49 protein-coding genes and 1 other annotated feature are annotated in these 47,856 nt (G+C 38.9%); of the genes, 14 read left to right on the forward strand and 35 right to left on the reverse strand.

The annotated features are described in order from the left end of the window. Positions 1-565: forespore capture DNA-binding protein RefZ (gene refZ / locus FPQ10_RS04455; protein ID WP_144161064.1), on the reverse strand; the 565-nt coding region annotated here is incomplete at its 3' end. 92 nt (positions 566-657) lie between these two features. Here refZ and FPQ10_RS04460 point away from each other — a divergent pair. Further along, entirely contained in the window at positions 658-1,140 is a 483-nt protein-coding gene (locus FPQ10_RS04460) for a GAF domain-containing protein (protein WP_144160884.1), read from the forward strand. A 235-nt stretch (positions 1,141-1,375) separates the two neighbouring features. Beyond that, positions 1,376-1,978: a 30S ribosomal protein S4 gene (rpsD, locus tag FPQ10_RS04465; RefSeq protein ID WP_144160887.1), complete on the forward strand. Its 603-nt coding sequence runs from the start codon at positions 1,376-1,378 to the stop codon at positions 1,976-1,978. A gap of 176 nt (positions 1,979-2,154) precedes the next feature. Here rpsD and FPQ10_RS04470 read toward each other — a convergent pair whose 3' ends face one another. From FPQ10_RS04470 to nfsA, 8 genes are all read right to left on the reverse strand, one after another. Beyond that, on the reverse strand, positions 2,155-2,343 hold the full coding sequence (locus FPQ10_RS04470; RefSeq protein WP_144160890.1) for a hypothetical protein: 189 nt from the start codon (positions 2,341-2,343) through the stop codon (positions 2,155-2,157). A 187-nt stretch (positions 2,344-2,530) separates the two neighbouring features. Continuing rightward, positions 2,531-3,253 (reverse strand): EAL domain-containing protein, encoded by a 723-nt coding sequence (locus tag FPQ10_RS04475; protein WP_144160893.1) that lies wholly within the window; start codon positions 3,251-3,253, stop codon positions 2,531-2,533. A 268-nt stretch (positions 3,254-3,521) separates the two neighbouring features. Beyond that, on the reverse strand, positions 3,522-5,492 hold the full coding sequence (locus FPQ10_RS04480) for an FtsX-like permease family protein (RefSeq protein WP_144160896.1): 1,971 nt from the start codon (positions 5,490-5,492) through the stop codon (positions 3,522-3,524). After that, positions 5,482-6,243 (reverse strand): ABC transporter ATP-binding protein, encoded by a 762-nt coding sequence (locus FPQ10_RS04485; protein WP_144160899.1) that lies wholly within the window; start codon positions 6,241-6,243, stop codon positions 5,482-5,484. Before FPQ10_RS04485 ends, FPQ10_RS04480 begins: the two co-directional genes overlap by 11 nt. A gap of 139 nt (positions 6,244-6,382) precedes the next feature. Next, the gene (locus tag FPQ10_RS04490) at positions 6,383-7,387 is read right to left on the reverse strand and encodes a sensor histidine kinase (protein WP_144160902.1); all 1,005 of its coding nucleotides are present in this window, start codon (positions 7,385-7,387) and stop codon (positions 6,383-6,385) included. Further along, complete coding sequence (locus tag FPQ10_RS04495) at positions 7,384-8,070, reverse strand: response regulator transcription factor (RefSeq protein ID WP_144160905.1); 687 nt, start codon at positions 8,068-8,070, stop codon at positions 7,384-7,386. Before FPQ10_RS04495 ends, FPQ10_RS04490 begins: the two co-directional genes overlap by 4 nt. Before the next feature lie 161 nt (positions 8,071-8,231). Continuing rightward, positions 8,232-9,800 (reverse strand): acyl-CoA synthetase MbcS, encoded by a 1,569-nt coding sequence (gene mbcS / locus FPQ10_RS04500; protein ID WP_144160908.1) that lies wholly within the window; start codon positions 9,798-9,800, stop codon positions 8,232-8,234. Positions 9,801-10,062: 262 nt separating this feature from the next. Continuing rightward, on the reverse strand, positions 10,063-10,809 hold the full coding sequence (nfsA, locus tag FPQ10_RS04505; protein ID WP_144160911.1) for an oxygen-insensitive NADPH nitroreductase: 747 nt from the start codon (positions 10,807-10,809) through the stop codon (positions 10,063-10,065). A 124-nt stretch (positions 10,810-10,933) separates the two neighbouring features. Here nfsA and FPQ10_RS04510 point away from each other — a divergent pair, with 124 nt between their 5' ends. Then, positions 10,934-11,596 carry a peroxiredoxin gene (locus FPQ10_RS04510; protein ID WP_144160914.1) on the forward strand — a complete coding sequence of 221 codons (663 nt, stop codon included), beginning with the start codon at positions 10,934-10,936 and terminating at the stop codon, positions 11,594-11,596. 89 nt (positions 11,597-11,685) lie between these two features. On the opposite strand, the gene FPQ10_RS04515 is transcribed toward FPQ10_RS04510, so the two are convergent. Beyond that, positions 11,686-14,439, reverse strand: a complete 2,754-nt coding sequence (locus FPQ10_RS04515; RefSeq protein WP_255439692.1) for a UPF0182 family membrane protein — start codon at positions 14,437-14,439, stop codon at positions 11,686-11,688. A gap of 151 nt (positions 14,440-14,590) precedes the next feature. On the opposite strand from FPQ10_RS04515, the gene FPQ10_RS12935 reads away from it, so the two are divergent. Continuing rightward, positions 14,591-14,755 carry a hypothetical protein gene (locus FPQ10_RS12935; protein ID WP_186278532.1) on the forward strand — a complete coding sequence of 55 codons (165 nt, stop codon included), beginning with the start codon at positions 14,591-14,593 and terminating at the stop codon, positions 14,753-14,755. A gap of 103 nt (positions 14,756-14,858) precedes the next feature. On the opposite strand, the gene tyrS is transcribed toward FPQ10_RS12935, so the two are convergent. Next, on the reverse strand, positions 14,859-16,127 hold the full coding sequence (gene tyrS, locus FPQ10_RS04520) for a tyrosine--tRNA ligase (protein WP_144160917.1): 1,269 nt from the start codon (positions 16,125-16,127) through the stop codon (positions 14,859-14,861). A 61-nt stretch (positions 16,128-16,188) separates the two neighbouring features. After that, positions 16,189-16,390: a binding site (T-box leader), on the reverse strand. 168 nt (positions 16,391-16,558) lie between these two features. On the opposite strand from tyrS, the gene FPQ10_RS04525 reads away from it, so the two are divergent. The 4 genes from FPQ10_RS04525 to FPQ10_RS04540 all read left to right on the forward strand — a co-directional run bounded on the left by FPQ10_RS04525 (position 16,559) and on the right by FPQ10_RS04540 (position 22,308). Beyond that, positions 16,559-19,645, forward strand: a complete 3,087-nt coding sequence (locus tag FPQ10_RS04525) for a transglycosylase domain-containing protein (protein WP_186278533.1) — start codon at positions 16,559-16,561, stop codon at positions 19,643-19,645. 185 nt (positions 19,646-19,830) lie between these two features. Continuing rightward, positions 19,831-20,469: a GNAT family N-acetyltransferase gene (locus tag FPQ10_RS04530; RefSeq protein ID WP_144160923.1), complete on the forward strand. Its 639-nt coding sequence runs from the start codon at positions 19,831-19,833 to the stop codon at positions 20,467-20,469. A gap of 19 nt (positions 20,470-20,488) precedes the next feature. Further along, positions 20,489-21,136: an acetoin utilization AcuB family protein gene (locus FPQ10_RS04535; protein ID WP_144161070.1), complete on the forward strand. Its 648-nt coding sequence runs from the start codon at positions 20,489-20,491 to the stop codon at positions 21,134-21,136. After that, complete coding sequence (locus FPQ10_RS04540) at positions 21,133-22,308, forward strand: acetoin utilization protein AcuC (protein ID WP_144160926.1); 1,176 nt, start codon at positions 21,133-21,135, stop codon at positions 22,306-22,308. Before FPQ10_RS04535 ends, FPQ10_RS04540 begins: the two co-directional genes overlap by 4 nt. Positions 22,309-22,436: 128 nt before the next feature. On the opposite strand, the gene motS is transcribed toward FPQ10_RS04540, so the two are convergent. The 4 genes from motS to FPQ10_RS04560 form a co-directional block, all read right to left on the reverse strand. Further along, complete coding sequence (gene motS / locus FPQ10_RS04545; RefSeq protein WP_144160929.1) at positions 22,437-23,219, reverse strand: flagellar motor protein MotS; 783 nt, start codon at positions 23,217-23,219, stop codon at positions 22,437-22,439. Then, positions 23,209-24,033 carry a flagellar motor protein MotP gene (motP, locus tag FPQ10_RS04550; protein ID WP_144160932.1) on the reverse strand — a complete coding sequence of 275 codons (825 nt, stop codon included), beginning with the start codon at positions 24,031-24,033 and terminating at the stop codon, positions 23,209-23,211. Before motP ends, motS begins: the two co-directional genes overlap by 11 nt. Positions 24,034-24,092: 59 nt before the next feature. Further along, on the reverse strand, positions 24,093-25,094 hold the full coding sequence (gene ccpA / locus FPQ10_RS04555) for a catabolite control protein A (protein WP_144160935.1): 1,002 nt from the start codon (positions 25,092-25,094) through the stop codon (positions 24,093-24,095). A gap of 153 nt (positions 25,095-25,247) precedes the next feature. Beyond that, positions 25,248-26,306, reverse strand: a complete 1,059-nt coding sequence (locus tag FPQ10_RS04560) for a bifunctional 3-deoxy-7-phosphoheptulonate synthase/chorismate mutase (protein ID WP_144160938.1) — start codon at positions 26,304-26,306, stop codon at positions 25,248-25,250. 330 nt (positions 26,307-26,636) lie between these two features. Between FPQ10_RS04560 and mntR the strand changes: the two genes are divergently transcribed. Next, complete coding sequence (mntR, locus tag FPQ10_RS04565) at positions 26,637-27,059, forward strand: transcriptional regulator MntR (RefSeq protein ID WP_144160940.1); 423 nt, start codon at positions 26,637-26,639, stop codon at positions 27,057-27,059. Between the two features lie 60 nt (positions 27,060-27,119). On the opposite strand, the gene ytxJ is transcribed toward mntR, so the two are convergent. The 3 genes from ytxJ to FPQ10_RS04580 all read right to left on the reverse strand — a co-directional run bounded on the left by ytxJ (position 27,120) and on the right by FPQ10_RS04580 (position 28,450). Next, on the reverse strand, positions 27,120-27,440 hold the full coding sequence (gene ytxJ, locus FPQ10_RS04570) for a bacillithiol system redox-active protein YtxJ (protein ID WP_144160943.1): 321 nt from the start codon (positions 27,438-27,440) through the stop codon (positions 27,120-27,122). A gap of 149 nt (positions 27,441-27,589) precedes the next feature. Beyond that, on the reverse strand, positions 27,590-28,015 hold the full coding sequence (locus tag FPQ10_RS04575) for a YtxH domain-containing protein (protein WP_144160946.1): 426 nt from the start codon (positions 28,013-28,015) through the stop codon (positions 27,590-27,592). 27 nt (positions 28,016-28,042) lie between these two features. Continuing rightward, positions 28,043-28,450, reverse strand: a complete 408-nt coding sequence (locus FPQ10_RS04580; protein WP_255439694.1) for a DUF948 domain-containing protein — start codon at positions 28,448-28,450, stop codon at positions 28,043-28,045. Between the two features lie 139 nt (positions 28,451-28,589). Here FPQ10_RS04580 and FPQ10_RS04585 point away from each other — a divergent pair, with 139 nt between their 5' ends. Beyond that, positions 28,590-29,702 (forward strand): aminopeptidase, encoded by a 1,113-nt coding sequence (locus FPQ10_RS04585; protein WP_144160952.1) that lies wholly within the window; start codon positions 28,590-28,592, stop codon positions 29,700-29,702. Between the two features lie 66 nt (positions 29,703-29,768). Here FPQ10_RS04585 and murC read toward each other — a convergent pair whose 3' ends face one another. After that, positions 29,769-31,064, reverse strand: a complete 1,296-nt coding sequence (gene murC / locus FPQ10_RS04590) for a UDP-N-acetylmuramate--L-alanine ligase (protein ID WP_144160955.1) — start codon at positions 31,062-31,064, stop codon at positions 29,769-29,771. A 212-nt stretch (positions 31,065-31,276) separates the two neighbouring features. Between murC and FPQ10_RS04595 the strand changes: the two genes are divergently transcribed. Then, positions 31,277-31,660: a YndM family protein gene (locus FPQ10_RS04595; RefSeq protein ID WP_144160958.1), complete on the forward strand. Its 384-nt coding sequence runs from the start codon at positions 31,277-31,279 to the stop codon at positions 31,658-31,660. A gap of 80 nt (positions 31,661-31,740) precedes the next feature. On the opposite strand, the gene FPQ10_RS04600 is transcribed toward FPQ10_RS04595, so the two are convergent. From FPQ10_RS04600 to FPQ10_RS04620, 5 genes are all read right to left on the reverse strand, one after another. Further along, the gene (locus FPQ10_RS04600) at positions 31,741-32,853 is read right to left on the reverse strand and encodes a nicotinate phosphoribosyltransferase (protein WP_144160961.1); all 1,113 of its coding nucleotides are present in this window, start codon (positions 32,851-32,853) and stop codon (positions 31,741-31,743) included. Positions 32,854-32,996: 143 nt separating this feature from the next. Next, complete coding sequence (gene ytpR / locus FPQ10_RS04605) at positions 32,997-33,602, reverse strand: YtpR family tRNA-binding protein (protein ID WP_144160964.1); 606 nt, start codon at positions 33,600-33,602, stop codon at positions 32,997-32,999. Positions 33,603-33,608: 6 nt separating this feature from the next. Further along, a complete protein-coding gene (locus FPQ10_RS04610; RefSeq protein ID WP_144160967.1) occupies positions 33,609-34,421 on the reverse strand; it encodes a DUF1444 domain-containing protein in 813 nt (270 codons plus the stop codon). A gap of 74 nt (positions 34,422-34,495) precedes the next feature. Continuing rightward, positions 34,496-35,518 (reverse strand): PTS sugar transporter subunit IIC, encoded by a 1,023-nt coding sequence (locus tag FPQ10_RS04615; RefSeq protein ID WP_144160970.1) that lies wholly within the window; start codon positions 35,516-35,518, stop codon positions 34,496-34,498. A gap of 25 nt (positions 35,519-35,543) precedes the next feature. After that, a complete protein-coding gene (locus FPQ10_RS04620) occupies positions 35,544-36,050 on the reverse strand; it encodes a hypothetical protein (RefSeq protein WP_144160973.1) in 507 nt (168 codons plus the stop codon). An 89-nt stretch (positions 36,051-36,139) separates the two neighbouring features. Here FPQ10_RS04620 and FPQ10_RS04625 point away from each other — a divergent pair, with 89 nt between their 5' ends. Further along, positions 36,140-36,580 carry a YtoQ family protein gene (locus FPQ10_RS04625; protein ID WP_144160976.1) on the forward strand — a complete coding sequence of 147 codons (441 nt, stop codon included), beginning with the start codon at positions 36,140-36,142 and terminating at the stop codon, positions 36,578-36,580. 232 nt (positions 36,581-36,812) lie between these two features. Here FPQ10_RS04625 and FPQ10_RS04630 read toward each other — a convergent pair whose 3' ends face one another. Next, positions 36,813-37,880, reverse strand: coding sequence for a M42 family metallopeptidase (locus tag FPQ10_RS04630; RefSeq protein WP_144160979.1), 1,068 nt, complete (start codon positions 37,878-37,880; stop codon positions 36,813-36,815). Positions 37,881-38,038: 158 nt separating this feature from the next. Between FPQ10_RS04630 and FPQ10_RS04635 the strand changes: the two genes are divergently transcribed. Further along, entirely contained in the window at positions 38,039-38,350 is a 312-nt protein-coding gene (locus FPQ10_RS04635; protein ID WP_144160982.1) for a PepSY domain-containing protein, read from the forward strand. Between the two features lie 133 nt (positions 38,351-38,483). Here FPQ10_RS04635 and FPQ10_RS04640 read toward each other — a convergent pair whose 3' ends face one another. The 9 genes from FPQ10_RS04640 to FPQ10_RS04680 all read right to left on the reverse strand — a co-directional run bounded on the left by FPQ10_RS04640 (position 38,484) and on the right by FPQ10_RS04680 (position 46,287). Then, complete coding sequence (locus FPQ10_RS04640) at positions 38,484-39,338, reverse strand: YtnP family quorum-quenching lactonase (RefSeq protein ID WP_144160985.1); 855 nt, start codon at positions 39,336-39,338, stop codon at positions 38,484-38,486. 15 nt (positions 39,339-39,353) lie between these two features. Further along, positions 39,354-39,998, reverse strand: a complete 645-nt coding sequence (gene trmB, locus FPQ10_RS04645; RefSeq protein WP_144160987.1) for a tRNA (guanosine(46)-N7)-methyltransferase TrmB — start codon at positions 39,996-39,998, stop codon at positions 39,354-39,356. A gap of 63 nt (positions 39,999-40,061) precedes the next feature. Continuing rightward, complete coding sequence (locus tag FPQ10_RS04650) at positions 40,062-40,391, reverse strand: hypothetical protein (protein WP_144160990.1); 330 nt, start codon at positions 40,389-40,391, stop codon at positions 40,062-40,064. Between the two features lie 71 nt (positions 40,392-40,462). Beyond that, entirely contained in the window at positions 40,463-41,257 is a 795-nt protein-coding gene (locus FPQ10_RS04655; protein WP_144160993.1) for a phosphotransferase family protein, read from the reverse strand. 171 nt (positions 41,258-41,428) lie between these two features. Further along, positions 41,429-42,358, reverse strand: a complete 930-nt coding sequence (locus FPQ10_RS04660) for a diacylglycerol/lipid kinase family protein (protein WP_144160996.1) — start codon at positions 42,356-42,358, stop codon at positions 41,429-41,431. A gap of 3 nt (positions 42,359-42,361) precedes the next feature. Continuing rightward, positions 42,362-43,273, reverse strand: coding sequence for an NERD domain-containing protein (locus tag FPQ10_RS04665; RefSeq protein ID WP_144160998.1), 912 nt, complete (start codon positions 43,271-43,273; stop codon positions 42,362-42,364). Continuing rightward, complete coding sequence (gene thpR, locus FPQ10_RS04670; protein WP_144161001.1) at positions 43,257-43,868, reverse strand: RNA 2',3'-cyclic phosphodiesterase; 612 nt, start codon at positions 43,866-43,868, stop codon at positions 43,257-43,259. The genes FPQ10_RS04665 and thpR overlap by 17 nt, the downstream gene beginning before the upstream one ends. A 74-nt stretch (positions 43,869-43,942) precedes the next feature. After that, positions 43,943-44,653: a pseudouridine synthase gene (locus FPQ10_RS04675; RefSeq protein ID WP_186278535.1), complete on the reverse strand. Its 711-nt coding sequence runs from the start codon at positions 44,651-44,653 to the stop codon at positions 43,943-43,945. A gap of 11 nt (positions 44,654-44,664) precedes the next feature. Further along, positions 44,665-46,287 carry a putative polysaccharide biosynthesis protein gene (locus FPQ10_RS04680; RefSeq protein ID WP_144161007.1) on the reverse strand — a complete coding sequence of 541 codons (1,623 nt, stop codon included), beginning with the start codon at positions 46,285-46,287 and terminating at the stop codon, positions 44,665-44,667. A gap of 90 nt (positions 46,288-46,377) precedes the next feature. Between FPQ10_RS04680 and FPQ10_RS04685 the strand changes: the two genes are divergently transcribed. Then, positions 46,378-47,643 carry a BaiN/RdsA family NAD(P)/FAD-dependent oxidoreductase gene (locus FPQ10_RS04685; RefSeq protein WP_144161010.1) on the forward strand — a complete coding sequence of 422 codons (1,266 nt, stop codon included), beginning with the start codon at positions 46,378-46,380 and terminating at the stop codon, positions 47,641-47,643. Here FPQ10_RS04685 and FPQ10_RS13180 read toward each other — a convergent pair. After that, positions 47,598-47,856, reverse strand: a 259-nt coding sequence (locus FPQ10_RS13180; RefSeq protein WP_222103051.1) for a hypothetical protein, incomplete at its 5' end; no start/stop codon positions are given. The genes FPQ10_RS04685 and FPQ10_RS13180 overlap by 46 nt on opposite strands.

Raw genomic sequence — 47,856 nt, forward strand, 5'->3', positions numbered from 1 at the left:
CAATATAAGCTCGGATAAATGATTGACCACTCTGATCCCACGTATAGCCTTTTTGCCAATCATTGGCATACATGAACGGAGCATTTAATAAGCTTTTTAATTGAATATGTAAGGCGTCCTTTGAGGCCCCTTTCAATTCTAATACATTTGCTACCGTATTCACCATTTCATTCATTAAATATCGCTCTTTCGCCACATAAGTAGAAAACATTTCCCTGATAAAAATATTATCTAATGACAATTCACGTTGAATAAAACATGTGAATTGAAAGTTCTCATACTTGTATTGTATAATTTCTTCAATTACATTCAATATACGTTCTGCTGGCTGGTCATCTTGGCGATCTTCAAGTAAATTTTCGACTAATTCCAAGTACCGTTCATAATAATCGACAGTCATCGTTTCGAGTAATCCTTGTTTATTTTTAAAATAATAACTGATTAAAGAAACATTGACGTCCGCTTTCGCTGTGATCGCCCGAATGGATGTCCCTTTAAAGCCATTATAATAGAATAATTCTGCAGCAGATTCCATTATTTTATCTTTGGAACTTTTTTCTGACATGAAATCACCTCATATTAGTATACCATTCGATAGAATGATTGAAAAACCTTCCCATACATTTCGGGAGATTACGACAAAAAGGAGAATTACATATGTTTGAAACAATTTCCTATAATGGAACAAAAGAAGAAAATTATCAATTATTGATTAAACAACTTGCAAGCTTATTGGAAGATGAAAAAGATGTCACCGCTAATTTGTCCAATGCAAGTGCCTTACTGAATCAATTTTTAAATGAGGTTAACTGGGTTGGATTCTATCTAATGAAAGATGGTGAACTAGTTCTTGGACCGTTTCAAGGACTTCCTGCCTGTGTTCGCATTGCAGATGGCAAAGGGGTTTGTGGAACAGCCTCTCAGACTAGAAAAACGCAATTGGTAGCTGATGTGAATCAGTTCCCAGGTCACATCGCTTGTGACGCCAAAAGCCAGTCTGAAATCGTCGTTCCTATAATTATAGATGGCAAAGTTTACGGCGTGTTGGATATCGATAGCCCAATTAAAAATCGTTTTGATAAGACAGATCAAAAATATCTCGAAGAATTCGTTGATACACTCATCCGTTTCATAGACTAAACTTTCTAGTGAATATCCTTGACGGTAGTAAGTATTACACTTATAATGGTCTTTGTGTAAAATAAAGAGCAGCCTATGTGTACCAGCTATGTTGTATTTTGTACCTCAACGATGAGGTGTATCCCGTAACTCTCTGCTGCTGGAGCGAAGATGCATGAAAGCAAAATGCGCATGGTGATTGAGGGACACACTGTTACTATTTTATGCAAATATAACATAAAAGGAGGAGAAGCTCGTGTCACGATTCACAGGCTCTCTCTGGAAAAAATCCAGACGTTACGGTATTTCTTTAACCGGAACTGGAAAGGAATTGGAAAGACGTCCTTACGCACCAGGCCAACATGGTCCAACACAGCGTAAAAAGCTTTCCGAATATGGTTTACAGCTTCAAGAAAAGCAAAAACTACGTTATATGTTCGGAATTACAGAACGTCAATTCCGCAACACGTTCGTTATTGCAGGTAACATGAAAGGTGTTCATGGTGAGAACTTCTTGATCTTGCTAGAATCTCGCTTGGATAACCTCGTTTACCGTGCTGGTTTTGCACGTACACGTCGTCAAGCGCGTCAGCTTGTAAACCACGGTCACATCACTGTAGATGGAAGTCGTCTTGACATTCCTTCCTACCGCGTAAGACCTGGCCAAGTTATTGGGTTGAAAGAAAAATCCCAAAATCTTGACATTATCGCTGAAGCAATCGAAGTGAATAACTACGTACCAGAGTATTTAACTGTCGATGCTGACAAAAAAGAAGCTACTTTCAACCGCTTCCCAGAGCGTGAAGAAATGCCTTCTGAAATCAACGAAGCGTTAATCGTTGAATTCTACTCTCGTTAATTAGCTTTCAAAATGTTGAACTAAAAAACTCTCGAACTTTTAATAAAGTCCGAGAGTTTTTTTATTAAGAATCACACACATTGTCTTCTAATAAATTGCAAAAAGTTACCCCAATGATATTGAATCCATCAACGTCATAGGGGTAACTTTTCCATTGTAATATGTAATGCCAAATCTTATAAAAATAAATACCAACCAATAAATCCAAAAACGATAATCAGAGGAATTAAAATGACATACATAACAGACAAACTGGAGAAACTTTTGTTTGAATTATAATCTTTCTTTCCTTGGTTACCGATCATAATCGTAATAATAAGTGCAATAATAGAAACAACCATCGTGAGGAATAGGTAAAAATACATTATTTGTCCTCCTTCAATTACCTTTGCTTACCTTTATGATAACATAAACAACTGTATATTGATGTGATCGTTTTCTCAATTTTGTGTCTATCTTAAAGAAAAAATCAGCAGCAAATGTTTCATTAGAAGAAGGGCATTTAAAGACAAATAAACTTTAGAACCTATTCACCTAAAAATTTAATCTGATTTATATGAAATTCTTTAATGAGCCTGGTCTGCCAAAATAGTATCCTTGACCATAATGAATTCCTAGTTGTTTGGCTACATGACAATCTTCCTCAGTTTCTATTCCTTCCAACACGATAAAAATATTCGCAGAAAAAGATTCCATGATCGACTGAATAAATAACTTCTTTTTCGAATCCGTTTTCAAATTCATCGCATAAAAACGGTCGATTTTTGCAATGTGTGTTTCGATCTCGATACTGTTGAAAATACTATTCCCTTTACCCAGATCATCTAAGGCTATTCGAAACCCGACTTGTTTTAGCTGTTGAATATTTTTATGGAGTCTGTAAATATTCGTTTTTTCTTTTTCGTTGATTTCTATCACAATGTTCTGAAAGTCCAATGCTACTTCTTCAATGATTTTAATAAACTCTTCGTAAAAATGTTGGTGGCAAAGCGTAGAAGGAAAAATGTTAATAAACAGAGTAAATGCGCTGGGCTCTTCCTGTAAACATTCCTTTTTAAACGTTTCACACGCCAAACGAATGGATAACATATCCAACTCATATAGCAAGCCCTCGTTTTTGGCTTTCTGAAAAAGCACCTCTGGATTCGGGATCTCTTCCGAACGGATGAGCGCTTCAAACCCAATGATTTCATCGTTCGACAAATTTATGATGGGTTGAAAAACATGAAATATATTAAGCTTTTTAATTGGAGAAATTTCGTTTATGTATGCCACTGAACAATTCCGTCCTTATGTATTAAATTCTATTGTATACGTTTAGTATAGCGAAATTTGTTACATTTTACTATGAAATTTTTCCGTTACAGTTTATATATCGGCAGAAACGGCCAAGTGTTTAACAAAGAATACTTAATTTTCACTTCAGGCTTCAGTGAAGATAGTTTTTAACGCTAATGAAATAAGCTCCGTCATTTTTTTGTAAAATAACGGAGCTTATTTTGAACTTGCCCTCTATTGAGAACTTGATGTATTCAAAGAAAGTTTATAAAGCTTCTTGAATGATTTTTCTATAATACAACACGGATAACAAACCAAACAGTGAATAAAGAATTGCATATACAATCATGACAATTAACATCGGAGTCCATACTTCTGTTCCAAAGAAAAACCACCCAGACTGAACAGCAAAGTAACTATGAAGCAATCCGACCAATAAAGGAATTCCAAAGTTGAAAAATTGCTTGAGCTGAATACCTTTTATTAAATCTTGTTGTGTAAACCCTAACTTTCTCAGAATCGTATAGCTCGGTTTCTCATTTTCACTTTCATCCATTTGCTTGAAATACAATATACAACCTGATGTCACTAAAAACGTGAGACCTAGAAATCCAACGATAAACATAATTAAGCCCATGTTCATCCTTTGATTTCGAGCCATGTTTTGTTGTGAATCATTTCCTGCCCATCGATCTATTTCTTCAGTTAGAAAAAGCTCATTTGCTTTCTCAATATCTTGCTCGCTAACATCGATGCCTCTGAAGGTCATAGCACCTCCATCTTGTGATCGTTGTTGTAATTCGGGGTCCATATCCGTTTTCAATTGTTGGTATTTCGCTTCATCGACAATACCGATCGGCATTCCGCCCCCATTTGTAAAGTAGTTCGAGACATAGTACTCACGATTCAATCCTATAAATTTCATCGAGAATTGTTCGCTCTCTGTCTTAATTGTTGCTTCTCCCGATTTTTTAAATGACATGAATCGTTGAAGAAAGTCTGAATAACCGGATAGAAAGAAGTGATTTTCATCCACATCAATTTCCTCGATCGATTCATCACTGATAATCGGTAATTGTAGTTCACTTGGATTCATCGTCACTGAAGAGTCCTCATCATAGTTAAAATCCATAATATTTGTTGCATCTAACTCGACATTGAATACTTCGATTTGATTTACCTGATAATCGATACCGTTCTCTTCTAATATTGACGTAAATTGTTTATAACTTTCCTCATTTACTAAAGAGAAATCATTAATGACAAAATTCTCTGCTTGCTTCTCAGCTGAATAGTAAGAGATATAACTTAAACTTAGTAACCCGATTGCTAGGGCAGACACTGTCGTAATGATTGTCAGCAATAAAGCATTTGACTTCATTCGAAACATAATCGACGATGTTGATAGGACTTGATTAATTGATAAATAACCTTTATGGCTTTTCCGAATCAATTGCAAAACAAAAGTGACGGAACCTTTATAAAATAGGTATGTCCCTACTATAACTGCTCCTAAAATAAATGCCATCGCATAGAACAGTTCATTGGTTGTACTGAAGTCTCCACTAAATAGCTGTTGGGAAACAACATAACCAGAAATGATTAAACCAATACCTAACAGACCGAGTAATACTTGAAAAATCGATAGCCTCTTCACCTTGATCTCCGTTGACTGCTGAATCGTAAATAAGGATAGTATACTTTCTCTTTTAATAAACAAATAATTGACGAACATAATGAGTAAGTAAATGATACCAAAGACGATCAGTGTCTGTTTAAGTGCTTCCGTAGAGAAATGCATCGTCGCAATATCGGTTACATCGGTTAATTTATACACAATCATAACCATTAACTTAGAAATTGAAAATCCAACACCAATTCCAATTGCTAATGACACAAGATAAAGAATTAAGTTTTCTATCGTCAACAGTCGAAAAACCTTACCCTTCGTCATCCCAATAAGTTGAAACAATGCAATTTCATTGCTGCGTCGCTTAATAAATAGGTTATTTGCGTAAACTAAAAACACACCAACAATTAAGATTAAAACAATCGTACCTGCTCGGACTGCTGCTTGCCCTTTGATCGTTCCAGTTGCTGGATCCATTGAAGCGTCGTATTGAAGCGTTACAAATGCAAAATAAATGGATACACTAAAAATTAAAGCAAATACGTACAAATAATAATTTCTTAGATTATTCTTCAAGTTTCGATAGATCAATTGATTAACGTTCATGTTGCACCCCGCCTAACACGCCTTGCGTTTTCACAATATCGTTGAAGAATAATTGTTGGTCTTCATCGCCCTTATTTAATTGTGAGTACACCTCTCCATCTTTCAACAAAACGACACGATCACTATAACTGGCAGCCACTGGATCATGCGTAACCATTAAGATGGTTGCTTTGTGTTTCTCATTCATTTCAACCATTTTGTTCAATAAATTAGAAGCGGCTTTCGAATCAAGTGCACCCGTCGGCTCATCTGCAAAAATGATACTCGGTTGATGAATAAATGCCCGTGCTGCAGATGTTCTCTGTTTTTGACCACCTGAAATTTCACTTGGATACTTATTCCGTTGTTCATAAATCCCCAATTCCTTTGCAGCCAAGTCGAATTTTTCGTTTGCTTGCTGCCGTGAAACCTTTTGGATTGATAAAGGAAGCAATATATTTTCTTTGACGGTTAACGTATCAAGTAAATTGTATTCCTGAAAAATAAAACCTAAATGATGCTTCCGAAACTCAGCAAGCTTTTTGGATTTCATGTTTGTAATTGTGTGTCCATCAATCGTTATTGTTCCGTGACTCACTTGATCGATTGATGATAGCACATTCAATAACGTCGTTTTTCCTGAACCCGAAGGTCCCATAATCGTCACGAATTCTCCTTGATCGATGGTAAAATCAATTCCTTTTAACACTTCCGTACGGTTGAACTTGTTACCAAAGCTTTTGTAAATCTTTTGAGCCTTCAATAAATGCATGGCTGATTCCCCTCTCGTTATTTCTGTCTTTATTGTATCGTGACAATCATATAGACTCCTTTGTTTTAACGAACAAATAGAAAAAGCATATGACATTTTTGTCACATGCTTTTCAGGTTGATCACGTGAACCGTTATCATTAGTAAGATGTCCATAACTCGGCGATTTCATTTCTCTTCGGAAAGATTAACATAAACGACGTTCCGACCGTATGTTGTGACTCAACCTTAATTTGAATATGCAGAGATTCGGCGGCTTGTTTCGCTAAATACAGACCCATACCAGTTGCCCCGTGATCTTTCTGCACCGTCGAAGTGAATCCTTTTTCAAATATTCTCGGTATGTCTTTTGACAAAATCCCTTGGCCTTCATCTCGTATTGAAAGAATAACTTGGCCATTCTGTTGTTCGCTTTGTATATATATATCAGATTTTTCACTATACTTCACTGCATTAGATAGCAATTGTCTGACGATAAAGGAGAGCCATTTGGTATCTGTCAGAACGACCTCTTCTCGTAAATCAATATCAAAACCAATATTCTTATACATACACCATGATTTCATCGTACGAATCTCTTCATGAATCAACGGTTCGAGTAAGACTTCTTCCACATACAAGTCGCTTTCAATCACAGCAATCCGCTTCCGATGGAGCTGCTGATCAAGCAACATATGGATGCGTAGCCACTCGAAGTCCAAGTCCGACTTTAAGGCAGGGTTCTCAATACGATCAATGATTAAACTCATTGCACTAAGCGGTGTTTTCACTTCATGAATCCATGAAAGCAGTTCGTCTTTTTCTTCTTCCAATTGAATCCGATTTTCTGTTTCCATCGATTTGAGTTTGTCAAATTGCTGATGAACCCGATGTGCGACCACTCTTTCAAATGGTCTAAAAGGTGTTGGTATTTCCGAGGTATCAAACTGGTTTGTTTGATTGTCCAATGCTTTGTAAAATTTTGTTTCACGTAGATAACGAATAATGAGAAAGATGACAAAGATGATTGAGGTCAGAAATACAAAGTATCTGACAGAATGGAGTGACCAATTTTCATCTAGGTAAGCCATAAACAGAAGGAGTAATTCAAAAAGCACAAATATACTTATCCAACTTTTCCGTTCGTTTAAGTAGTTCAACATCATTCTGTATTGCCTTCTTTCGCAATATATCCTTGTCCGACTTTCGTTTCAATATAATCGCCAAGATCAATTTCATGTAATTTTTTTCGTAAGCGATTTACATTAACAGTTAATGTATTATCACTTATAAATCGTTCGTCATTCCACAAACGATGAATCAATTCCTCTCTTGTAACGATATTATTTTTCTTTTCTAGCAGTCCTTTTAATATGAAAGCTTCGTTTTTTGTTAACTCAATGGACGTTTCATTTGTGGACACCAAGTTTTTCTCAAAATCGATGGTTGCACCTGCCCACGTTTTTAATTGAACTTGATCATTATTATAATTGTAAACTCTTCTAAGAATGGCTTGAATTTTGGCAATCAATACATCAAAGTGAAATGGTTTTTGAATATAATCATCCGCTCCAAGCTGCATGGACATGACCATATCGGTCGGATGATCACGTGATGATAAAAAGATAATGGGTACACTTGATGTTGACCGGATCATTCGGCACCAATGAAATCCATCAAACCTCGGTAATTGGATGTCGATGATAATTAAATCAGGTTGGATTGCGCTATATTCTTCCATCACTTTTGAAAAGTTCTCAATACCATATACTTCATAAGACCATTGTATAAGCCGTTCCTTTATTTCATGGAATAAGCTTTTATCATCTTCAATGACTAAGATTTTCATTCCGACACCTACATTTCTTAAAGAGTGACTATTGTTTAGTATATCGACTGCATTTTTGTTCGACAAGAGAATGCATGGACTATTTCAATAATATATTTTTATTATCATACAAGTTAAAACTCCTCACCACAACTTGGTAAGGAGTCATTTTAGCTTTCGTTTTAATTCATTTCTTGTTTCCGTAATTCCACTCGTCTAATTTTTCCAGAAGTCGTTTTAGGTAAGTCATCGATAAATTCAATTTCTCGCGGATACTTATATGGTGCTGTCAAATCCTTCACATGATCTTGAAGTTCTTTGATCAATTCATCTGAAGGTACATTGTCACCTTTCAATACGATAAATGCTTTGACAATATTCCCACGAACTTCATGTGGGCTGGCGACTACTGCACATTCTTGAACAGCTGGGTGCTTTACAAGAGCATCTTCAACTTCGAATGGTCCAATGGTATAACCAGAACTAATGATGATATCATCGCTTCTTCCTTCAAACCAATAATAACCTTCTTCGTCTTTTGATGCTTGGTCACCTGTCACGTAATAATTTCCACGTCTGGACGCCGCTGTGCGTTCAGGGTCTTTGTAATACTCACGGAAAAGAGCTGGCGTATCAAGTTTGACAGCGATATCCCCTACCTCTCCTGTTTTTACCGGTTGACCAAGGTCATCAATAATATCGACATCATTTCCTGGTGTCGGTTTACCCATAGCACCTGGCTTCACTTCCATATCTTTCATGAATCCTAACAGTAGTGTATTTTCAGTCTGGCCGTATCCATCACGTACGGTAATATCAAAATACTTTTTAAAGGTGTTGATGACTTCAACGTTCAATGGCTCTCCAGCAGACACAGCGCTGTGCAATGCAGACAGGTCATATTGGTCCAAGTTATCTTCTTTGGCCATCAAGCGATATTCTGTCGGTGTACAACATAGCACGTTGACTTTTTCATCCTGCAAAAGAGTTAAGTAAGTGCTTGGTTTAAATTTACCATTATAGACAAAACCAGTTGCACCTGAACCTAATACAGAGAGAAAAGGACTCCAAATCCATTTTTGCCAGCCTGGTCCGGCTGTAGCCCACACTTTGTCGCCTTCATTAATCGAAAGCCAATTTGGTGCTGCAGTTTTTAAGTGGGCATATCCCCATCCATGTGTATGAACAACCCCCTTTGGATTACCCGTTGTTCCGGATGTATAGGGTAAAAATGCAATATCGTCTCTTTCCGTATTCGCCATTCCCAGTTCGTCAGACTCCTCAGTCATTAACTCATCTAGAAACTTCCAACCCTCAACAGCTTGACCGACAGAGAACTTCACCAATTCATCGTATTCTTCCAATCCTTTATATTGGTCAACAAAAGGATAATAAGAAATGACTCCTCTCGCTTCACTATGACTCACACGGTATTGTAAATCTTTTGTTTTTAACATTTCCGAGCTCGGGATGACGATGACTCCTGTTTTCATGGCAGCAAGATAAACTTCATACGCTTTGATCAGGCGAGGAATCATAACTAGGACTTTGTCTCCTCGTCGAAGACCATTTTTCATAAAAGCGTTTCCAATTTTATTAACGTTTTTCATTAAATCATCATACGTACATTCTTCTCGATTACCTTCTTCATCCAACCAAACAATCGCTTTTTTGCCAGAACCATCAGCATATTTTTCCATTTCGTTTACAATGTTGTAAGTTGCAGGGGCAATTAAATCTGTTTTGTTCATCTAGTTCCAACTCCCTTTCTAATTATGTTGTATCATTATATCAAAATTTTAGAATATTTTAAATTGATTAATTAAAAAGAATGAAATTTATTTGTGTGATTATCAATACAGGCAAGTCTATCAATCGTTTGTTTAGTAATTAATTATACTCAATTCAAAAAACACCCCCATAGGAACGCTCTGTGCGTCGCTTGGGGGTGTTAATGAATTCAGTTACTGTAATCAAGGTTCAATCTTTCAAAAAGTTCTAGATAAAGATTAACTATGCTTTGTTGAATCCTTTTCCTTGAACAAAGTCTTTCATATTCATACGAACTTGCTTGCTCAGCATGTTCGTCATTTGATCGGACCAACGATCCTGTCTCTGACCACTTGTTCTCGTATCGTAGTAACTGGAGACGGTCTCGTCATATTCTTTCAATTGATTCGTATATACTTCAACGTCTTGATTATATTTCCCTTCATGATACACATGGTGTAAAGGTAAACGCGGTTTTGGATTCGACTGGTCTGCTGGATAACCAATCGTCATTCCGAATAACGGGATGACATGTGAAGGCAACTCCAAATATTCTGCGATCGATTCAATGTTATTTCGGATACCACCTAAATAACAGATTCCAAGTCCCATAGACTCAGCTGCAATAGCTGCATTTTGTGCGGCAAGCGTTGTGTCCGTAATGCCAACAATGAATTTTTCTGTACTTTCTAACGTGTCGGCAATCGATTCTCCTTTATTTTCAGCCATTAACTCATGGCGGTAAAAGTCAGCACAAAAAATGAGAACACGGCTGGCATGTTCCACATGTGTGTTTTTAGAAAGCTCAGCTATTTTTTTCTTTCCGTCATCGTCTTTAATACCGATGATCGAATAAGCTTGAACAAAACTACTCGTGGAAGCACTTTGTGCAGCTTGAATAATTGTTTCAACTTGTTCATCAGAGACGGGTTCACTCGTATATTTGCGAATCGAACGGTGATTTAAGAGTGTTTCAATCGTTGTATTCATTCATCATACCTCCATTTATTTTCAATCTATATGGTATATTAGTTCACAAATCGTTTGCAAGGGATTATACTAAAATATAAATCCTAGTAAACATATAGGAATTAAATTTTAGGAGGGTTACAAAATGTCTGAAGAAATGAATCAGCAACCTGAGATCCGCATACCACGTGTTGGTGAAAAAGCACCTGATTTTGAAGCCGTAACGACTCAAGGGATGAAAAGGTTAGAAGATTATAAAGGGAAGTATTTAGTATTATTTTCTCATCCAGCAGATTTTACACCTGTATGCACAACTGAATTTGTTGCTTTTCAAGCGATTTATCCACAACTTCGTGAATTGAACACAGAACTACTAGGGCTAAGTATTGACAGCAACCAATCACACTTAGCATGGGTCAACAACATCGAAGAAAATTTCAATATTAAAATTGAATTCCCAGTTATTGCTGACTTGAACAAAGACGTCGCATCTAAATACGGGATGTTAACACCGGAACATAATTCCACAGAGACGAATCGCGCTGTCTTTGTCATTGATGATAAAGGAGTTATTCGTGGAATTATCTACTACCCATTACAAACAGGAAGAAACATGGACGAAATCGTTCGTTTGATTAAAGCATTACAAACGACAGACGAACATAAAGTTTCTACTCCTGCAAACTGGGAGCCTGGCGATAAAGTCATCGTTCCACCACCTTCTACACAACAGGAACTCGAAGAACGTAAAAAGGATGATAGCTTAGAAGTGGTTGATTGGTATCTATCCAAAAAATCACTCGACTAATTTTTCGTCAATCGTTTTGTAGATTGACCTAGTAAATTCAATACGATATTAAAACTCCTCATTCGTGATGAATGAGGAGTTTTTGTTATTTATTCCATTTCAGCTAGTTGTTCTTCGATTTGGGTCATGACATCTGCAGCTTCCTGCCAATCTCCATTGGATAACGCATTCTGATACTGCTCAAATAAATCGGATACTTCATTCAATAATTCATTTGCTTCTTCCAGTGGAACACCTGCTTCACCTTCTTCGATTTCATCAGGTGCTGCATTGGATTCAATATAAGTCAGAATTCGATTCAGTGCTTTATCGAATGTCGATTCCATAACAATATAATCTTCATAAGCAATCACAACCTGCTTGACTTCCGGCAAGGATGTTTCATTACTTGATTCAATATAAATTGGCTCGACATACATCATGGTATCTTCAATTGGAATAGCCAATAAATTTCCGCGAATGACTTTTGATCCACCTTGAGACCATAAGTTCAATTCTTGAGAAATCGTACTATCCTGATTGATTCGGTTTTCAATCTGCTGTGGACCATAGACATTCCGTTGTTTCGGGAAGCGGTACACAATTTTCTCACCATAATGCTCGCCGTCATTACGAACACCAATCCATGCAATCATATTTTGTCGCTGTCGTGGTGTGTATGGCATCATCAATACAAATTCCTCTTGTTCTGCTTCCGGCAATTTCATTGTGACATAATAAGGATCCATTTCGATGTCTTGGTCGTAATATTTCTCTGTCGGGAACTGCCAGAAATCCTCTCGGTTATAAAAGACTTCCAAGTTCTCCATGTGATAGGTTCCATACATTTCTGCCTGAATGCTGAACAATCGCTCCGGATAACGGAAATGGTCTTGTAGATTTTCTGGAATGTCATCTGTAAATAAATCCGGGAACATATTCGCATACGTTTGAACAAGTGGGTCTTCTTCATCTACGATATAAAAATTCACTTCACCGGTATAAGCATCAATTTCGATTTTTACCGAGTTTTTAATATAGTTATTTTTATCATTATATTTCTCCGCATACGGATAATGGCTATCTGTTAAATAAGCATCGATAATCCAGGCGAGACTTCCATCATCACGTACATATATATACGGATCTTTCTCATATTCAAAGAACGGTGCAATACGTTCTACACGATCTTTAATATTACGTGTAACAAGAATTTGACTTTCATCTGTCACTTGATCGGATACTAACATTCGAAATGACATCTCATTCAATGAAAAAAGTAATCGATTAAGACCAGTGAACGGGATCCCTGTATCCGCTTCATAGCGATTGGATACGTTTGACTCGCCATCCGGATAGTCGAACTCATCAACTGCTGAATTCACAATAACCGTTGGGTAGTTTTGTTCCCCGAAATAAATTTGTGGCCGTTCCACATCGATTTCACCCGAGGTCGGTAAGTTTTTCACGAGATATTCCGGTTGCCCCTGTGCTGTCACTTCATTTACGTGACTCATCGCAACGCCGTAACCATGTGTGTAGCGTAAATTTTGGTTCACCCATGTTTGAGCTTGTTCAGGTAAGTCTTTCATACTTAGTTCACGAGCACCGATAAATACTTGTTCGTACTCACCATCTATCATATATCGGTCAATATCGATATCTTCAAATTCATAATACGTCCGGAAAGTTTGAATTTGATTATAAACATCATTCAATGGACGTGAGTCATTAATTCGTATATTGTTAATGGTCATTTCATTGCGCTCAATCATCTCTTCGTCTAAAGAAGCATTTCCTGGATGATCTTTCACTTCCATATCTTCCAACTCGTAAGCTTGCCGAGTCATCGCTAAATTTTCTTCTAGATATGGTGTCTCTTGTTGGAATTCATTAGGTGAGACGACAAATTGCTGAACGACAAAGGATGCCGCTTGACTTCCGAACAATACGAGTAAATAAAGACCAAATGGAATGATCAACCGCATGTAATTTTTACGGAACAACGTCACAACGGCCCAAATAGTAGCCAACACGGTTACTGCTGCCAATACATAAGCACTTGGGATATTAATGACGTCATCTGTATAGCTCACCCCATAAACAGCACTTTTTTGAAACGCGTTTACTTTGTTAGTAAATAACGCATCGTACATACCAAGGTAATGGGTTGCCGCTAATGACAAGCCAAAAATAGTGATATAAAAAGCTAACTGGACTTTAGCAATGCGGTGATGAAACGCTTGAAACATGAAATAACTAAATGCTGCGACACCCGCTAAAATCACAGAAAGGATCATCAAAACATTCAACACGAAATTCAACACTGGCAAGGTGAAAAAGTAAAATGAAAGATCATGCCCAAAATGAGGGTCTGCCTGGTTGAAGTTGACCTGATTGAACACCTTTAATACAGGTTCCCAACCTATCTTTTGGACAATAAAACTTCCAAGCAAGCCAATTAAAATGGAAATGATGATATTCGACCATGTAACCATTTTTTTCGGTCCAATTTGTTGGATAAACTTTGCCTTACCAATCGTATCGATAATAATTTTTTGCATCCCGGCAAGGGTTAAATAGGTGAAGATAAAAAACAGCAAGAATCCAGCCACGACTAAACTTATTTTCGTGATCAATGTCGTCGTATAAACTGATTCAAAACCTAATGACTCCATCCAAATATAATTCGTCAAGAAATTAAAAATGAATGGAATCGTTAGCAGTAGAAGAAAAATGAAGAAAAAGATCGTTCCCCATTTAAAAATTTTCTTCTTTTGCGTAGAGGTCATTTTATTTTGATTAAAAACAACCGTTTTCGATTTGTTATTTGGCCCATTCGAACCATTCGTCGTCCAATTCATTATGTATTCCCTCTCTTTTCTTCTGGATCTATTCCATTTTATCACACCTATACGTTCTCGACATGCATTGTAGCATAACAATATTAACAATCTATCCAGCATGGAATAGGAGACTGAGATAGAAAAAGAATGTTGAAGTAAAAAAATATAGGTGCGGCTGTTAACTGTTGATGTTTGGCCGCTCACTGCTGAAGATGGGCCACTAACTGATGAAGTCGGGCCGCTCACTGTTGAAGATAGGCCGCTCACTGCTGAAATCGTGCCGAAGACTGCTCAAGTCACGTTTTCCAAACAAGAATTAGCCTATCGCCAATAAATGGAGCGCCATCCAAACGGAAAACCCGAACAATTTATTTATATGTAAATTGTTCGGGTTTTAATTTTTTTATAAACTTTTTGTCCCAGTTTCCTTATTGGATTTACTGATGACGGATCAAGAAATACTTTTTCTTGCCGCGGCGAATGATGGTAAACATGCCATCCAATTTATCCTCGTCATTTACTTCATAAGCTGTATCTTGTTGACGTTCTCCATTGATATAAATAGCACCATTGGTAATATCCTCACGCGCTTGGCGTTTTGAAGAGGAAATTTTTGAGGCGACAAGTAAATCGACAAGACCAATTGAATTCTCATCTAGCTCATAGGAAGGAACATCTTTAAAGCTTTGCTCAATTTCTTTAGCATTCAAAGCTTTAATATCGCCTTCGAACAGCGCTTTAGAAATACGAATCGCTTGCTGTAAAGCTTCCTCGCTGTGAACGAGCTTTGTCATCTCTTCTGCCAGTCGTTGTTGCGCTTTCCGTTGCTCAGGACGCTCCTGCACTTCTTTTTCCAATTCGGCAATCTCTTCAAGTGAAAGGAACGTAAAGGATTTTAAAAACTTCACGACATCTCGGTCGTCTGCATTAATCCAGAATTGGTAAAATTCATATGGTGATGTTTTATCGGCATCCAACCATACGGCTCCACCGGCAGTTTTTCCAAATTTCGTCCCATCAGCTTTTGTAATCAATGGTACTGTCAGGCCGAAAGCTTTCGCCTCTTCCCCTTCTTCAGTTGTGCGGCGAATTAATTCCAATCCAGCCGTAATATTGCCCCATTGGTCACTACCGCCAATTTGAAGCGTGCAGTTTTCCAATTGATAGAGACGTTGGAAATCCAATGACTGTAAAATCATGTATGTGAATTCCGTATAAGAAATTCCTTGTCTAATTCGAGCTTCAACGGATTCTTTCGCAAGCATGTAGTTGACACTGAAATGTTTACCATAATCGCGAAGTAAATCGATGACAGACATTTTTGATAACCAATCGAAATTATTGACGGCTACTGCGCCTTTCTTCTCGTCATCAAAATCGATTAACTTTGATAATTGGCCTTTAATGTCCTCTGTCCATTGTTGCACGATTGAAGCATCGTTTAATTGTCGTTCTTCGTTTCGGCCACTTGGATCCCCAATCATACCAGTACCACCACCGACCAGTGCAATCGGACGGTGCCCTGCCATTTGGAATCTTTTTAGCATTAAAATCGGTAGTAAATGCCCGATATGCAGACTATCTGCAGTTGGATCGAATCCACAATATAAAGAAACCTGGTTCTCTTCCAAGTGTTTTTTCAAGCCATCTTCATCAGTGACCTGATTGATTAAGCCTCGTTGTTTCAACTCATCTAAAATATGCATACGGATCCTCCTAAGCTTTCTAAGCAATTTATTTTTTCCACAAAAAAATCCCACGTCCAATCATAGGGACGAGGGAATCGCGGTACCACCCTAGTTACAGCCGTAGCTGTCACTCATTTCAGATAACGGATTTACCGTCTCTAATTTTCATTAGAGAATGCTCCAAGTCGTAATTCGAAACATGAATCGGACTGGTTTGCACCGACCACCAGCTCTCTATTGCTCCTAAGACATGCTCTACTCTCACTCTTCAATACATGTATATATGCTTTTCTTTCATTTATTTAAGCATATCTGCATTTGTTTTTCAACTGGAAGTATAAAACGTTGTATTTTAAAGTCATTTAGAGTTGATTTTCTGCGTTAATCTCTAATATGTAGAGTCTATGAATCTATGCTATAATAAATTAGATTATTTAGGAGGTTTGACGATGGGTTCTAATGATTCAAAAAATAAATTCCTAAAATTTTTCCAAGATGGAAAGTTTCCTCGTTTTACTCGAATCGGTTTGGATGTCGGTTGGAATATCTTATTATTCTTTATCGTCATCGGACTTGTTGGCGGATTCGCGATCGGAGGCGTCGGATTAGGTTATTTCGCTTCGTTGGTCGATGATATGCCTGTTGAAGATGAAGAAGAAATGAAACAACTCGTTTTTGACTACGAGGAAACTTCTCATACGTACTTTGCGAATGATGTGTATATGGGTAAGCTTCGTAGTGATATTCATAGAGAAGAAACTACGTTAGATAAAGTGTCTCAACATGTAAAAGATGCAGTGATCGCAACAGAGGACGAATTATTTTATGAGCACAATGGATTCGTGCCTAAAGCGATTATGCGCGCGATGTTTCAAGAATTTACAAACGCAGATACTCAATCTGGTGGTAGTACGCTAACACAGCAAATTGTCAAGAACCAAATTCTTTCCAGTGAAGTTTCCTTTGACCGAAAAGCAAAAGAAATCTTGATTGCTTCTCGAATTGAAAAGTTCATCGAGAAAGATCAGATCTTGGAAGCTTATTTGAATATCGTGCCATTTGGACGAGACTCTTCTGGTAGAAACATTGCCGGAATCGAAGCTGCTGCTGATGGTTTGTTTGATGTAGCACCAAGTGAACTGAACTTGGCTCAAGCAGCATACATAGCAGGTATGCCGCAAAACCCGTATGCTTATACTCCCTTTCTCCAAGGCGGAGAAAAGAAAACAGAAAAAGCATTACAAGACGGTTTAGATCGTAAAAATATTGTTTTAAGCAGAATGCTAGAAGCGGGAAAAATAACAGAAGAACAATATAATGAAGCAAGAGACTTTGATGTCATTGCTAGTTTGACAGACAAAAAAGAATCACTTTTCTCAGATTACCCTTATTTGACAATTGAAATTGAAGGCCGTGCCATTGAAAAACTGGCATTGCAATTAGCCAAAAACGACGGGTATTCAAAAGAAGAGTTTTATTCAGCTGAGGAAAAAGAATCTCGAACAGAATATCGTGAACAAGCGGAACGTGATTTGAAACATAAAGGGTATAGAATCCATACAACAATCAATAAAGATATCTATGAAGCTTGGCAAGATGCTACCGAAAATTATGGGCACTTCTATCCGACGAAAACGGTCCAGGTTACTAATCCACAAACTGGCGAAGTCGAAACCCGTGAGATTCCGATTGAAACGGGTGCTTCAATGATTGAGAACAGTACAGGACGGATTATTTCGTTTGTTGGTGGACGTGGCTATGAAAATGACAATATCAACTATGCTTTTTATAATACGCGACCAAACGGGAGTACGATGAAGCCATTGCTCGGATATGGACCAGCGTTTGAACTTGGAGTCTTCCAACCAGGTTCTCCAGTTCCTGATATTGGATTTTCAATAACTCCTCCTGGCGGAAAATCTTGGTCACCATCCAACTATGCTGGTAGAGAACGTGGTATTGTGACCGCGAGAGAAGCATTGGCAAAATCCTATAACTTGCCTGCTACCCGTGTCATGCGTGGTTTGTTGGCTGTCGACAATAACCCTGCAAGATATTTAACGAAACTTGGGCTTACTGAACCAGCGGAAGAACAAAGTCAGAATCATATGCCAACAGTTCTCGGCTCTTTCTATACAACGGTTTCAGATGTTACGAGTGGATTTACTGCATTTTCAAATGGTGGAAAACGACCTGAGCCATTTATGATTGAAAAAATCATAGATCAAGATGGCAACCCTGTTTTTGAGCATGAGGTTAAAGAAACCGAAGTCTTTTCACCGCAGACAGCCTACCTAACCTTAGATGTCATGCGTGATGTTATTTCAAACGGTACGGCAACGTATGTGAACAGTCGTTTGAACAACACAAGTGTTGATTGGGCCGGGAAAACGGGTACGTCTCAAAACTTTGCCGACGCCTGGTTTGTCGGTACAAATCCAAATGTCACAATCGGTACATGGTTCGGGTACGGATTATATGATTTAGATGCAAGTGGAAAAGTTACGGGTAGAGAAAGTAATATTATGAGTTTGAATAGTTGTCCTGGTGGTTGTTCGCTTGGTTACAGCAGTCGTAATACGGGTTACTGGTCTGAATTGGTCAATGCAGCAGCTGAAGTCGATCCAGAACTTGTAACGCCAAGCAAACGACATGAAAGCCCAGGTGGAATCGTGCAGCGCAGCTACTGCTTGATTTCCGGCAAGCTTCCAAGTGATGCGTGTCAAGCGCTCGGCTTGGTTCAAACCGATCTCTTTAATATCGAACATGTTCCGACCGAAAAAGATGATAGTGTCGTAAAAGGGAACTATGTGAAAATTGGTGATAAGACGTATGAAGCTGCCGATTCGACTCCAGAAGAATTTACTGAACAAGGCTATTTCATAAAACCTGATTTCATTGAAGATATGGGACCAGCTTGGTTCCAGATTGATGACCTCAGTAAATTATTACCGAATAACGAAGCTTGGAATGATCTCGTCGTTCCTGAGTCTGATTCACCGAAAAACAGTAACCCTGGTACGCCAAGCGGTGTTTCCATGAGTGGTAGTACGTTGACTTGGAATGACAGTAGTAACGCCATTGGTTACCGGGTCTATATGGCTAATGAAAAAGGTGGAGACTTTAAACAAATTAAAGCAACGACAGATAATTCAATACGTGTTCCATCTAAAAATAAAGTCTATGCTGTTCGTGCAGTGAACTTCTACGGTAAAGAATCAAGTATGTCCAGCACAGTCATATACGGAAACGTAACTTCAGAAGAAGAGAAGAAGAAACAAGAAGAAGAGAAGAAAAAGAAAGAGGAACAAAAGAAGAAAGAAAAAGAACGTAAGAAAAAAGAAGAGGAAAAAGAAAAGAAAAAGAAAGAAGATGAAAAGAAAAAAGAGGAAGAGAAAAAGAAAGAAGATGAAGAAGCAAGCGGCGGAGATTCAAATGGAGACAGCGGCTCCGATGATAGCGGTGACTCCGGCGGAAGCGAAAATGGAAACGGTGGGAACGACAAGAAAGATGAGAAAAAAGACGACGGCAACTAACACTCTTTGATCTGACAACAACTTTCACTAGTCTCCATCAATTTAGTGGCAAGCAGCGACATCCGCCGCTTGCCTTTTTTGCTATATAATCAACTTTCTCTCTCCTTATCATCTCATTCTATTTTTCCAAAACATCTTCTGTTATAATGAAATTGGATTCGTTAAATTCATTAGGTGGTGTCGATTTGGAACACTCTAAAACATATTACAGTCAAACCATTCGTGAAAACAACAAAGAAATTATCATTGAGGGGCCTGTCGATTCAGAAAAGCTTAAAAATTATTATTTCGATGATGGATTGAAAGCGTTTAGGCCACCAAAAAAGCAATATGAAGCAATTCTATCGATTGCAGATTTTGAAGAAGGTCGCATTATTATTGCTCGTGACGAAGATAAAATTATCGGTTATGCGACTTTTTTGCACCCTGATCCAATGGAGCGTTGGGCAACTTACAAGATGGATAATTTATTGGAACTAGGAGCAATTGAAGTTTCCCATGAATACCGTGGAATGAAGGTTGGTTCAACCATTTTGGAAGTCGCTATGAGAGACGATTATATGGAAAATTATATAACAATCACGACAGAGTATCATTGGCATTGGGACATGAAAACAACTGGATTAAGTATTTGGCAATATCGTAACGTGATGGAGAAAATGATGGCTCATGGTGGGTTAAAACCGATGTCCACAGACGACCCAGAGATTGTTTCTCACCCTGCGAATTGTCTGCTCGTCCGGATTGGTGAAAATGTTGATGCTGAATCGATTAAGCTGTTTGACTCCATGCGTTTTATGGGTCGTGAAGATTTCTTTTTTTAATAAAGGGGCGTGAATGAGAATGATAGTCGAAGAAGTTATGAGTAGGGATGTGATTACACTCTCCCCTCAAGACAAAATTGAAAGCGCTTTAAAATTACTGAATGAGCACCGAATCAGACATATTCCAATAACAAATGATGAAGAACAAGTCGTCGGCATTGTTTCCGATCGTGACATCCGTGATGCAGCTCCTTCCATATTGGCCGCTGAACAAAATTTGGATATTTTGGAGAGTCCCATTCAATCCATTATGTCGAGTCCTGTTATTACCGCACATCCTCTTGATTTCATTGAAGATATTGCTTCACTATTCTATGATTACGAAATTGCGTGTGTGCCTGTTACGCATGCAAATAAACTCATTGGTGTCGTCACGGAGAAAGATATTCTCTACACACTAATTCAAGTAACTGGAATTCGCGAACAAAGTTCACAAATTGAAATTCGAGTTCCTAACAAAATAGGGACATTGCCAAAAATTGCTCAAATCATCAGTGAACGCAATACAAATATTTCATCTGTTTTCCTCTATCCATCCAAAGAAGATCGCAGTGAAAGAATAATTGTTTTACGAGTTCAAACGATGAATCCAATGCCTATCATCGATGAATTGAGAAAACAAGGCTATCATGTCATTTGGCCGAACCTACCGGGGATGAGCGAATGAACGAACATAAAGCAGCTTTTGTTTTCTCAGAAGCATTTTTAAGTTATAAATTCAGAGATGACCATCCGTTTAATCAAAAACGTGTCGTTCTTACGAGTGAATTACTAAAAGCGAGTGGGGCATTGGATGATGAGCAAGTAATAGCACCTCGAATGGCGACGGATGAAGAAATCAATCTGATTCACAAGTCTAGCTATATTGAGGCTGTACAAAAAGCAAGTGTCGGCATGTTGTCAGAGGAACAAGGTATGCAATATGGGATTGGTACGCAAGACACACCTATTTTTGAGCATATGCATGAAGCATCGGCTCAATTAGTCGGCGGAACATTGACGGCTGTTGATGCTGTTATGAATGGCGACTATACCCATGCCGTTAATATTGGTGGCGGATTACATCATGGGTTTAAAGGGAAAGCATCTGGCTTTTGTATATATAATGATGCGGCGATTGCCATCAAATATATACGAGAACATTATAACTTAAAAGTTCTCTACGTTGATACGGATGCCCATCATGGTGATGGCGTACAATGGGCGTTTTACGATGACCCGAATGTTTGCACATTTTCAATCCATGAAACGGGAAGATACTTGTTTCCAGGTACAGGGAACGTAAACGAGCGTGGGCACAATGATGGGTTTGGTTATTCCTTTAACTTACCAATTGATGCTTTCACCGAAGATGACTCGTTTTTGGAAGTATACTCAAAATCATTGGAAGAAGTCACGGAATACTTTCGTCCGGACATTATAATTAGTCAAAACGGAGCCGACGCACATGCATACGATCCATTAACCCATTTATGTTGTTCCATGAAGATCTTTGAAGAGATTCCTAAGCTCGTTCATCGCTTAGCACATAAGTATTGTAATGGAAAATGGATTGCTTTGGGTGGTGGTGGCTATGATATTTGGAGAGTCGTCCCACGCGCCTGGGCACAGTTATGGAACGTTGCGAATTTAGATGGCCAAACGTTGCAAGGTCCATTACCGGAAGAATGGCTTGAAAAATGGCAACCAAAGAGTCCGGTAAAATTACCAACACATTGGCAGGATCTCTCACGTGTGTATAAAGAGATTCCTCGTAAAAAAGAAATCACGGAAAAAAATCAATTGACATTAGGAAAATCGCTTGAAATCATTAGAAACGAGCAAAAATACATTTTTTGAAATGAGCTAGCAACATAGATTTATCTTATCTAGAATCTATATTTATAGGCTTATCTTTATCATTAATTTTTTGATTTTTCCTATACTTCTTACGATAAAAATAAAACCAGTGAGTGACTTTCCGTCATTCACTGGTTTTCTGCTCTCAAAATGGTGATTTCCACCCGTCGATTTAAGCGCATATTTTCTGAACTATTATTTTCAACGTATGGTTTGGTATCAGCATATCCTGAAGCTTGGAAACGTGCTGGGTTCAACTCCTGATCTTCCACAAAAAATCGAACCACACTACTCGCCCGTGCTCCACTCAATTCCCAGTTGGACGGGAAACGATATGTATTGATTGGTCGACTATCGGTATGCCCTTCAATTTTTACGTTATTTGGGATGTTCGATAACAAGACCCCTACCTTTTCTAAAAAAGGAAATCCTTCTTTAATCAATTCCGCTTCACCGGATTCAAACAACACACGCTCTTGCAAAACGAGTACAACTCCCTGGTCGGTTCGGCTCGCCGAAATAACCCCATTCAATTCTTCTTGATCCAAAAATTGTTCCACTTCTTCATGTAATTCATTTAAAGACTCTTCATCTGTGGAATCCATTTTTTCTTCGTTTTCCATTGCTTCCTCGTTCTCTTCAGGGATCATCGCCTGAAAATCGGATTCTTCAGGATCCAATTGATTTTCTTGATTCTCAGTCGGTTGGTCCATTTCAATTGCGGACGGCATGAAGTCGAAAATCACACGCTCTTGATACGACTCGGCGACGGCTTTGAACTTCACTGCATCGATTTGTGACATGGAAAATAATAAAATGAAAAAAACGAGAATTAATGTAATCATGTCCGAATATGTAACCATCCACATTGGCGCTTCGCGTTTTGGTGGTTTTCTACGTTTACGATTCATTAATCGTCTCCCCAATCATCTCTTCTTCCTCTTCTTTTTCGTTCAGTTTAAGCTCTTCAGTTGAGAGGAATGCACTCAATTTCTCTTCCAAGATTTTTGGGTTTTGACCAGATTGAACGCCAATGACACCTTCTACTATGATTTGTTTCATAAATACTTCTTGTTCCGTGCGTGAGTATAACTTTCCGGCAATCGGGATAAAGACAAGATTGGCCAATACCATTCCGTAGAATGTTGTCAGAAGGGCAATCGCCATACTCGGGCCAATCGTCTCTGGAGTTTCTAAGTTATTGAGCATTAACACAAGCCCAATCAATGTACCGATCATGCCCCAGGCAGGTGCATATTCTCCCGCCTTCTCTACGACATTCCGTCCTTTTTGATGTCTTTCTTCCATAGCCGCAATCTCTGCATTCATGATTTCATTGATGACTTCCGGTTCAATTCCATCAATTGCCAAGTAAACCCCTTTTTTAATAAATGGATCGTCTACATCATCCATCTCACTTTCCAGGGCAAGTAAACCTTCTCTTCTGGCCTTTTCTGAAAGTTGAATAAATAACTGAATCAATTCCCGAAGATTATAATTTTGACTATGGAAAGCTTCCTTCATTACTTTTCCAAACATTTTCATTTCTACGACAGAAAAGTTAATTAATAGGGCACCAATCAAGCCGCCGATCACGACGACGATGGAAGAAACTTGAATAAACGACGAAACGCCTCCAAATCCACTGTTAAAATAGATGCCTAATAAAATCATTGTTGCACCTAGACCAATACCTATTGGTGTCAGTAAATCTTTTCGCTTCATACTCTCACCCTACTTACATCCGATTTATCTATCTCTATTTACTATTATCGGCATCAATTTTATTTTGTTGAGTCTCTTTCGATGATTCGGTGAGGTAAAGTGACTTGCTTTTCGTCTACTTCTTCGCCTTGAAGCAACTTCGTTAGTAAACGCATCGATACAGCACCGATATCATACATCGGTTGCATCACGGTCGTTAATGTCGGACGTACCATCGTAGCAAGCCTTGTATTATCAAATCCTACCACAGCAACATCTTCCGGAACCTTCAATCCGTTATCTTGTAATCCATGAATGACACCAAGGGCCATCTCATCTGAAGAAACAAGGATTGTCTCTGGCCGCTTCTCCAACCCGAGGAAATAATTGCTTGCTTCAATACCTGAGTCATAGCTATCATCACTATTAAAAATAAGTTTCTCTAAATCGGCTTCATTTTTACCGGAATTTTTCATCGCATCGACAAAGGATTGTTTTCTAATTTCGTTTGATCGATTATTTAATGGGCTTGTAACAAATCCAATATCGCCTTCCCCTTTTTCTTCGATGAACTGAACTGCATCCTGAATTGCCTGGTAATAATCGATATTTACAGATGCAAGCTCTTCAGATTCGGCGATCGTAGCTGCCAAGATAACTGGAATATTTGCCTTCTTGAACGCTTCGATATGCTCATCGGTTATGGTTGTCCCCATAAAAATAATGCCATCCACTTGTTTTTCCAACATATTGTAGAATAAATCGATCTCTTTCGTTTTTTGTTGATCAGAACTACTCAAGATAATATGGTACTTATACATGGTTGCGATATCCTCAATACCACGTGCTAAGTCAGCAATGAAGAGATTGGCCACATCTGGAATGATGACACCGACTGAAGTTGTTTTTCTGCTGGCCAACCCACGTGCCACTGCGTTTGGGCGGAACCCTAACTCTTCTATAGCATGCAGTACTTTTTGCCGTGTAATTGGCTTTACATTTGTATTTCCATTGATGACCCGCGAAACGGTCGCCATCGATACGTTTGCTTTTTTTGCTACATCATAAATGGTTACGCTCATCTTAAAAACCTCATTTCATAACGTTTCATTTTACTGTAAGAATACTGTACTCCATCAATCGATTCAATAGATAACTTGTGAAAGTTTCTTGAGGGTTACAGGCTGTTTCTCATCAAATGTATGTTGCATAGATATACACATTCGAACAAAATTTTACTTCTGTAACTCATTCATGAATTGATGAAAAGTATCTAAGTCCATTTGTTGCTGTGCGTCTGATAAAGCAGTTGCTGGATCTGGATGGACCTCAGCCATCACGCCATCCGCCCCGATCGCAATAGCAGCTTTGGCGGCAGGCAATAATAAGTCTCTTCTGCCTGTCGAATGGGTGACATCAACGAAAACCGGTAAATGCGTCTCTTTCTTTAAGATAGGTACGGCTGTAATATCTAATGTGTTCCTTGTAGCTGTTTCATATGTTCGAATCCCTCGTTCACATAAAACGATTTGGTCATTTCCTTGAGAAATAATATACTCTGCAGCGTTCATAAATTCATTGATCGTCGCAGCCAACCCTCTTTTTAGAAAAATGGGCTTGTCTGACCGTCCTGCTTCTTTCAACAATTCGAAGTTTTGCATATTACGGGCACCGATTTGAATGACATCCAAATAGTCGGCTGCTTCCTCGATATGATTTGGGTTGACAATTTCGCTGACGACCTTCAATCCATATCGATCGCCGACTTTCTTCAAGATTTTTAATCCATCAAATCCGAGGCCTTGGAAATCATATGGTGAGGTGCGTGGTTTAAAGGCTCCACCACGTAAAATGGGAATATCTCTTTCTTTTAAAGCTTGCGCGACTTGATCGACCTGTTCTTCTGATTCAACAGAACAAGGACCTATGATGTATTGAAGATTTCCACCTCCAATTTCTACGTCCTCAACAGAGACAATCGTATCTTGAGGCTTTTGCTCTCTCGAAACAAGAAGTGTTTTTCGGTAATCATCTTCTTGTAATTCCTTAGCGGCTTTAAAAATCTCTTTAAATAAATGCTCAATAGTGGAACTTTCAAATGGACCTTCATGGTGATCGACGATATGATTGAGCATCTCCCTCTCACGTACCGGATCAAATACTTTAATTCCTTGTGCTTTTTTGATTTCACCAATTTTCTTGACGAGCTCGCCACGCTTGTTGATCCATTTTAAAACTTCTATATTCACTTCATCGAGTTGTTCTCTTAATTCTTCCAAATTCGGTTCCTGCATGGATAGCTGCCTCCAAATGTTATTTATTGTATAGTCGTTTTATGACACATTAATTTAAGTTAAGTATACAATTATATCGAAATTTGGTGCAATAGACTAGTCTTACAGCACAGAACACAGGAGAAATTCGACTAAATGTAAAATTATTCATTTTAGATATCGGCATTATTTTAAAACCCGAAACGGACTTTAACAAAGTCTTTCGAAACAGAAATTTAAATACTCAATGCGGACATGAAGAGTCATATATTGATCCGAAAACTCAAGTTTCTTTTGAAAAGCTACGAAATCTGCTAAAATAGGTATAAGAACGATTATGGAGGTTGTTTCATGGCGACACCTAGCATGGAAGATTATATCGAAACAATTTATCTACTGAAAGAACAAAAAGGCTATGCCAGAGTTTCAGATATCGCTGAACACTTAGACGTACTCCCTTCTTCCGTCACCAAAATGGTGAAAAAACTGGATGAAAGTAGTTATGTCGTCTATGAAAAATATAGAGGCCTGATTCTGACGGAAAAAGGAAGAGAGTTTGGTGAAAAACTATTATACCGTCATAAACTGTTAGAAGACTTTTTACATATTATCGGCGCGGATGAAGACTCCATTTATGAAGAAGTTGAAGGAATTGAGCATCACCTGAAATGGGATACGATCGTCCGGATTGGGGATTTAGTCGAGTATTTTAAAGCCGATCCTGAACGGTTAAATGATCTGAAGAAAATTAAAGAAAAAAATCAAAAACATTAAAATAAACCTGCTCTACTTCGATCAATAGGATGTGGTAGGCAGGTTTATTTTATGATTGATTTATTTTACAACCTCTTTCAACGTATCATATTTAATGTGCCAATGAGAGTTATGATAGTTGACTGCACCGTCTTTTACATAGAAAAACTGTGGCGACTCATGTTTAATTTCAAATTGATCGGCAACCTGATTGGATAAATCTCGGTTGTCCTGGATATGAATCATATATGCAGGAAGCGAACTATCGTCGAGAAATTTCTCGAATTCCTCTTTTGCTTCTGCACTGATTGGGCATGTCAAGCTGTGTTTAAACAGTAAAAATGAGTCATTTGACAATGCTTCATTTAATTCTGCTTCAGATGTTAAAACTTTGTAAGACATCTTTCGTATTCCTCCTTATGAACTATACTACTCACTCATTTTACCAAACGGAAGAACGGAACTCTTCATTTATGCTTGGTGTTTAACACTACCTACTAAAAAGGTGGGATTAAAAAACCACCCCAATAAAGGAGTGGTTGATCATCCATTTAGTTTTGTGAGTTTTTGAAATTCATATCCGCTTCTTGGCGTTCCATTTCATCTGCAGCTTCTTCGATCGCTTCAGCGACATCCTCAGCAATTTCTTGGCCTTGCTCTTTGTTTTCGCTACGTAAATATTCAACGCGTTCTTGAATATCATCTTTTTTCTGCTTAATTTTTTCACCTAAGTTTTTACTGGATTCTTGAGCGCGCTCGTACAGTTCATTCCCTTTATCATAAGCCGTGTTCTTCCATTCAGAAGCACGTTCACGAACTTGATCAGCTCCAGTGTTGATATCTTGTCTTAAATCTTTACCGGCTTTAGGAGCGTATAGAAGGGCAACGGACGCACCGATGATTCCTCCAATTAATGTTCCAATAACAAAATCTTTACCGTTCATTCCACCGTTGTTGTTTTGATTTTCGTTTGACATAAATAATTCCTCCTCGTTTTTTTCTACTTATTTTTTCCCTTTGTAACTTTTCCAAAGGTGAATGGCAGCTTCTCCCCATTTCATTGCCTGTGAAGCTTGAGGTGCCTGTTCACCAGCTTGTTGTTGAACTTCTTTAGATAGCTGTTGCAAAGAATGATTGAACTCATTCACTGTATGTCCGATTCCTTTAATGCCATCGAACAAAACAGTAGTCTTCGCTGTTTTTTCTGAAATATCATCTGCTAAATAATTCGTTTTCTGTAATAACAATGTTGTCTCTTCACTAATTCCTTGCATTTGTTTCTCGACACCTTCAAGCGTTGTCGATACATTGTCCAGCGTTTTCGATACGGACATGAGTGTTTTCGCTAAGAAAATGACTAATACTAAAAATGCTACTGCTGCAATTAATGCTGCAATATGTAGTAAGTTCACTACAAACACACCTTCCATTTTTATTCTATACTAACTATACCCATTAGTATAGCGAATCAAACGCAAGATTTACAAAGTTTTCACTTATTATGCTAAACTATAACTATTTCATATTCAAACATAACTAGGAGGAAAACACATGAAAGACCCACGAATCAGACAAATGGCAGAATTACTCATCAACTATTCAGTCAAACTTCAACCAGGTGAAAAATTATTAATCGAAAATACCGGGATCCAACAAGCACTCGTTTCGGCGATTGTTGATGAGGCGTACAAAGCAGGTGGACAACCCTTTGTTAATTTAAAAGACCCAAAAGTACACCGCTCGTTGTTGCGCGGTGCAACGAAAGAACAACTTGAAGCATGGGAAAAATATGAGTCGACGGTAATGGAAGAGATGGACGCCTATATTGCCATCCGTTCCGGAGATAATATTAATGAACTCTCAGATGTTCCCTCAGAAAAAAATAAATTATACGGTGAAACGGTCGGAAATGTACACCGAAACATTCGCGTTCCAAAAACAAAATGGTGTGTCCTTCGCTATCCAAATGAATCGATGGCACAACTTGCCGAAATGAGCACAGAAGCATTCGAAGACTTCTATTTCAATGTCTGCACGCTTGATTATAGCAAGATGAGCAAAGCGATGGATGCGTTAGTTGAAAAAATGAACAACACGGACGAGGTGCACATCACTGGACCTGGAACGGACTTGACGTTTTCCATTAAAGACATACCTAAAATAAAATGTGCCGGGGAGATGAACCTTCCTGATGGTGAAGTATACACAGCACCCATCAAAGATTCAGTGAATGGTACATTGACTTATAATACACCTTCACCGTATCAAGGATTTACATTCCAAAATGTTTCTTTGACATTTAAAGACGGGAAAATTATTGAAGCGACTGCCAATGATTCCGAGCGAATTAATGAGATTTTTAACACCGATGAAGGTGCCCGTTATATCGGCGAATTTGCGATCGGGATCAATCCATTTATCCAACATCCAATGGCAGATATTTTATTTGATGAAAAAATCGATGGAAGTTTCCACTTCACCCCGGGACAAGCTTACGATGATGCATATAACGGAAACGACTCAGCCATCCACTGGGATATGGTCAATATTCAGCGTGAAGACTATGGTGGCGGAGAAATGTATTTTGACGGTGAGCTCGTCAGAAAAAATGGTCGCTTTGTCATTCCAGAGTTAGAGGTATTAAATCCAGAAAACCTTAAATAAACATATTCATCCGAATAGATAAAAAAGCTGTTGCCTTCTGACTCAGTCAGTGGACAACAGCTTTTTTTAAGTTAGTTTTTTATACTTCTCTTCATATTTCTGAATATCACCTGCACCCATAAACAGAAGTACACTGTTTGGATGTTGTTTCAATTTTTCAATGTCTTCTTCTGAAACAATTGTCGAGTTTTCAATCCGCTCTTGGAGATCTTCTATTCGAAGCGCTCCATCCGATTCACGTGCCGAACCAAAAATATCACAGAGATAGACATGATCAGCCAGTGATAAAGATTCTGCAAACTCTTCTAAAAATTGCTTTGTTCGCGTGAATGTGTGTGGTTGAAATACAGCGACGACCTCTTTATCCCGGTATTTTTTTCGAGCCGAGTCAATGGTTGCTTTAATTTCTGTCGGATGGTGTGCATAATCATCAATTAGAATTTGGTTGAAATTCCACTGTGTCTCTGTAAATCTTCTTTTGACACCGCCAAATTCCTTCATGCTCTTAATTTCTTCAGCATTGAAATTCTCATAGTGACAAAGCGCAATGACACTGAGTGCATTCAATACAGCGTGTGTACCATACTGTGGCACAATAAAGGTTTCATAATAAGTATTTCTTACATAGACTTCAAACGAGGTGCCTTCATCCGTCTCTTGAACATTCTTCGCTTGAAAGTCGTTTTCTTCTGATAGTCCGTAATATACGACAGGCACATTTGCGTAAATTTGTTTTAGATAATCGTCATCACCACAGGCGATGATTCCTTGCTTCACATTCAACGCCATCGATTGAAAAGCATCGAAAACATCTTCAATATCTTTAAAATAATCTGGATGGTCAAAATCAATATTGGTCATAATTAAATAATCCGGCTCATATGCCAAGAAATGGCGCCGGTATTCACATGCTTCAAAAACAAAATATTGACTGTCTTCATCACCATATCCCGTTCCATCACCGATCAAATAGGATGTAGGAATATTTTTGCCAAGTGTATGCGCAAGTAAACCGGTTGTCGACGTTTTGCCATGAACACCTGTGACACCGATACTTGTATAGTTTGTAAGCCATTCTCCTAAAAAATCATGGTAACGATAGAACGGCAACTTTAACTCTTTTGCTTTCGCAATTTCTTCATGATCATCGCCAAATGCATTACCTGCAATAATGATTTGATTTTTTTCAATATTATCTTCTGAAAAAGGAAGGATCGTAATGTCCCTTTTTTCCAAAGCTTTTTGTGTAAAAATTTCTTGATCAATATCTGAACCTTGCACTTGTTTACCCGAGTCATGGAGGATTTGTGCGAGGGCACTCATACCTGTACCTTTAATCCCTATAAAATGGTATACCGACATTTAATCGAACCTCCGTTAAACTTCTGTTGTCATTATATGCTACTAACTCTCTTTTTGCTTTTTTCATTATAGCAGAAATTAAAACATTATCCACTAAAATATCCTTACAGTCATAACGTTTAATCTAATTCTTGGCGGGAAAAAATATAATATAGACAGAAAGAACCAGGAACAATTTACTCCTAAAAACGTTTATGTAGAGGAGGATTGATATGGAACACGGAAAAGCACTGGCAATTAAAGGCGTCATGACATTCGTGATCCTTTTATTGATTCTTGGACTCATGTTTGGCATGTCATTAGGTAATGTTTTACTCACTACGGTTGTACTCGGGATTATTTCCTATTTAGTTGGAGATCTATTCATTTTGCCAAAAACAAATAATACGGTTGCTACCCTTAGTGATATCGGTTTAGCGTTTCTCGTCATTTGGCTTTTCAGCATGACTATCAGTAGTATGGGTATCGGGACGCTAGCTGGCGGAGCAATTATCTCAGCCGTTGTTCTAGCCGTCGGTGAATACTTTTTCCACGATTATCTCCTCAGAAACTATATCGGTTTTAATCGTAAGTACACTTATTCACCAAATCACTAAAAAATCTCAGTTAAGCTTCTCCTAGCTGAGAATAGATGAAAATATGCTGACCCCATCAAGCAATAGGGTCAGCATTTTATTTATCCATTAACCGGATAATTCACTTTTTTCAATCGTGCATTCGGATGGTATTTTCGTCCTTGTTTTGCTTCATGTTTGCCATCTAACATGACATTATCACCTGTAAATCCAATATTAACTTTCAATAAGTTATTACCGACTCCATACATATCAACTGGAACTTCTGCTTCTTCAAATCGTTTAATTTTTTCTTTATTGAATCCACCACTCGCCATGATTTTCACATGATGGTATCCTTCATCATCCAACGCATTCCGTAAAGCAAAAATAAGTTCTTTATTTACGCCTCTTGGATCGAATGGACCCATTAAGTGCTGATTTCTAAAGAAATATTTATCGACCATGTTGCTTGAAGTATCCAGCCGGACACCCGCCAACTCATCACCGAAATGACGTGCAACTTTTAAGGCATCCGTAATGACGTCATTATTATAATCTACTAAGGCGACGAGATCGTCATCAGGGTAAGTTTCGCGATAAGCTTCACACGCACGAACCAAATCACCAGAAAACATTTGAATCAATGCGTGAGGCATTGTTCCCATACCTTCTTTGCCCCACCACTCGTTCATCGCGTGTGTTGCTTGGGCTGTAGATCCACCGATATACGCAGCATATCCATCACCAGGTTGCTGTGTGAAATGGTCATCACGATCTCCCATAAAGATGACGTCCTTTTTCTTGCCACTAGATTTCGCAGCACTGACAACCTCATATACGTTTGTTGCAACAGATGTTCTCCGGCCGAGCACCCCATCGATCAACCCTTCGAGATACCCAAAATCTTGGTATCTACCTTTGATTGTCAATACACTCTCATATGGTTCAATTTTATCGCCATCTTGCAAGGCGTGGATTTCTAAATCTTGCGGATTTTTAGCAAAGTTATGGATTAAAGCAATGGCTTCATCCGTCCCACAAAGAACAGCATGTTTCTTTTGGAAGTATTGCATGACTACTTCGCTACCGTTCATATACTTTTCAGCGATTTCTGTCGTTTTTAAGAAGTAAACAGCAGAAAACCAACCTTCTCCGATTCGTTCATCGAATTTAAATGTTTCATTGGTTAAGCGCGCAATTTTCCCTTGTTGCTTCAAACCGAATTCCTTCATCCGTATACTCCTTCTTTCCTTGATTGAGTCCATGAATACAATCATCATAACGATAAATAGCGTGCACTTCAACTTCGTTACTAAAGCTTAATGGAGATATTCGTGTATGACTTCCGTTTCTATAAAAATCGTTCCCTTATACTTTATTGGAAAAACGCCTCTCCGACAGTTCGCTCATCGTCCAAGACAAGAATACCTTTCTCTTGGCTGGCGTTTGGTAAATTTAATTCTTTTGCAGAACAAATCATGCCATGAGAATCTACACCACGCAGCTGTGAAGGTACGATTTTCATCCCATTTGGCATAATGGCTCCTGGTAAAGCGACAACTACCTTCTGTCCTGCATCAACATTCGGTGCGCCACAAACGATTTGTTGTTGTTGATCTCCAACATTTACTTGGCACACATTTAGTTTCGATGCATCCGGGTGATCACTCATTTCCTCAACTTTACCAACAATAAATTTCGGCGTGCGATCAACTTCATTTAAGTTATGGGTAAAACCTTCCGCTTCAATAACTTGTCCGATTTTTTCAATCAAATCGTCTGTTGGTAAAATCGGATGAGTTTCTGGAATGTCGATATGCGTTGATGCCTGAAAAATATTGTAACCAACGACTTCGCCTGAGTCTTTTTCTTTAATTTCCGTGACGTCACCTGATGAAACAGACGTGATTTCTGTATTTTTTTGATCTAATGTAACGATTAGGACGTCTCCAATTCCCTGTTGATTATAAATAATTTGCATGTTGTTCTACTCCTTATCTCGTTTTGGTTTCTTTTGCGCTAAAATAAAAATAGGCTCTAACTTCTTATCTTCGTATAAGAAAGGTAAAGACGTAATTGGGATTTGGCCCTCAGCAAAGAATTGCATCATCATTTGAGCTAAAATATCGTATCCCATCTCATTGTGAATGTCAGCAAAAAGTAAAACATCTTGGTGAGGGACGCCAATAGCCAGCTCACCGCTTGTATTCGCACGCATTTCTTCCAATAACGCTTCATTTAAAATACGGCTTGCGTCATATCCATCTTTAGAGGATAAGAAATAAAACGTGTTTCCGGCAACATCGTCTTGCTTCATTTCGGTCGATAACTTTCGCACGTTAAATGAAGCAATCTCTTTCACACGTTGTTCTTCCCAATTTTCTCGCTCAAGCATATTTTCATCGATTAATTTATAAGACTTCCCTAAATCAAGGGCATAATAAATTCTCGTCTCAGCCGTGTGATCCGTATAGATTAGCTTCTCTCCAGCTTTTGACTCTGTCGGGAAAGAACCTGAACGAATGACGGGAAAAATTTGGCTCTCTTTTCCTTCTAATTGCTGCTTTTCACTCATAATCCGCAATGCTTCACGAATATGCGCTTCTATTTCATCCAACGCTTTTTCTTTACGGTTTTCCCATTTTGAGATTAATCCTGGAAGAGAAATCGTCACACCTTGTTCTGTATCCTTCCATTCGATCCGAAATGTATCTTTATCTCGATCGAAATGTGTCTGCCAATGATCTTCTGAGAATCGCTCCCGAAGTTTGCGTTTCATTTCGATGCTTGTCATACTCATTTGGTTAGCCTCCTTCGTCGGTTCCTTCCCTATCATATAATATACTAGTAAAAGACGATAACGTTTTGTTTAATCTAATTGATATCCAGTTTCAAATCACCTGGTGAGATATATCCTTTTTTACGCATCCATTCAAACATCACAAGACTTAAAATAGCAGGAACCAACAAATAAAAAATCAACATTATCACAAACGTATTCATCTGATACCCCATCGTATCAAGTGTCATAATCGGTCCAACGAGTCCGCTTGTCCCCATACCAGCTCCGTACGCATTGTTTTCCAGCTGTAACCATACGGTGGCGATTGGACCTAGTAGGAGTCCTGTTAATGTCGGCGGCAGTAAAAGGATCGGTTTTCTCACGATGTTTCCGATTTGAAGCATCGATGTACCTAATCCTTGTGAAATCAAACCACCGAAGCCATTTTCTCGAAAACTACCAACCGCGAATCCGACCATTTGTGAAACGCAGCCGATTGTTGCCGCACCTGCAGCCAATCCTTCTAAATCAAGCATAATGGCGATGGCTACACTCGAGATGGGGGCCGTCAATGCCACCCCCATCAACGCCGCAATAATCGCCCCCATCAAAAATGGCTGTAAATCCGTTGCCCAGACAATAATTTCTCCAAATCCAATGAGTGCAGAGGATATGTAAGGACCAACAAACGAACCCATTAAATAACCAACTAAGATCGTAAAAAAAGGTGTCACGACGATATCGATTTTTGTTTCGCCACTAACGATCTTACCTAACTCAATGGCAACTAAAGCTGCAATAAAACTACCGGCAGGTCCGCCTTCCATCGCGCCATACGCTCCAGCAAAAAGTGCACTATACAAAACTAAAGAGGGAGCGCGTAGTCCATGTGCAATAGCAACACCTACAGCTCCTCCATACACAATTGGTTGGATGGCAAAGTCTCCTATAGTACTAAAAAAAGCAGGTATATTTGGAACTTCATCACCCAATGTTTTAAAAATTACCCCTATGATCAATGAAGCAAATAATCCTGACGCCATATAGCTTAACGCTTTAATGGCATAATTTTGAAAAGACGGTTCAATGCCTTTCTCTTTCAAAAAAGATTTCACGATTTTTCCCCTTCGCTACTTTGTCTTATTGCTTCTCTTCAATTGAACGAATAATTTCAATCATTCGTTCTGATTCACCTGATAAATGATCCAGATCTGTCATCGTTGTCATCTTAATTCCGCCGATCCCAACGGATAACTCATATTCATTTTCTTCACGTTTCTGAATGAGTATATAAGAAAAAGCATCTGCTGTTTCTATCGTACTTATATATACCTCATCTTCTTCAGGTAACTGATTATATAAATATTGACTATTCGGTTCCTCAAACTCATTAATGAACAGGACATAAGGCTGGTCATCTTCTTGAAAAATGACATTCGTAGGTCCTTGTTCAATTATGTTCAAATCTTCTGGTACATATAAAGAGAAATTCTCTAATTCTTTATTTGGTTCCTTGACCTGATCGGCTAGAACCGCTTCTTTCACTTGACTTTTAGCATCGCTATAAGCCTCTTCTTCAGAGGGCGAACATGCAACCATCATTAAACTCAAAACAACAACCATCCATAATATTTTTTTATCGATCAATTTAGCTTCCTCCGTAAAAATTAGTATGTAAGTTGACATCCTGCTGTAAACCATCCAATATGAATATAAAAAGGATTGGAGGAGTACTTATGACACTATCTGTATATTTAGCCGGCCAAATCCACGATGATTGGCGCAAACAATTAAAAACGAAAGCCATCGAAAAGAATCTACAAATCGAATTCACAGGTCCACAAGAAGAGCACGATTTATCCGATGACATCGGTGCAAAAGTTCTTGGTGAGCAACCGAATAAAGTTGTGCATGACGATGCCGCTTCTGGGATCAATAACTTCCGTACGGAATTAATGCTTAAAAAATCTGATGCGGTCATTGCACTTTTCGGTGACTCCTATAAGCAATGGAACACAGCGATGGACGCAGGCATTGCCATTGGTCTAGGTAAACCATTAATTCTGATTCGCCCTGACAACTTGGTTCATCCGTTGAAGGAGCTTTCCAATAAGGCTCATGTCACCGTGGAAACAATTGACCAAGCGATTCAAGTTCTTGAGTATTATTTTAAATAACAAATAAACCCATTTACTGCTCTTCATCCGCTTCGGGAAGCGTTTCCTTTCCGGGGCGGCTGTTGAGCCCCCTCACACTATTGCATGCTAGGAACTCAACGAACCCTTTTTCTACTGATGATGAACACACGGAACAAGCAAGCTGTTAATATCCCCTAGAAATTTACGTATATTTCTTTCCCTCATGAACTTTATCTTTTTTCATGAATCCTTAAAACCTACAATCTCATTTCTATCCGTTTTGGCGAATCGTATCAATAGTCGTTTGGTCGACAGATTTGATTAATTTCACTAAGAGCTCTCGTGCAGCCTGGTAATCTTCAATATGAACAATCGAAGAGCTTGTATGAATATAACGCGAACAAATACCAATTACCGCAGATGGAACGCCATCATTTGACGTATGCACACGTCCAGCATCTGTTCCACCTTGTGAAATAAAATACTGATACGGAATATCATTTGATTCTGCTGTATCCAGGACGAATTCTCGCATTCCTCGGTGGGTAACCATCGTCCGGTCAAAAATACGTAGCAATGCTCCTTTTCCTAACTGGCCAAATTCCTTCTCGTCTCCAGACATATCATTGGCAGGAGATGCGTCTAATGCAAAGAAAATATCTGGATCAATCATGTTGGCCGCAACTTGCGCACCACGTAAACCTACCTCTTCTTGTACAGTTGCACCAGAATAAAGCTGATGATTCAACTTTTCTCCTTGAAGCTCCTTCAGCAGCTCGATGGATAAACCACAACCATAACGATTATCCCACGCTTTAGCCATGATCTTCTTCTCATTTGCCATCGGCGTAAACGGACAAACCGGCACAATTGCCTGACCTGGCTTCACACCAATTTTCTTAGCATCATCTTCATCATCTGCACCAATATCGATCAACATGTTCTTTACTTCCATTGGTTTGCTACGCTGCTCTGGTGTCAAATTATGCGGTGGAATAGATCCAATGACACCTGGAATAGGACCATTATCCGTCATGATTTGAACACGTTGTGCAAGCATGACCTGGTTCCACCAACCACCTAACGGCTGAAAACGAAGCATTCCGTTCTTCGTTATTTGTGTAACCATGAAACCAACTTCATCCATATGGCCAGCGACCATCACTCGTGGTCCTTCTCCTTTACGAACACCAAAAACGCCGCCGAGACGATCTTGGATCACTTCATCTGAATATTTTTCCAGTTCTTGTCGCATGAAACGTCGGACATCATGCTCAAATCCTGGTGGTCCAGCTAGCTCAGTCAACGTCTTAAATAAATCCTTTGTTTCTTGTTCCATATGTACACCTCCATTATATTTTTACCCACTGTTTATTTTAACGGAAAAGACGATTTGTTTCCATTCTTCTTGCACTTTCTATCCCTACTGTTTAATTTTTGTGAAAGAAGATATATAATAAGTGGTAGATTCTATACTAGACGGATGGAGTGAATGACATGAAATGGTATAAACTTGTAGCTCCAGCAGCGGTCGGTTTGATTGCAGGAGCGGTCATCGGTAAAAAAGTCAAAGATCAATGGTTAATCCCTGAAGTAGCTTTGAACCGAGTCAAAGAAATGTACAAAGAAGATGGACCGATTAGTGGTTCATGGATTATGATGCAAAAAGAACCTTATGAGAAAGACGGGGAAACATATACCGTATACCGTGGTGGAATCTCTAGAAACATCGACGGCGTCACTTCTCAATATCAATTCAAAGTGAATGCCAAAAACGGAGAAATCTTATCAACAGGGAAAGTCAGTTAATGAGTAGCTCATCCTTTACACCTAGTGTGTGAGGGTGAGCTTTTATTTTGTTCAATTTTTATAACCGATTCAGCGTTATATGCATAAAGAAAAACCCAGCTAGTATTTTTCACTAGCCGGGAATCGTTTAAACTTATTTATATTCATACCGTTCTCTTTTTACTTCTTCTACAATTTTACGGTCCTCGTCAAATTTGATCGCCCGGTAATAGGCATCATGATAAAATGTGAACCAATAATTTGATGGAATAGCTTCTTCTTGCAAGTCCTTTTTCGCATGGACACTTGTCACTGGGTAATCATCATACGCCAATACCCAAAGTGGATTTTGGTGTGCATGGGTCGGCATGATATCAGCCATATGATAAAATCCTTCATCGCCATCACGGAACTTAATCACTGCATGCCCGTCACTATGACCACCTGTGTGATGCATCGTTAAACCAGGAACAATCTCAATTTCTTCCTTAAACGTTTTCACTTGATCTTGAATAGGCTCCCAGTTTTCTTTCCAATACGTATTCTTAGAGCGCATATTCGGATGGCGCATTTCATGCCATTCCGTTTCGGTTGTATAAATCGTTGCATTCGGAAAAGCTGAAACAAGCTTCTCTCCCTCATACTTGGACAGCCCACAAGCATGGTCAAAATGAAGGTGAGTCATTAAAATCGTATCAATATCCTCTGGTTTCAACCCTTTTTCAGCTAGGGATTCTTCCACAGAAGATTCTTCTAGTAAGCCGAAATTTCTCTTTTGTTTATCTGTGAACTTATCTTTTCCTAACCCGCTCTCAATCAAAATGTTACGATCATCTAATTCAAGAAGAATCACATCAGAGCGTAATTCAATTTGATTTTTCTCATTCACTGGGTACATTTTTGACCAAAGTGGCTTTGGTACGACGCCAAACATAGCACCACCATCGAGATGTGTCACACCTCCGTTTAACCACGTCAAAGTTGCTCTTCCTACGGTTAACTGTTCCATTTTTGGATTCACTCCCTATTTATGATTACTAATGATACAGCGATAAATTGGCATTCCTTTTTTCGTAAACTTCTCTTCATATTCTGTCATCACATTTGTAGGGTCTTCAGTTGCATGTAAATCCAAGGTGACTTCTTCTAATAATAAGCCAAACTGCGAAAAACTGACAAGCGAGTATTCGAAAAGATGCTGATTATCCGTTTTCATAACGATCTTACCGTTCGGCTTTAAAATCTGTTGATACTGTGACAAAAATGATTGATGCGTCAGTCGTCTTTTTTCATGGCGATTTTTTGGCCATGGATCTGAAAAATTTAAATAGATTGTTTCTAATTCATTTTCTTCAAAAATATCGCTTAGCTGATCGGCGTTTTCATGAAGCAGCCGTACATTTTCAACCTCTGCTTCTTTCACGCGATCAATCGCTGACACGATGACATTCTTCTGAAGTTCCATACCGATAAAATTAATATTTGGATTTTTTGTCCCCATACCTTGAATGAATCCACCACGTCCACTTCCGATTTCTAAGTGAATCGGTCGATTTGTATGTTGAAATTCTTGCTCCCACTTCCCTTTGTTCTGAGAAGGCTCAAGGACTACGATGCCATCATGTTGTTTAATATAATCTTCTGCCCAGGGCTTATTTCGAACTCTCATCTCTTTCACCTCAACTGCTATCTTATCATTATGCTTTCGAAAGAGAAAGATAATTTGATCGGTTTAATCGGATCCTGACAGTTGATCATTGCTGGCTAATTGCTGATACAGTGCTGCTAACTGACGATAAACGCTAGCTACTGTCGATAAAGGGATTCTGACTGCTGATAAAGCACGTCTAACTGTTGATAAAACGCTTCTAACTGCTGATAAACGCTGGCTAACTGTTGATAAAGCAATTATGACTGCTGATAAGCGCTGGCTAACTGTTGATAAAACACTTCTGACTGCTGATAAGCGCTGCCTAACTGTTGATAGAGCGCTCCTGATTGCTGATAAGCGATCCCTAACTGTTGTTAAAGCGATTCTAACTGTTGAAAAAGCACTGCCCATTATCGATAAGACACATACCGCCAACTAAAACAAAAAAATGTCCACGAGTTCACTAGACTCATAGACATTTTTTAATATTTCCGATAAATAAATTGTTGTTCTTGTAAAAATTGCAACCACTGATCTACTTTTTCTGATTCTCTCCGTTCAATATGCCAAAGAATATAAGAGATCGTCTGAGCCACTAAGTACCAGTTCATACGTTCCAACAAATCATTGGTTTCTTCCAAACCGTAATGGTGTAGCCATTCACTCCACTGGTTTCTAGGAACGTAAACCCATAAAAACATACTTAAGTCGAGTGCTGGGTCAGCGATGATTGCTTGGTCCCAATCAATCAGGTAAAGGTGGTCGTCTTCTCCTTTAAGCCAATTTTCATGGAACATATCTGAGTGACAAACAACTTTTTTCTCATGATCGATTTCTTGGGCATAGCGCGATAAAAATCTTGTCGCTTGGGAGATTGATTCATTTTCCAACATGTCATGTTTTTTGCACTTATTCAGTAGTTGAATTAAGTAAGCTGATGGACTTACCGGTTTTTTTCCCATTCGCATAAACAAATCCAATATTTCACTTGAATGGTGGATTTTACTCAATAAGCCAACGACTTCTTCATTTTGCATTTCCGGACGAGTGAGCTCGCGACCTTCCATCCACTTTTGCGCTGTAATGACATCTCCGTTTGATAACCTTTTTGTCCACATAAGCTTCGGCACAATACCTTCCGCGGATAAAATTGCGATAAACGGATTTGAATTTCGTTTCAAAAACAGCTTGTTATTCTCTTTTTCGGCAATAAAGGCCTCGCCAGATGTTCCTCCCGCCGGAGAAATCATCCAATCAGAACCGAGAATTTGTTCCATCATTTCACCACTTTTCGTCCTTCAATCTATGTATCTAGTAAAAATTGAAAAAGTCCAGGGACACGAATGATCCCCCGACTTAAAATTTAAGTCATAAGTTGTCGATTTATTTTCATCTACCTAAATAGATTAACGCATTTTCGACAAACATTTCAAGGGGTAATTCAAACTTTATTTTCTTTTTACGACTCTCGAATGGTTTTCTTTTTCGATTAAACACCGATAACACCGCCCAGTAACGCCATCTGCTTGATAAGATAATTCTTTTTCTGAATTAATTTCTATCCGTGATCCTGTGAATGTTTCGACTTCTTTAAAATTGGTATGTTTCCCAATGAAAATGGACAAGAACACCAACAGTAGTTTTAATTTAGAAATATTATGTACAACGGTAATTGAAAAATGTTGTTGATTGTTTTTAGCGTTAGGAGCAATTTTCATGCCTCCACCGAAATAAGGATGGTTACTCAACGTAATCAGCCAAACATCTTCAAATTGATAGGTTTCGCCATCAATCTTTGCTTCAAAGTTCTTTGTTTGAAAGGTATATAGAGTTGCTAAAATACCAATGACATAAATTAAGAAAGTTAAATGCAATTTATTCAATAGCCGCTTAAAACGCGATGCATTTACACGTTCAGTAATCTCTGCATCGAAACCAAAGCCGATCGTAGAAGCAAACAATTTTAATTTGTTCTTTGCTAACAGATCTGTTCGATATGTACCAAACCAATAAGGTTTTCCTTTTATTCTGGAAAACAATATGTTGAGATGACGTTTTGGATTTAACGATGTTTTCCAGCCTCTAGCAAGATCATTACCAGATCCAACAGGCACAAAAGCCAATGGGATTTTTGGATAATCCTTTAGCCCGTTTAACACCTCATAAAACGTGCCATCTCCTCCTACAACAATCAATTGTTTCACACGTTCATGATGCATGGCGGCAATTTGTTCAGCTAATGAAGTAGCATGACCTGTATATTTCGTGTGAAAGGTTTTACAACGCTTCTTCAACTGTGGATGGCTTGTCAAAAACTCTTCAACAACTTTTTGTCCTTGCCCTTTCCCTGCCGTCGGATTAATTATAAATATATGCATGGATCAGTCTCCCGGGTGCTGCATAAAATCATTATCCGGCTCATCCCACTCTGGCCGTTTGAATGACGTCGTTTGTGTGTGGGAAAGCAATGCTTCTGCAACTTTTAATTGTTGGTATTTCAATGGTGTTCTCCCTGTACGATGTTTCATAAACCATTGATCATAGATGTGCTTATCAATGAAGTCTGTATTTAGGTGGGCTTGAATGGAATGGATGGAAGCTTTCTTTGTAATTAATGTTTTTTTGACCGGAAATTGAATGTCATGGTAATCCAATAAGCTTCTAACCATCTTTTCAACGCGATTCAATTGAAGCATCGGGTTTAGAATAGTTTTCTCGGTATTTTCCGTTTTCTTCAACCATCTTCGTTCATCCAGTGGCTCATAAATGGCAGAAGAATCTACGGAATCCAAAAAGGAGATACATAATATTTCAAGAGGTGTAATGAACAAAATCCCGCCATCAATGATCGCTTTCTTTATCTGAAACAACGGTTGATACATCAGTAAATAACTATCTGGGAATCTTTGTAAAAAATATTTCAACTGTTCATCTTCTTGGAGTGACGAGTCAGGATAAGAAATTTCCTGTATGGTCCCTGACGCCCACCGCAGTTGAAAATCAATTAACTGATCCAAAAACCAATGCTTCAACTCGGATTCCGTCTCAGGCAATTCAACAGTTGGCTCTAATTCTTCCGGCTCTACTTTTTGAGACCTTAACTTCCGGAAGAAAGATTTTTTTTCAATCGATTCCAATTCATCGGTAACAGGTGGCTCACTTAATTGTTCTTGCCACTGTTCTTTCAAGCGTTTGTAACGATCATTTTTCAATCGAATAAATTGGCCAGGGTAATGAAAAATATCTGTTTCATATCTTGAAATATGATCTTGTAGCTTAATTAATTGCCCCATTTTCTTCATCCCATGTTTGATTTACTATGTTTAGTTTTGGATAAACAGCCACCGGTTCGTAGCTCTTGTTATGTCCTCGTTTAACGGTATATAAATTCATTTGATTCACTGAACAATCAATCGGCTGATCCAGTTCAAGCTTTTCGGTTAGGCGATCTGCAGAAATATATTTTTTATCCTTTTCCCACTTTTTGGCCAATGTAATATGCGGGCGGTATGGTCGACGTTCTATGTCAAATCCAAGCGATACCATTTCCTGTTCAACTTTTCCCTGCAGGGCAAGCAGCGGCTCGGTAGGCGCTATGTCCGCATACATGACACGTGGTTGATCTTCTTTCCCGAAAAAATTCACTCCGGTTATATGTAACGTAAGGTCATGAGGAATTGATATCTTCGCCAAACGCTCTTTTACTTGCCATAATTTCTCGTCACTGACACTACCTAAAAACTTAAGCGTCAAGTGAAAATCCTCTGGGTTTAGCCATCTACGGTAATTCACATATGGTGAAAGGATCTCCTGCCATTTTCCTAATTGTTCTTCAACATGTTCTGACACAGGTATTCCAATGAAATAATGGGGGTCTTCTGGCAACATTCGTCACTCTCTTTCATTTTTTATTCGAATAGTAAGATTATTTTACTACAAACTTTGACAAAAATCATCTTTAATTAACTTCTCAGTAAATCTAGTTCTTCTTCAGATAACTCCCGGTAGGCGCCTGGTGTTAACGACGTATCAAGCTCCAACCCTTTCATTGACCTACGATGAAGATGAAGCACTTTTTTGCCTACAGCAAGGAACATTCGTTTAATTTGATGAAATTTCCCTTCGATCACAGAAACCTCAATATAGGATCGTTCGTCGAAGGACCGAATGATCGATAGTTTTGCAGGTTTGGTCACATAACCATCATCGAGGGTAACTCCTTGCTCAAATGCCTTCACGTCGTCTTCTGTCACTTTACCGAGAATATCGGCTTCATATACTTTTTCAGCATGATAATTCGGTGATGTTAGTTGATGGGCTAATTGCCCGTCATTCGTTAACAGCAATAAGCCCGTTGTATTTTTATCTAACCGACCGACCGGAAACAAATTGTACGGTTTAAACTCATCTCCAATCAAATCGGTCACACATTTTTCTTTCACATCTTCGGTTGCTGAGATCACACCTGCTGGCTTGTTCAGCATTATATAAACATATTTTTGATAGTGAACAGTCTTGCCACCCACGACTAAGTCAGCTGTATACGGATCGACATGTGTCGCAAGATCTTTGACAGGCTTACCATCCAACAAGACTTGTCCTTTTTTGGCTAACTTTTTCACATCTTTTCGAGAACCAAAACCTTGATTCGCCAGCAACTTATCCAAACGCATCACACATTCTCCTAAATGAAAAATTTCGAGAACCGCTTGACTTTCGCACCGAGCAAACGCTCAAGCAACGTTGTTTTATAGGCCATCCAGAAATAAGCGTAGATTCCGATTACGACAGATACAAGAAGCTGGGTGACATGCTTCAGCTTCGTTGCTTCTGGACCAAAGACTAAACCAGTCGCATAATTTACGAGCAATACAATCAGTCCCATGATGGCACTTAAAATGACAATGAGCAAAATTTTCTTAAACAGCTTTTTCTGATCAAATTGGGTAACGCGCTGAATTTTCCACAGATTCAAGCCACTTGCTGCAAGCGCCGCCAAAATGGTCGCAAAGACTGCACCCTCTGGTCCGAGCCAAATGATCATCGGTGCGTTGGCACTGCCCTTAATCACTAATCCTGTCAACAAACTGATGACGGTAAAGTTTTGACGATTAATCCCTTGTAAAATCGATGCCGTTACCGTAAACAAACCGAAGAACAGAGCTGCCGGTGCATAATAGGCAAGAATCGGTGCAGCAAAATCCTGAGCCGCTTCAGGTGAGTAAAACGTTCCGTAAAGTGGTTCTGCTAAGATCATAATGCCCACAACTGCCGGAAAAATGAACAAAAAGACGTTTAAAATCGTCTGTTGCAAATAACTATGATACGAATTGGCATCATTTGTCGTAAACGCCTGTGTAACTGCAGGCAGAGATGCCAAAGCAAGACCTGTTGCAATCGTGATCGGTATGACGACGATTTTATGCCCGTACAGCGAGATGATAGATAAAAATTGCTCCGACACCTCACCTAAACCAGCAACAGCCATCGCACGGTTAAACGTTAGCGTATCAATAAACTGATAAAGCGGAATCGCGACACCAACTAAGACGAACGGGCCTGCATAGGATAATAGCTCGAGAACCATTTTCTTTTTCGAAATAGACGGTTCAATCGGCGCATTCTCTAACTCTCTTTCAATGAGCGGCTTCCGTTTACGATAAAACCACACTAAAACAATACTTGATGCAATCGCACCGATCAGCGCAGAAAAAGTCGCCATTCCGACGGCTGTTGTCATCGAGCCATTCAAAACTTCAATAACAATATATGTGGCAGCCAAAAGGAAAATGATCCGTGCAATTTGCTCAACCACAACAGAAACTGCTGTCGGCCCCATCGAGTTATGACCTTGAAAATACCCACGGGTCAAGCTCATGGCGGGAATCACCAACAAAGCAAAACTGACCATTTGAATGACAAAAGCGACATCTTCCTGCGTATTGGTAAATCCTTCATTCGGAATAATAATTCCCGCTAGCCAGTCCGCACTTAAAAACATGAGCGCAAACGCAAAAAAACCAGTCCCAATCATAATGGTGAGACCTGTTCGATACATCGCTTCTTTTGTTGTATAATCGCCAAGCGCATGGTATTTTGATACAAACTTCGACATCGCAAGGGGAATCCCCATCGTCGATATACTGATAAAAATCATGTATGGTATGTATCCGTAATTAAATAAAGTCCCGCCGGCATCACCGACAAGCATATAAAAAGGGATGACATAAATGACTCCCAGAATTTTCGACAAGAAATTGGCACTCGTTAACATCATGGTGCCTCGTAATATATTTGGTTTCGACATAATTTCACCTACAAATAGTTGTTCCTAGTAACAGTTTTATTTTATCATACTATAGAAGAAAACATTACAAAAAGAAAGGCTTGAACCAATTTGACATACGATGTTGTCGTCATTGGCGGTGGCCCATCAGGACTGATGGCAGCCCATACCGCTGCGAAAAATGGCGCAAATACCCTAATTATTGAAAAAGGAAGCAAACTCGGAAGAAAGCTGGCGATTAGTGGCGGCGGCCGTTGTAATGTGACGAATGTGCTTCCCGATAAAGAGCTTATCGATCATATACCCGGAAATGGACGTTTTTTATACAGTGCGTTTTCAATTTTCGACAATCAAGCCATCATTGATTTCTTTGAAAACCTCGGTGTCGCATTGAAAGAAGAAGATAAGGGACGCATGTTTCCCGTCAGTGATTCCGCTCAAACAGTCGTGCAAACGTTACTGCGAGAATTGGATCGACATCATGTAGAAAAACGTTTGAACACACGCATTGAAGCGATTCACTACGGAAATGAAGTCCACGAGATTATTTTACCAGGAAAAGAAAAAGTAGCAACGAAATCTGTCGTCATCGCGGTCGGTGGAAAGTCTGTTCCGAAAACCGGAAGTGAAGGCGATGGCTATGCATGGGCCAAAACAGCCGGACACACAATTACCGAATTGTATCCGACAGAAGTTCCGATGACTTCTAAGGAACCGTTTATCCGCAATCGAACTTTACAAGGAATCTCTTTGAGAGATGTTGCCATCACTGCCTTAAAGCCGAATGGAAAACCGATAAAAACACATCGTTGGGATCTTCTGTTTACCCATCAAGGAATCTCTGGACCAGCAGCTTTACGATTAAGTCAATTCGTTGTTAAGGCCTTGAAAAAATTCGAGGTGGATGAATTGGTTGTTGAGATTGATAGTTTCCCTGATGAACATGAAAACCAACTTGTCGACCGACTAACAAAAATGGCAAAAGAATCACCGAACAAAGCTGTTAAATCCGTTTGGAAACCATTATTGCCTGAACGATTTTTATTATTTATTTTAGAACGCATCGGCTTGAATCCGGATACGACCTATCACCATCTGGAGAAGAAAAAAGTTATGGAGTTAGCGCAGGAACTCAAGCATTTTCAGATAAAAGTGAACGGAACACTTTCCATCGAAAAAGCATTCATCACTGGTGGCGGCGTCTCATTAAAAGAAATTGTTCCGAATCAAATGGCTTCCAAATTTATGGACGGGCTCTATTTTTGCGGAGAGATCTTGGATATTCACGGCTACACAGGTGGATTCAACATAACCGCAGCCTTTTCAACCGGCTATGTTGCAGGGTTGAATGCCGCTGAGCGTGCGCTCGGTCGTTGATAGGTGTTCTCGATGACGAAATGAGCTGTTGGATTCTTGATAAGTGTTTCGAGATGCCTTCTCGATGACGAAATGAGCTGTTGGATTCTTGATAAGTGTTTCGAGATGCCTTCTCGATGACGAAATGGACTGCTGAATTCTTGATAAGTGTTTCGAGATGCCTTCTCGATGACGAAATGAGCTGCTTGATAGGTGAAAAGTGCGTTGAGACGT

Origin of the sequence: Allobacillus sp. SKP2-8 (assembly GCF_007559355.1) — a bacterium.
In the GTDB taxonomy this organism is placed as follows: Bacteria; Bacillota; Bacilli; order Bacillales; family Alkalibacillaceae; genus Allobacillus; species Allobacillus halotolerans.

What these genes read in the sequence shown, in the direction of transcription:
- FPQ10_RS04460 (WP_144160884.1), top strand. Translation starts at nt 658, where the DNA reads ATGTTTGAAACAATTTCCTATAATGGAACAAAAGAAGAAAATTATCAA.
- FPQ10_RS04470 (WP_144160890.1), bottom strand. Translation starts at nt 2,343, where the DNA reads ATGTATTTTTACCTATTCCTCACGATGGTTGTTTCTATTATTGCACTT.
- FPQ10_RS04480 (WP_144160896.1), bottom strand. Translation starts at nt 5,492, where the DNA reads ATGAACGTTAATCAATTGATCTATCGAAACTTGAAGAATAATCTAAGA.
- FPQ10_RS04485 (WP_144160899.1), bottom strand. Translation starts at nt 6,243, where the DNA reads ATGCATTTATTGAAGGCTCAAAAGATTTACAAAAGCTTTGGTAACAAG.
- FPQ10_RS04490 (WP_144160902.1), bottom strand. Translation starts at nt 7,387, where the DNA reads ATGATGTTGAACTACTTAAACGAACGGAAAAGTTGGATAAGTATATTT.
- FPQ10_RS04495 (WP_144160905.1), bottom strand. Translation starts at nt 8,070, where the DNA reads ATGAAAATCTTAGTCATTGAAGATGATAAAAGCTTATTCCATGAAATA.
- mbcS (WP_144160908.1), bottom strand. Translation starts at nt 9,800, where the DNA reads ATGAACAAAACAGATTTAATTGCCCCTGCAACTTACAACATTGTAAAC.
- nfsA (WP_144160911.1), bottom strand. Translation starts at nt 10,809, where the DNA reads ATGAATACAACGATTGAAACACTCTTAAATCACCGTTCGATTCGCAAA.
- FPQ10_RS04510 (WP_144160914.1), top strand. Translation starts at nt 10,934, where the DNA reads ATGTCTGAAGAAATGAATCAGCAACCTGAGATCCGCATACCACGTGTT.
- FPQ10_RS04515 (WP_255439692.1), bottom strand. Translation starts at nt 14,439, where the DNA reads ATGAATTGGACGACGAATGGTTCGAATGGGCCAAATAACAAATCGAAA.
- tyrS (WP_144160917.1), bottom strand. Translation starts at nt 16,127, where the DNA reads ATGCATATTTTAGATGAGTTGAAACAACGAGGCTTAATCAATCAGGTC.
- FPQ10_RS04525 (WP_186278533.1), top strand. Translation starts at nt 16,559, where the DNA reads ATGGGTTCTAATGATTCAAAAAATAAATTCCTAAAATTTTTCCAAGAT.
- FPQ10_RS04535 (WP_144161070.1), top strand. Translation starts at nt 20,489, where the DNA reads ATGATAGTCGAAGAAGTTATGAGTAGGGATGTGATTACACTCTCCCCT.
- FPQ10_RS04540 (WP_144160926.1), top strand. Translation starts at nt 21,133, where the DNA reads ATGAACGAACATAAAGCAGCTTTTGTTTTCTCAGAAGCATTTTTAAGT.
- motS (WP_144160929.1), bottom strand. Translation starts at nt 23,219, where the DNA reads ATGAATCGTAAACGTAGAAAACCACCAAAACGCGAAGCGCCAATGTGG.
- motP (WP_144160932.1), bottom strand. Translation starts at nt 24,033, where the DNA reads ATGAAGCGAAAAGATTTACTGACACCAATAGGTATTGGTCTAGGTGCA.
- ccpA (WP_144160935.1), bottom strand. Translation starts at nt 25,094, where the DNA reads ATGAGCGTAACCATTTATGATGTAGCAAAAAAAGCAAACGTATCGATG.
- FPQ10_RS04560 (WP_144160938.1), bottom strand. Translation starts at nt 26,306, where the DNA reads ATGCAGGAACCGAATTTGGAAGAATTAAGAGAACAACTCGATGAAGTG.
- mntR (WP_144160940.1), top strand. Translation starts at nt 26,637, where the DNA reads ATGGCGACACCTAGCATGGAAGATTATATCGAAACAATTTATCTACTG.
- ytxJ (WP_144160943.1), bottom strand. Translation starts at nt 27,440, where the DNA reads ATGTCTTACAAAGTTTTAACATCTGAAGCAGAATTAAATGAAGCATTG.
- FPQ10_RS04575 (WP_144160946.1), bottom strand. Translation starts at nt 28,015, where the DNA reads ATGTCAAACGAAAATCAAAACAACAACGGTGGAATGAACGGTAAAGAT.
- FPQ10_RS04585 (WP_144160952.1), top strand. Translation starts at nt 28,590, where the DNA reads ATGAAAGACCCACGAATCAGACAAATGGCAGAATTACTCATCAACTAT.
- murC (WP_144160955.1), bottom strand. Translation starts at nt 31,064, where the DNA reads ATGTCGGTATACCATTTTATAGGGATTAAAGGTACAGGTATGAGTGCC.
- FPQ10_RS04595 (WP_144160958.1), top strand. Translation starts at nt 31,277, where the DNA reads ATGGAACACGGAAAAGCACTGGCAATTAAAGGCGTCATGACATTCGTG.
- FPQ10_RS04600 (WP_144160961.1), bottom strand. Translation starts at nt 32,853, where the DNA reads ATGAAGGAATTCGGTTTGAAGCAACAAGGGAAAATTGCGCGCTTAACC.
- ytpR (WP_144160964.1), bottom strand. Translation starts at nt 33,602, where the DNA reads ATGCAAATTATTTATAATCAACAGGGAATTGGAGACGTCCTAATCGTT.
- FPQ10_RS04610 (WP_144160967.1), bottom strand. Translation starts at nt 34,421, where the DNA reads ATGAGTATGACAAGCATCGAAATGAAACGCAAACTTCGGGAGCGATTC.
- FPQ10_RS04625 (WP_144160976.1), top strand. Translation starts at nt 36,140, where the DNA reads ATGACACTATCTGTATATTTAGCCGGCCAAATCCACGATGATTGGCGC.
- FPQ10_RS04630 (WP_144160979.1), bottom strand. Translation starts at nt 37,880, where the DNA reads ATGGAACAAGAAACAAAGGATTTATTTAAGACGTTGACTGAGCTAGCT.
- FPQ10_RS04635 (WP_144160982.1), top strand. Translation starts at nt 38,039, where the DNA reads ATGAAATGGTATAAACTTGTAGCTCCAGCAGCGGTCGGTTTGATTGCA.
- FPQ10_RS04640 (WP_144160985.1), bottom strand. Translation starts at nt 39,338, where the DNA reads ATGGAACAGTTAACCGTAGGAAGAGCAACTTTGACGTGGTTAAACGGA.
- trmB (WP_144160987.1), bottom strand. Translation starts at nt 39,998, where the DNA reads ATGAGAGTTCGAAATAAGCCCTGGGCAGAAGATTATATTAAACAACAT.
- FPQ10_RS04650 (WP_144160990.1), bottom strand. Translation starts at nt 40,391, where the DNA reads ATGGGCAGTGCTTTTTCAACAGTTAGAATCGCTTTAACAACAGTTAGG.
- FPQ10_RS04655 (WP_144160993.1), bottom strand. Translation starts at nt 41,257, where the DNA reads ATGGAACAAATTCTCGGTTCTGATTGGATGATTTCTCCGGCGGGAGGA.
- FPQ10_RS04660 (WP_144160996.1), bottom strand. Translation starts at nt 42,358, where the DNA reads ATGCATATATTTATAATTAATCCGACGGCAGGGAAAGGGCAAGGACAA.
- FPQ10_RS04665 (WP_144160998.1), bottom strand. Translation starts at nt 43,273, where the DNA reads ATGGGGCAATTAATTAAGCTACAAGATCATATTTCAAGATATGAAACA.
- thpR (WP_144161001.1), bottom strand. Translation starts at nt 43,868, where the DNA reads ATGTTGCCAGAAGACCCCCATTATTTCATTGGAATACCTGTGTCAGAA.
- FPQ10_RS04675 (WP_186278535.1), bottom strand. Translation starts at nt 44,653, where the DNA reads ATGCGTTTGGATAAGTTGCTGGCGAATCAAGGTTTTGGTTCTCGAAAA.
- FPQ10_RS04680 (WP_144161007.1), bottom strand. Translation starts at nt 46,287, where the DNA reads ATGTCGAAACCAAATATATTACGAGGCACCATGATGTTAACGAGTGCC.